Annotated in this window: 49 protein-coding genes and 1 pseudogene (1 of these 50 running past the window's edge); 27 read left to right on the top strand and 23 right to left on the bottom strand. The window is 46.3% G+C overall.

Annotated features, from left to right (window positions below):
- Both pyrF and tyrS read right to left on the bottom strand, forming a co-directional pair.
- Positions 1 to 108: the start of an orotidine-5'-phosphate decarboxylase gene (pyrF, locus tag QUA20_RS21920; protein ID WP_333191127.1), read on the bottom strand. The gene continues 603 nt to the left of window position 1, outside the view; 108 of the gene's 711 nt are visible here — the first part of the coding sequence; it begins with the start codon at positions 106 to 108; the stop codon falls past the left edge of the window.
- 42 nt (positions 109 to 150) lie between these two features.
- Positions 151 to 1,383, bottom strand: a complete 1,233-nt coding sequence (gene tyrS, locus QUA20_RS21915) for a tyrosine--tRNA ligase (protein WP_333191139.1) — start codon at positions 1,381 to 1,383, stop codon at positions 151 to 153.
- Positions 1,384 to 1,690: 307 nt separating this feature from the next.
- Between tyrS and QUA20_RS21910 the strand changes: the two genes are divergently transcribed.
- Positions 1,691 to 3,610 (top strand): transglycosylase domain-containing protein, encoded by a 1,920-nt coding sequence (locus QUA20_RS21910; RefSeq protein WP_333191126.1) that lies wholly within the window; start codon positions 1,691 to 1,693, stop codon positions 3,608 to 3,610.
- On the opposite strand, the gene QUA20_RS21905 is transcribed toward QUA20_RS21910, so the two are convergent.
- From QUA20_RS21905 to QUA20_RS21885, 5 genes are all read right to left on the bottom strand, one after another.
- Entirely contained in the window at positions 3,611 to 3,739 is a 129-nt protein-coding gene (locus tag QUA20_RS21905) for a hypothetical protein (RefSeq protein ID WP_333191125.1), read from the bottom strand.
- Positions 3,739 to 4,062 (bottom strand): DUF1825 family protein, encoded by a 324-nt coding sequence (locus QUA20_RS21900; protein ID WP_333191124.1) that lies wholly within the window; start codon positions 4,060 to 4,062, stop codon positions 3,739 to 3,741. The genes QUA20_RS21905 and QUA20_RS21900 overlap by 1 nt, the downstream gene beginning before the upstream one ends.
- A 217-nt stretch (positions 4,063 to 4,279) precedes the next feature.
- Positions 4,280 to 4,873: a signal peptidase I gene (gene lepB / locus QUA20_RS21895; RefSeq protein ID WP_333191123.1), complete on the bottom strand. Its 594-nt coding sequence runs from the start codon at positions 4,871 to 4,873 to the stop codon at positions 4,280 to 4,282.
- 397 nt (positions 4,874 to 5,270) lie between these two features.
- On the bottom strand, positions 5,271 to 7,748 hold the full coding sequence (locus QUA20_RS21890) for an ATP-dependent Clp protease ATP-binding subunit (RefSeq protein WP_333191122.1): 2,478 nt from the start codon (positions 7,746 to 7,748) through the stop codon (positions 5,271 to 5,273).
- Positions 7,749 to 8,877: 1,129 nt separating this feature from the next.
- A protein-coding gene (locus QUA20_RS21885) for an ISKra4 family transposase (RefSeq protein WP_333191121.1) occupies positions 8,878 to 9,944 on the bottom strand; the annotation gives its coding sequence in 2 pieces (ribosomal slippage) (positions 8,878 to 9,776 and positions 9,776 to 9,944; 1,068 coding nt in all).
- A 356-nt stretch (positions 9,945 to 10,300) separates the two neighbouring features.
- On the opposite strand from QUA20_RS21885, the gene QUA20_RS21880 reads away from it, so the two are divergent.
- The 3 genes from QUA20_RS21880 to QUA20_RS21870 all read left to right on the top strand — a co-directional run bounded on the left by QUA20_RS21880 (position 10,301) and on the right by QUA20_RS21870 (position 15,153).
- Positions 10,301 to 12,385 (top strand): histidine phosphatase family protein, encoded by a 2,085-nt coding sequence (locus tag QUA20_RS21880; RefSeq protein WP_333191120.1) that lies wholly within the window; start codon positions 10,301 to 10,303, stop codon positions 12,383 to 12,385.
- A 182-nt stretch (positions 12,386 to 12,567) separates the two neighbouring features.
- On the top strand, positions 12,568 to 14,664 hold the full coding sequence (locus QUA20_RS21875; RefSeq protein WP_333191119.1) for a mechanosensitive ion channel domain-containing protein: 2,097 nt from the start codon (positions 12,568 to 12,570) through the stop codon (positions 14,662 to 14,664).
- A gap of 108 nt (positions 14,665 to 14,772) precedes the next feature.
- Positions 14,773 to 15,153 carry a hypothetical protein gene (locus tag QUA20_RS21870; protein ID WP_333191118.1) on the top strand — a complete coding sequence of 127 codons (381 nt, stop codon included), beginning with the start codon at positions 14,773 to 14,775 and terminating at the stop codon, positions 15,151 to 15,153.
- Between the two features lie 326 nt (positions 15,154 to 15,479).
- On the opposite strand, the gene QUA20_RS21865 is transcribed toward QUA20_RS21870, so the two are convergent.
- Positions 15,480 to 17,015, bottom strand: a complete 1,536-nt coding sequence (locus QUA20_RS21865; protein WP_333191117.1) for a mercuric reductase — start codon at positions 17,013 to 17,015, stop codon at positions 15,480 to 15,482.
- A gap of 16 nt (positions 17,016 to 17,031) precedes the next feature.
- The gene (locus QUA20_RS21860) at positions 17,032 to 17,763 is read right to left on the bottom strand and encodes a TVP38/TMEM64 family protein (protein ID WP_333191116.1); all 732 of its coding nucleotides are present in this window, start codon (positions 17,761 to 17,763) and stop codon (positions 17,032 to 17,034) included.
- A 100-nt stretch (positions 17,764 to 17,863) separates the two neighbouring features.
- Between QUA20_RS21860 and QUA20_RS21855 the strand changes: the two genes are divergently transcribed.
- From QUA20_RS21855 to QUA20_RS32080, 3 genes are all read left to right on the top strand, one after another.
- Positions 17,864 to 18,892: an isochorismatase gene (locus QUA20_RS21855; RefSeq protein WP_333191115.1), complete on the top strand. Its 1,029-nt coding sequence runs from the start codon at positions 17,864 to 17,866 to the stop codon at positions 18,890 to 18,892.
- Positions 18,893 to 19,062: 170 nt separating this feature from the next.
- Positions 19,063 to 19,551, top strand: coding sequence for a hypothetical protein (locus QUA20_RS21850; RefSeq protein ID WP_333191114.1), 489 nt, complete (start codon positions 19,063 to 19,065; stop codon positions 19,549 to 19,551).
- 52 nt (positions 19,552 to 19,603) lie between these two features.
- Positions 19,604 to 19,765 (top strand): glutathione S-transferase C-terminal domain-containing protein, encoded by a 162-nt coding sequence (locus QUA20_RS32080; protein WP_445304697.1) that lies wholly within the window; start codon positions 19,604 to 19,606, stop codon positions 19,763 to 19,765.
- A 132-nt stretch (positions 19,766 to 19,897) separates the two neighbouring features.
- On the opposite strand, the gene QUA20_RS21845 is transcribed toward QUA20_RS32080, so the two are convergent.
- Complete coding sequence (locus QUA20_RS21845; RefSeq protein ID WP_333191113.1) at positions 19,898 to 20,920, bottom strand: cysteine peptidase family C39 domain-containing protein; 1,023 nt, start codon at positions 20,918 to 20,920, stop codon at positions 19,898 to 19,900.
- A 436-nt stretch (positions 20,921 to 21,356) separates the two neighbouring features.
- Between QUA20_RS21845 and QUA20_RS21840 the strand changes: the two genes are divergently transcribed.
- Both QUA20_RS21840 and QUA20_RS21835 read left to right on the top strand, forming a co-directional pair.
- A complete protein-coding gene (locus tag QUA20_RS21840; protein WP_333191112.1) occupies positions 21,357 to 22,811 on the top strand; it encodes a methyl-accepting chemotaxis protein in 1,455 nt (484 codons plus the stop codon).
- Positions 22,804 to 23,025, top strand: coding sequence for a hypothetical protein (locus QUA20_RS21835; protein WP_333191111.1), 222 nt, complete (start codon positions 22,804 to 22,806; stop codon positions 23,023 to 23,025). Before QUA20_RS21840 ends, QUA20_RS21835 begins: the two co-directional genes overlap by 8 nt.
- A gap of 228 nt (positions 23,026 to 23,253) precedes the next feature.
- Here the strand turns inward: QUA20_RS21835 and QUA20_RS21830 are convergent, their stop codons facing one another.
- Positions 23,254 to 23,487: a hypothetical protein gene (locus tag QUA20_RS21830; protein ID WP_333191110.1), complete on the bottom strand. Its 234-nt coding sequence runs from the start codon at positions 23,485 to 23,487 to the stop codon at positions 23,254 to 23,256.
- Between QUA20_RS21830 and QUA20_RS21825 the strand changes: the two genes are divergently transcribed.
- From QUA20_RS21825 to QUA20_RS21805, 5 genes are all read left to right on the top strand, one after another.
- A complete protein-coding gene (locus tag QUA20_RS21825) occupies positions 23,486 to 26,251 on the top strand; it encodes an HAD-IC family P-type ATPase (protein WP_333191109.1) in 2,766 nt (921 codons plus the stop codon). The two genes, QUA20_RS21830 and QUA20_RS21825, sit on opposite strands and share 2 nt — an antisense overlap.
- Positions 26,252 to 27,168: 917 nt before the next feature.
- Positions 27,169 to 28,563, top strand: a complete 1,395-nt coding sequence (locus tag QUA20_RS21820; protein WP_333191108.1) for a CmpA/NrtA family ABC transporter substrate-binding protein — start codon at positions 27,169 to 27,171, stop codon at positions 28,561 to 28,563.
- 189 nt (positions 28,564 to 28,752) lie between these two features.
- The gene (gene ntrB, locus QUA20_RS21815) at positions 28,753 to 29,598 is read left to right on the top strand and encodes a nitrate ABC transporter permease (protein ID WP_333191107.1); all 846 of its coding nucleotides are present in this window, start codon (positions 28,753 to 28,755) and stop codon (positions 29,596 to 29,598) included.
- A gap of 278 nt (positions 29,599 to 29,876) precedes the next feature.
- A complete protein-coding gene (locus QUA20_RS21810) occupies positions 29,877 to 31,877 on the top strand; it encodes a nitrate ABC transporter ATP-binding protein (RefSeq protein ID WP_333191106.1) in 2,001 nt (666 codons plus the stop codon).
- A gap of 185 nt (positions 31,878 to 32,062) precedes the next feature.
- On the top strand, positions 32,063 to 32,908 hold the full coding sequence (locus QUA20_RS21805; RefSeq protein WP_333191105.1) for a nitrate ABC transporter ATP-binding protein: 846 nt from the start codon (positions 32,063 to 32,065) through the stop codon (positions 32,906 to 32,908).
- A 598-nt stretch (positions 32,909 to 33,506) separates the two neighbouring features.
- Here the strand turns inward: QUA20_RS21805 and QUA20_RS21800 are convergent.
- The 3 genes from QUA20_RS21800 to QUA20_RS21790 all read right to left on the bottom strand — a co-directional run bounded on the left by QUA20_RS21800 (position 33,507) and on the right by QUA20_RS21790 (position 35,557).
- Positions 33,507 to 34,931, bottom strand: a complete 1,425-nt coding sequence (locus QUA20_RS21800) for a leucine-rich repeat domain-containing protein (protein WP_333191104.1) — start codon at positions 34,929 to 34,931, stop codon at positions 33,507 to 33,509.
- An 82-nt stretch (positions 34,932 to 35,013) separates the two neighbouring features.
- Complete coding sequence (locus tag QUA20_RS21795) at positions 35,014 to 35,277, bottom strand: hypothetical protein (protein ID WP_333191141.1); 264 nt, start codon at positions 35,275 to 35,277, stop codon at positions 35,014 to 35,016.
- Positions 35,264 to 35,557 carry a hypothetical protein gene (locus QUA20_RS21790; RefSeq protein WP_333191103.1) on the bottom strand — a complete coding sequence of 98 codons (294 nt, stop codon included), beginning with the start codon at positions 35,555 to 35,557 and terminating at the stop codon, positions 35,264 to 35,266. Before QUA20_RS21790 ends, QUA20_RS21795 begins: the two co-directional genes overlap by 14 nt.
- 274 nt (positions 35,558 to 35,831) lie before the next feature.
- Between QUA20_RS21790 and QUA20_RS32075 the strand changes: the two genes are divergently transcribed.
- Positions 35,832 to 35,990: a DUF6888 family protein gene (locus QUA20_RS32075; RefSeq protein ID WP_445304696.1), complete on the top strand. Its 159-nt coding sequence runs from the start codon at positions 35,832 to 35,834 to the stop codon at positions 35,988 to 35,990.
- 266 nt (positions 35,991 to 36,256) lie between these two features.
- On the opposite strand, the gene QUA20_RS21785 is transcribed toward QUA20_RS32075, so the two are convergent.
- Together QUA20_RS21785 and QUA20_RS21780 are read right to left on the bottom strand one after the other, a co-directional pair.
- Positions 36,257 to 36,838, bottom strand: coding sequence for a Uma2 family endonuclease (locus QUA20_RS21785; protein WP_333191102.1), 582 nt, complete (start codon positions 36,836 to 36,838; stop codon positions 36,257 to 36,259).
- Positions 36,839 to 36,984: 146 nt separating this feature from the next.
- Positions 36,985 to 39,855 carry a diguanylate cyclase gene (locus tag QUA20_RS21780; RefSeq protein ID WP_333191101.1) on the bottom strand — a complete coding sequence of 957 codons (2,871 nt, stop codon included), beginning with the start codon at positions 39,853 to 39,855 and terminating at the stop codon, positions 36,985 to 36,987.
- Positions 39,856 to 40,369: 514 nt separating this feature from the next.
- Here QUA20_RS21780 and QUA20_RS21775 point away from each other — a divergent pair.
- The 8 genes from QUA20_RS21775 (at position 40,370) to QUA20_RS21740 (ending at position 46,905) form a co-directional block, all read left to right on the top strand.
- Positions 40,370 to 41,050: a methyltransferase domain-containing protein gene (locus QUA20_RS21775; protein ID WP_333191100.1), complete on the top strand. Its 681-nt coding sequence runs from the start codon at positions 40,370 to 40,372 to the stop codon at positions 41,048 to 41,050.
- 105 nt (positions 41,051 to 41,155) lie between these two features.
- The gene (locus QUA20_RS21770; RefSeq protein WP_333191099.1) at positions 41,156 to 41,308 is read left to right on the top strand and encodes a hypothetical protein; all 153 of its coding nucleotides are present in this window, start codon (positions 41,156 to 41,158) and stop codon (positions 41,306 to 41,308) included.
- 3 nt (positions 41,309 to 41,311) lie between these two features.
- On the top strand, positions 41,312 to 41,734 hold the full coding sequence (locus QUA20_RS21765; protein ID WP_333191138.1) for an SMI1/KNR4 family protein: 423 nt from the start codon (positions 41,312 to 41,314) through the stop codon (positions 41,732 to 41,734).
- Positions 41,727 to 42,272, top strand: coding sequence for an RNA 2'-phosphotransferase (locus tag QUA20_RS21760; RefSeq protein ID WP_333191098.1), 546 nt, complete (start codon positions 41,727 to 41,729; stop codon positions 42,270 to 42,272). The genes QUA20_RS21765 and QUA20_RS21760 overlap by 8 nt, the downstream gene beginning before the upstream one ends.
- A 71-nt stretch (positions 42,273 to 42,343) precedes the next feature.
- Entirely contained in the window at positions 42,344 to 43,552 is a 1,209-nt protein-coding gene (locus tag QUA20_RS21755; protein WP_333191097.1) for an AAA family ATPase, read from the top strand.
- Positions 43,549 to 43,716 (top strand): hypothetical protein, encoded by a 168-nt coding sequence (locus QUA20_RS21750; protein ID WP_333191096.1) that lies wholly within the window; start codon positions 43,549 to 43,551, stop codon positions 43,714 to 43,716. Before QUA20_RS21755 ends, QUA20_RS21750 begins: the two co-directional genes overlap by 4 nt.
- A 421-nt stretch (positions 43,717 to 44,137) precedes the next feature.
- The gene (locus QUA20_RS21745; RefSeq protein ID WP_333191095.1) at positions 44,138 to 46,348 is read left to right on the top strand and encodes a PAS domain S-box protein; all 2,211 of its coding nucleotides are present in this window, start codon (positions 44,138 to 44,140) and stop codon (positions 46,346 to 46,348) included.
- A gap of 263 nt (positions 46,349 to 46,611) precedes the next feature.
- Entirely contained in the window at positions 46,612 to 46,905 is a 294-nt protein-coding gene (locus QUA20_RS21740; protein WP_333191094.1) for a TIGR03792 family protein, read from the top strand.
- A gap of 25 nt (positions 46,906 to 46,930) precedes the next feature.
- Here QUA20_RS21740 and QUA20_RS21735 read toward each other — a convergent pair whose 3' ends face one another.
- From QUA20_RS21735 to QUA20_RS21705, 7 genes and pseudogenes are all read right to left on the bottom strand, one after another.
- Positions 46,931 to 47,098, bottom strand: coding sequence for a hypothetical protein (locus QUA20_RS21735; protein WP_333191093.1), 168 nt, complete (start codon positions 47,096 to 47,098; stop codon positions 46,931 to 46,933).
- A 69-nt stretch (positions 47,099 to 47,167) separates the two neighbouring features.
- Positions 47,168 to 47,339, bottom strand: a pseudogene (locus QUA20_RS21730) (transposase family protein); the annotation flags it as partial.
- Between the two features lie 230 nt (positions 47,340 to 47,569).
- Entirely contained in the window at positions 47,570 to 48,559 is a 990-nt protein-coding gene (locus tag QUA20_RS21725) for a DMT family transporter (protein WP_333191092.1), read from the bottom strand.
- A 56-nt stretch (positions 48,560 to 48,615) separates the two neighbouring features.
- Positions 48,616 to 50,016, bottom strand: a complete 1,401-nt coding sequence (locus QUA20_RS21720) for a hypothetical protein (RefSeq protein ID WP_333191091.1) — start codon at positions 50,014 to 50,016, stop codon at positions 48,616 to 48,618.
- Positions 50,017 to 50,204: 188 nt separating this feature from the next.
- Positions 50,205 to 50,483 (bottom strand): hypothetical protein, encoded by a 279-nt coding sequence (locus tag QUA20_RS21715; protein WP_333191090.1) that lies wholly within the window; start codon positions 50,481 to 50,483, stop codon positions 50,205 to 50,207.
- A 615-nt stretch (positions 50,484 to 51,098) separates the two neighbouring features.
- Entirely contained in the window at positions 51,099 to 51,434 is a 336-nt protein-coding gene (locus tag QUA20_RS21710) for a hypothetical protein (RefSeq protein WP_333191089.1), read from the bottom strand.
- Positions 51,379 to 53,001: a mechanosensitive ion channel family protein gene (locus tag QUA20_RS21705; RefSeq protein ID WP_333191088.1), complete on the bottom strand. Its 1,623-nt coding sequence runs from the start codon at positions 52,999 to 53,001 to the stop codon at positions 51,379 to 51,381. Before QUA20_RS21705 ends, QUA20_RS21710 begins: the two co-directional genes overlap by 56 nt.
- A 230-nt stretch (positions 53,002 to 53,231) precedes the next feature.
- On the opposite strand from QUA20_RS21705, the gene QUA20_RS21700 reads away from it, so the two are divergent.
- The 4 genes from QUA20_RS21700 (at position 53,232) to QUA20_RS21680 (ending at position 57,472) form a co-directional block, all read left to right on the top strand.
- Positions 53,232 to 54,176, top strand: coding sequence for a DMT family transporter (locus QUA20_RS21700; RefSeq protein WP_333191087.1), 945 nt, complete (start codon positions 53,232 to 53,234; stop codon positions 54,174 to 54,176).
- Positions 54,177 to 54,208: 32 nt separating this feature from the next.
- Positions 54,209 to 54,337: a hypothetical protein gene (locus QUA20_RS21695; RefSeq protein ID WP_333191140.1), complete on the top strand. Its 129-nt coding sequence runs from the start codon at positions 54,209 to 54,211 to the stop codon at positions 54,335 to 54,337.
- A gap of 417 nt (positions 54,338 to 54,754) precedes the next feature.
- A complete protein-coding gene (locus tag QUA20_RS21685) occupies positions 54,755 to 56,035 on the top strand; it encodes an aminotransferase class I/II-fold pyridoxal phosphate-dependent enzyme (RefSeq protein WP_333191086.1) in 1,281 nt (426 codons plus the stop codon).
- A gap of 63 nt (positions 56,036 to 56,098) precedes the next feature.
- Positions 56,099 to 57,472: a cystathionine beta-synthase gene (locus tag QUA20_RS21680; protein ID WP_333191085.1), complete on the top strand. Its 1,374-nt coding sequence runs from the start codon at positions 56,099 to 56,101 to the stop codon at positions 57,470 to 57,472.
- The last annotated feature ends 199 nt before the right edge of the window (positions 57,473 to 57,671 follow it).

Raw genomic sequence — 57,671 nt, 5'->3', positions numbered from 1 at the left:
CAAACCGACTTTCCAGAAAGATACATCAGGCAGTTTGTCGAGGAGTGCGATCGCCTCTTCTTGACTCGAAACATCCAAAGCAACAATAATTCGATTATCAGCGTTCATTAGCGTACATCTTCAGTATTCATCTGCGGTTAAAAAAAAGATTCAAGACACCAATCGCACAAACTTATTCTTCCCAACCTGCAAAACCTTACCGCCTAAATCAGCAGGTGATTCAAAAGTAATATTAACATCAGAAACCCGATCGCCCTCCAACTTCACCCCACCGCCCTGCATCAATTTCCGCGCATCACCGCTACTTTTACAAAGCCCGCTAGCACTCAGAATATAAAACAACTTAGCCGGAAACTGGACGTTTGCCAAAGAAAACTCCGCCACAGCATCAGCTTGTCCCGCAGCACCTTTAACCAGCGCAATTGCATCTTGTTGTGCGCGATCGGCCGCTTCCTTCCCCCGATACTGGCGCACCACATCCACAGCCAAAAGTTTCTGTTTTTCTCGCGGATTTTCTGGCAATTCATCAAGTGGCAAATCTGTCAATAGTTCAAAATATTGGGCGATCGAACTATCAGCAATTTTCTCCAACTTAGAATACATCGTCAGCGGGTCTTCCGACAAACCCACATAATTGTTCAAAGACTTCGACATCTTCTGCACCCCGTCAGTCCCGATCAAAATCGGCATCAGCAAACCAAACTGCGGTTTCATCCCAAAATGTCGCTGCAAATCTCTCCCCACCGCAATATTAAACTTTTGGTCGGTTCCCCCCAACTCCACATCCGCTTCCAAAGCCACCGAATCGTAACCCTGCATTAGTGGATACAGAAACTCATGCAGATAAATTGCATTTTCCTGCTGCATCCGATTATCAAATCCCTCTTTAGCGAGCATCTGCTGCACCGTCATCGTCCCCAGCAGTTCCAAAATCTTCGCCAAGTCCAATTTCGACAACCACTCGGAGTTGTAGCGAATTTCCAAACGCCCGGGCGTGTCAAAATCTAGAATCGGACGCACTTGGTCTAAATAAGTCTTGGCATTTTCCGCCACTTGTTCGGCCGTCAACTGGCTGCGCATCTCCGACTTCCCTGTCGGATCGCCAATTCTTGCGGTAAAATCTCCGATGAGCAGTACGGCTGTGTGACCGGCATCCTGAAAAGCTCGCAGCTTGCGGACACAAATGCTGTGTCCTAAGTGAATGTCACTCCCTGTCGGGTCAATTCCGAGTTTGACGCGCAACGGTCGATCGACTTTTGCCAGCAGTTGGGCTAAATTTTCGTCAGGGTTGCTAGAATCAGGTCGATCTGGAAAAATCTGGCTGACGCCGCGGTAAAGCGCTGAAAGGTTAGGAGTTATCATCGGGGAGCGATCGTCCATCATATTTTGCCAAAGTGCAGCAGAATTAGTTACACTCACTGGTTGACGCATAAAAACATAACTATCAAGCTACTATAATCCCAAAGCTGACCGTCTTTCATTAGCTGACCCCGCCCAAAAACGGATACCAGCCCCCGACAACAGTCGTGGAGATCCCCAAATTTTAGACTCTTGTTCAAACTCCCAGATTCATCTGTGGAATAAATCTAAAATCTAAAATCTAAAATCTAAAATCGACTGACTGTCACTAGGGTTCGCATCTAAAATTAAAAGTCTTAAACCCCAAATCGAGTGAGGAAGTGAAATCCACGTGTCAACCAACGCAGTCCGCAAAAACACGGAAAACTCAGCCCCCGTATTCGAGTTTGTTCAGTCAGTCAGTAAAGTGACCGCCGGAACCATACTCAGCATGACAATGCTTGCCAGTTCCGTAGTCGCTGGCGGACTGGTTGGCTTAGCTATCAGCTTCCGCAATTTGCCAGATGTTCGGATCTTGCAAACCTACTCTCCTACAGAAACTACCCACATTTACGACATCAACGGCAAGCCCCTAGCCAGCATCCACGACGAAGCCAACCGGGATGTCGTACCCCTTGACCAAATCTCCCCGAACCTGAAACGAGCTGTTCTGGCGATCGAAGATAGCAACTTCTTTACCCACAAAGGCATCAACCCCGGCGGGATAGCCCGAGCTCTCATAGTCAACCTAGAGAAAGGTAGAACCGTTGAAGGCGGCTCGACTATGACTATGCAGCTAGTCAAGAACCTGTTTCTTTCTCCCCAGTCAAAATTTAGTCGCAAGGTAGCTGAAGCGGTAATGTCTATCCGCTTGGAGCAAATTCTCAACAAAGACCAAATTCTGCAACTATACCTGAATCAAATCTACTTAGGTCACAACTTGTACGGCGTAGAGACAGCCTCTCGAAGCTATTTCAACAAGTCAGCAAGTAATTTGACTCTTTCAGAAGCAGCGATGCTGGCAGGCTTAATTTCTGCCCCCGAAGAATACAGTCCTTTCGTCAATTACAAGTTGGCAAAAGAGCGGCAAATAATCGTTTTAAGCCGCATGAAGGATCTTAAATGGATTACGCCGGCCCAAGAGACTGCTGCCCGCCAGGAAAAAATTAAGCTAGGCAAAATTACCTCTTTTGGCGGCTCTCAAGTTCCTTACGTAACACAAGCCGTAGTCCAGGAACTGACTCGGCGTTTCGGGCGAGATGCCGTGGTTAAGGGAGGAATGCGCGTTCAAACCACGATCGACCTCAAAATGCAGCGCATAGCCGAAGAGACCGTCAAAGCGTGGCACAATCGGCTTTACTACCAAGGGCTGTTTTACGATCGCGAGGAAGGTCAAATTGCCCTAGCCGCCGTCGATCCCCGCACCCACTTCGTCAAAGCAATGGTGGGCGGTGTCGATTACGAAAAGAGTCAGTTCAACCGCGCCATTCAAGCACGCCGCCAGCCCGGATCTTCTTTTAAGCCTTTTATCTACTACGCTGCCTTTGCTAGCGGCAAATACAGCCCCGATTCAGTTGTCTACGACTCCCCTGTCGGCTACCGCGACGGCGACGGGTACTACTACCCTCAAAACTACGGCGGCGGGTTCTCCGGTGCCGTCAGCATCCGCAGAGCTTTGGAAGTATCTCTCAACATTCCCGCCGTCAAGCTTGGCCAAGAAGTCGGATTGAATAAAGTGATTGAGATTTGCCGGGTGCTCGGCATCAGAAGTCCGATGGAACCGGTGATTTCTTTGCCCTTGGGTGCCGTTGACCTAACTCCTTTAGAAATGGCCGGAGCTTTTGCTACCTTCGCCAACAACGGCTGGCATTCTGACACCACGTTTATCGTGCAAGTCACTGACAGCAGCGGCAATGTCTTGCTCGACAATACGCCCAAACCCAAATTAGTTCTCAATTCCTGGGCGGCGGCATCTGTCAACAGCGCTCTGCAAGGGGTAATTAACAACGGAACGGCAAGGGCGGCTCAACTTGGGCGACCGGCTGCTGGGAAAACTGGTACAACTTCCTCAGAACGGGATATCTGGTTTGTGGGTTACGTGCCGCAGTTGTCGGTGGCTGTTTGGATGGGCAACGACAATTATAGACCGATGAGCTACGGTGCTACTGGCGGTACTATTGTCGCCCCTGTTTGGCGCGATTTTATGAGCCAAGCTTTGGAAGGCGTTCCCGCAGAAAGTTTCAAACCTGCTTCATCTTTTGAGCGGCCTTAACTATTCAGTCAGTAGGCAGTAGGTAGTAGGCAGTAGTTGTTGAAAATTACCCTTACTTGTTTCATCTTCCTTCTTCCTTCTTCCTTCTTCCTTCTTCCTTCTTCCTTCTTCCTTCTTCCTTCTGCTCACTAGGATTGTTTTTCCAGCTCAGATTTCATCCGCTCCAGCGTTGAGTTCATTTGCTCAAACATCTGCTGGGGCGTGATGCCAAATTGATTGAGCTGTGTTTTTAACTGCTCTACAGTCATCTGAGCCATGAAGTCCTCAGACAGCTCGAAGCGCTTCATAAAAATACGGTAGCGCTCCATCATTGCTTCCATCTGAGCGATGAACATTTTCTTGCCTTCGCGATCGAATTTGCCGTAATTGCCACCTAGTTTGATAAGAGATTGATAGTCTTCAAACAACAGCTTGGCTTCTTGCTGAACAATTTCTGAATCAAAAAATCCCATAGCTTTCCTAATTTTTTAATATTCTACTAATTTTGATCGAGGCGAGAAATCCCACTGCTTTTTGTACTATTTTATCAGTTGCCGGAGGAAGTCCCTACCCCTCAAGGTACAAGAATAAGTAGAAATTTCCGTACAGCAGAGGCATCGGGCATCGGGCATCGGGCTTGCGATGACAACAGTCAACTGTCAACAGTCAACTGTCAACAGTCAACTGACTTCAAACTTCCCCGATGCGTTCTAGAGGCCAAAACCGCAGTACAGCGCGGCCGATGATATTTTGCTTGGGTAAAAATCCCCACCTGCTGGAGTCGTTGCTGTTGTTGCGGTTGTCTCCCATCACAAAGTATTCATTTTCTGGGACGCGATAAGGCCCCCACTGGTATTTAGGAGGTTCGGCAATATATTTTTCAACGATGGGTTTGTCGTTGAGATAAACTAAACCTTTTTTAACAGCGACGGTTTGACCCGGCAAGCCAATTATCCGCTTGATGAATGCTTGGTCTTGGGTAAAGCCTTGTTCTTGCAACTTTTCGGGAGGGGCAAATACTACGATGTCGCCAGTTTTTGGAGGTTCGAGGTAGTAGGAGATTTTTTCGACTACGACGCGATCGCCCACGTGCAGAGTTGGTACCATAGAATCTGAGGGTATGTAGCGCGGTTCGGCGACCAACGCTCGAATCACTATTGCTAAACTCAAAGCAATAATCACTATCTGAAGATTTTCTCGCTGCGACTTCCACGCTTTCTGCCACCAGGTTTCCGGCGGATTTTCTGCTACTTTTGTACCCAAATTATTTTTTTCAGATGTCATGAAAGTCCTCGCTATATAGTTGCCACTAATTATCTGATTAAGCTCATCAGCATTTAAATTGCATCTCAAGAAATAATCAAACTATGAGTGGGCTGGGAACGCGAACCCGCCCAAAATATACAATTTAAATGCAGTACAGCTTACCGTTGAAGTATGTCGCTGTTAATTACTAGACTTGAAGAGTATGCCTTTGCAAACTATCTTGAAAGGCATCTGCGTTGCACCTGCGGTTTCCCTATAAATCAAAGATTTATGCAATAAGTCTCCTCTTGATATTAACTCATAAAAAAGGCAGAGAATTTAAATTCTCTACCTTTTTTATGTGAGGATTTTGAGTTGTTTGCGACTGCGAGATTGGTTATTTCCAAACTTTACTTGCGATCGCACTTACTCAATCTTACTCAGCGCCTTGGGGCAGCAATTCCCGCTTTTGACCTTGCAGCACCTTAACAATTCCGTCCTCGCCCACATCCACAACAGCGGTGTCGCCGTCTTTGATGCGGCCAGAAAGGATTTCCTCAGCCAAACTGTCTTCCAATAACCGCATGATGGCGCGGCGCAGGGGTCTGGCTCCGTAGCTGGGGTTGTAGCCTTCTTCTACCAGCCGTTCTTTGAATTTTTCGGTCACTTCCAGGGTGATTCCCTGTTCTGTCAAGCGGCCGAACACTTCTTTGAGCATAATGACGGCGATTTCCTTGACTTCTTCCCGGTTCAACTGGCGGAAGACGATAATTTCGTCGAGCCTGTTGAGGAATTCCGGGCGGAAGTAGTTTTTGAGTTCTTCGTTAACCAAGGAGCGAATGCGGTTGTAATTGGCATCGGTTTGGTTTTCAGTGAACTCGAAGCCGAGGCCGCCGCCGCCTTTTTCAATCACCTTAGAACCGATGTTTGAGGTCATAATCAGCAGCGTGTTTTTGAAGTCCACGGTGCGACCTTTGGCATCTGTTAAGCGGCCGTCTTCCAATATTTGCAGGAGCATATTGAAGACATCGGGGTGGGCTTTTTCGATTTCGTCGAACAGCACGACGGTGTAAGGACGGCGGCGGACTGCTTCTGTGAGTTGGCCGCCTTCGTTGTAGCCGACGTAGCCTGGAGGAGAACCGATGAGTTTGGAGACGGTGTGCCGTTCCATGTACTCCGACATATCCAGCCGAATCATCGCGTCTTCTGAACCGAAGAAGTAGCCGGCTAGGGCTTTGGTGAGTTCGGTTTTGCCGACGCCGGTGGGCCCGGAGAAGATGAAACTGGCGATCGGGCGATTGGGATTTTTCAAGCCGACGCGAGCGCGGCGGATGGCGCGGGAAACGGCTTTCACTGCTTCTTCCTGACCGATCAAGCGCTGGTGCAAGGTATCTTCCATGTGCATCAGCTTTTCGGATTCGGATTCGGTCAGTTTGTTGACCGGGACGCCCGTCCAGCTTGCCACGATTTGAGCGATGTCTTCTTCGGTGACTACTGGCGATGGGTCTGTTTCGCCGGTGCGGGCCGAGTCGGTTTTTTTGGCTTGAGAAATTGCGCGAATTTCGGCTTTGATGGTCATTTCTCGATCGCGCAATTCGCCGGCTTTGTCAAAGTCTTGAGAACGCACCGCTTCGTCTTTATCTTTGAGGACTTGGCGCAGTTCTTTGTCAAGTTCTTTGGCTGCCGGGGGCAGTTGGGAGTTGATCAGGCGGACTCTGGAACCTGCTTCGTCTACCAAGTCAATTGCTTTGTCTGGGAGGAAGCGATCGGAGATGTAACGATGTGAGAGTTTGGCTGCGGCTTCGAGGGCCGTGTCCAAAATTTTCAGCTTGTGGTGCTGTTCGTAGCGTTCCCGCAGACCGAAGAGAATCTCGATCGTCTCGTCAACGGTCGGTTCGCCGACCATGACGGGCTGGAAGCGCCGCTCTAAGGCTGCATCGCGCTCGATGTGCTTGCGGTACTCGTCGAGGGTCGTAGCGCCGATACATTGGAGTTCGCCTCTTGCCAAGGCTGGCTTGAGGATGTTCGCTGCGTCGATCGCGCCTTCAGCCGCACCTGCACCGATCAAAGTGTGCACTTCGTCAATCACCAAAATCACGTTACCCGCTGTGCGGATTTCGTCCATGATTTTTTTGAGGCGTTCTTCAAACTCGCCCCGGTATTTGGTACCGGCGACGAGCAGGCCGATGTCGAGAGTGACGACGCGCTTGTCTTCGAGGATGTCTGGGATATCGTTGTTAGCGATGCGCTGGGCCAGGCCTTCGGCGATCGCGGTTTTACCAACTCCGGGTTCGCCGATGAGCACCGGGTTATTTTTGGTGCGCCGACCGAGGATTTGAATTACCCGTTCGATTTCTTTTTGGCGTCCGACTACTGGGTCTAGTTTGCCATCGACCGCCATTTGAGTGAGGTTGGCACCGAATTCATCGAGGGTTGGGGTTTTGGTGCGGGCACCTCCGCCAGTGGCTGCGACTTCTGCGGTTTCTCCCAGCATCCGAATGACTTGGGTGCGGACTTTCGACAAGTCTACTCCCAGGTTTTCTAAGACTCTGGCCGCTACTCCTTCACCTTCGCGGATCAAGCCCAGCAGCAGGTGTTCGGTACCTATATAATTGTGTCCGAGTTGGCGAGCTTCTTCTAGGGATAGTTCTAGAACCCGCTTGGCGCGGGGAGTGAACGGAATTTCGACTGCTACGAAGCCGGAACCGCGGCCGATGATTTTTTCGACCTCAATCCGAGCGTCTTTGAGATTGACCCCCATTGATTTGAGGACTTTAGCTGCCACCCCGGTTCCTTCACCGATCAGACCCAGGAGGATCTGTTCTGTCCCTACGAAGTTGTGACCCAGGCGGCGAGCTTCTTCCTGGGCCAACATGATTACTTTTATTGCTTTTTCTGTGAAGCGTTCAAACATGATTTATTCCCATCACCTGCTGCTATGTGCCCGTTTCGAGGTCACGCTCGCACAACGAGCGTTTGTGTTCTCGTAGGGACAGGGCATTGCCGTGTCCCTACTCGTACTGCTTATTCTAGCGTGACACTCCCAACCGCTCTGCCGCACTGGTGGAAAAGCGGTTGCAGATTCTAGGCTGCCGTTGCAGGATGGCTTTCAACTGGGAAGACCCAAATGGTGGCTGACCTACAACCTCCCCTAGACTGCAAGAAGATTGCTCTTCTCGGCCTGTGCCCAACCTACGACTACGTATTGATGGATTCTAGCATAATCTTTTTGGCTCTCATGCAGGTGCAAAATTGATATTTATCGAAGTGTCGGGCGGGTTTTTCACAAAAGTTATTGCTTAGATGGGCGATCGATCCCCTAAACTCGCTCTTAAGCTGCTGTCCATCTCAAGAATCTTTTGGTTTGCGAGGGAAAGAGCGAGCTGGGCTTTTTTTATCTAAAATTTTGTCTCAGAGCCTTTGAAGATTTGGGTGTTGTTCATGTTGTCAGTTGTGCGATCGCTCCTGCATCAATTAGTTAGTATTGCTACACTCCGAGGGTTAAAGTCAGACTATAATCAGCACGGTCAAAGAAAGTTCTTTCGCAGCAGAGTGTTTTTTGTCGTTAACCGCTCTGAGTTAAATGTCTCACTCAAACTTTAAAGTCACAATAGAAACTAAATCTTGTTTATGAGTCCTAGGATTTGTCGCGATTTAGTCCGGTTTTGCTGTTTTAAACCCTAAAAAATCTGCGTAATACTTCGAGAACAAACAGTTTTTTTTGACGAATTTTTACAAGCTTTCTATCAAATTTAAGTTTGGTGAGGACGAGAAAAAATATAGTATTCAGTCGCACGCGGGGATGGGCTTTCAGGAAATCGCTAATCACAACACTTCCGACAGTTTTTGATAATTTACTGTAGAAGAAGGGTTGCAGGGCGAACATTAGTAGGGTGGCGCTAACGCTCGCACGACGATCGCTCAACTGAAAATTACGGGTTTCAGACTAGGAATTCAAAACAGCCCGCACTATTGTAATCATGAAAAACTTTGATATCAACCCGACTACATTTAATCGGGTGCATCTCACTTTGGCAAATACATCAAATTGAAAGTTGACCGTTGAGATAGGCACAGCGAAGAGCAAGGATAGAGGAAACGTTCTCAATATTCCACCCGGTCCCAGATATTTTTACCCTTAATCCAATGCGTTTAATTGTTGATTCAACTGTTCCCGAACCTATCGAACTTATGGATTCTTCTTTGTAGTATTGGTAATTGACTATTCGGCACCGATGGGTCTCTAAATAATTGCAAAACGTTTTAAATGCTTGACCTTTAAAGTTTTTAAATAAATTTATAACTTCATCAACTTGGCCTTGCCACAACATAGTTTCTGCTGATTTTAATCGTTTTATTGAACCCCCTACCTTGTAGAGATTTTCTTTCAGATGATACCAATCTAAGATTTCTTGTCTTTGTTCATTGTCTCCAATTTCTTTAAATATGTTCCAAATTCCGGCATGGCCATCTCCTAGGCAATACATAGGGTGTAGTAATTTTTGGCTATTAGTCCAATCAATTAAATCTTGATTATTTTGAAAAAATGCTCCAGAATAAACATTATCTAAACACACGGCTTTATAGTCTTTCCAGTAACCACCCTCGCCCTTGGTTTCGTTGCGTAGCCTGACTTTTCCGCCATCCAATGTAATTTCTTGGACTCCGAGTTTTGATGTAGGCAATTCAAAGTCTTGTCTCTTGACTAATCTTTGTAATGTACTGTGAGAGATTTTGATACCCGTAAATTTTTCCAAATCTTTTTCTGCCATTTGATAAGATTCGTTTGCACTGATTAAAAGACAACATTTTTCCATCAGTGGACTAAATTGACTATAAGATTTCAAGCCAAAATATTTTGCCTGATTATCTGTAAGATCGAGGGAGCCGACTATTGATTTTATTTTTCGGGGTTTTCCTGTTTTAATTCCTGATACTGCTGAAAAAAAAAGCTACCTAGTTCTGGACCCACTTCTTCTAACATTTTCTGACGGACAGACTTTTCTATACTTTCAAAACTTTTTAACTCGGTTGGCTCGGTATTTCTGTAAAGAATTTCTGCTGCCGCTTTTAAGTGGGCTTTTAGCTGTTGTTGGTCTGAGGGTGTCATTTTCTTTACCTTATCTTTATTTTACGATTTTACTAGCTTTTTTATTTTAACCCTTTTTTGACATACATATTCGCAAAAGTGAGATGCACCCCATTTAATCTTTAGCATAGCTCTCTCTTTTCTGTTAAACCGCGAGAAAGTGGACTACTTGGATGTTTTTTACTTCGGGTAATTTTACCAGAAATTTTGCTGGACAAAAAGCACGGTCTTCGAGCGTGCAAATTATGATGCCGATCACCGTCTATAACTGTGGTTTCGTGATAGAGTGCTTTTGGTCGTTAACTGGTCTGACTTAAAGTCTGAAAGTTCAACGTTAGACAATCTAAATCCTGTTTAAGGCTTAGTGAAAATAAATCATGAATACTAGAGATTTAGATGACTCGGTAGAAAGTAGCGACAATGGATCGATCGAAGTTACAGGTAAATCCCTGGATGTAACCACAGCTATTTCTGCCGATTCACCAAAAGAATTTAATGCAGAAGAGCTAGGACGTGTCTACTTTATTCGGCACGGTGAAAGTACCAGTAACGAACGCAACATTTTTGCAGGAGTGCTGGATGTTGACCTGACATCATTTGGCCGATTGCAGGCGCGCCGTGCAGGTGTCGATTTGAAGAAAAAAGGTACAAAGTTTGACGCAGTATATGTCTCCCACATGAGACGCGCACGGCAAACCTGTGAAATCGCCCTTGCTGAAAGTCAAGCACTAAAGTCGCCAAATACCCCGGTTGAGATAGACCATCGAATTAGCGAAAAATCCTTTGGCATTTTTGCGGGCCGCAACCTAAATCTGCTGCGTCTTGCTCTTGGCTATGAAGGCTTCGAGGAAATGTTGCATTCACATAACGAAGCACCCCCGGCTGGCGAAAAGATTGCCCAAGTTTATTCTCGCGCTGCCCGTTTCTACGAAGACAAAATAGTACCGCACTTGGAACGCGGAGAAACAGTTCTAGTAGTGTGCCACCAATATGTATTGGAGCCTCTAGCACTTTATTTAAGCGGTCTGCCGCCTACTGCTTATAAACACCTGAAACTCCCCAACGGTAAAGCTCTCAGCGGTGTGGATCTCGTCAAGTTTCGGGACAAGGAATCCGGCGGTGCTGCTTCCCTGCGTAAAGAGATCAACGATCTTTCAATTATGTGGGCGATTTTGATCTATGCCGCCGCCTTTTTGCTGGGAAGCTTGGTAGGGGCAATCAGCGGCGCAGCAGGAGGGATTCCGTCAGCCCTATTTCGAGCGATCGTCGTTGTGTGTCTTGCCGCTTCAACGTTTTATACATACCTGGACATCGACTTTGCCGCGAGTAAACGCAAAGTAACTTCAACTGTGAAGTATCTAGTTTACGGGTGGATGGCAGTGCGATGGGTAGTTGGGCTATTTTTAATATTTTCTGGACTTTTGTATCAGACCGAAGCTGATTTGTATAAAGTTTTGTGGGTGCTGTTTTGGATGGTTCCACCAGCCCTGACTTCCCCAGTTTTATCCGTGCTTTGGGGCGGCAATCTTTATCCGTCGGCTCTATTGTCAAGAACCCTATCAATCGTTGCTCCACTGGCGCTTCTGGCTACATTGAAGGTTGCCAATTTACCGATTAACGTTGACAGCCTGATCTTTTTCGGTGTCATTCTAATTCTAGGTCTGGCAATACCGGGTGCGATCGCTCAGTTTTGGCGCGACAAATCCCCGGTGGAATCAAACCACCACAGTAAAAACTGGAAATTTATCGGTGTGCTTGCTGTCGCATTCATGGCTTTGGCAACCGGGTTTCAGTTTACTCCGGCAACATTTCTCAGCGATATATTTTCCTCAACGGATACAGCGCGATCGCTAGCTTGTCTGCAACAATTGGCAATTGCAACTTTGGTATTTGTCTCGATGCGCGTAGTAGCTACATTAACCTCAATAGTGACAAAGGGCAAGCTAAGTAAGGCAGAAGCTCGGGATGCTTATATCCTGCTTGTGAATCCAAACTTTTTCCTTTGGGCAGCTCTTTTCATCGGAGTTAGTGCAACTGCAAATCCCGAAGCCGTAAAATATGCAATTTTTTGGGCAGCGCTGGGGTTCTTCTGCATACCACTCATCGAACAGATATTGTTCATGAATTCATTTGGCAATGACATATTGAGAGAAACACTGCGTTCTTCGAGAGTGGCAACAGCAGATATCAAAAAGCTGTTCCTGCAATTGGATACGGATGGAAGTAAGTCGCTAGAACGAACTGAGATTATGGAGCTGTTAGGCCTAATCGAAGATATGACAACAGGCGAACGTAGCTCTGAAGAAGTCAGAAGTTACATCACTGATTATCTTTTTAATACTCTTGACTCCGATAAAAATGGCAGTGTTGATTTAGCAGAGTTAGAAGAGTACATATCAACCTATGGGTTAGTTGCTAACCTGAATGTCGTATCTGCTACTGCATCCCCAGGTGGAGCATAAGTGGCGATCGCCCACAGTTGATATTAATGGAGCTGACAGAATTTTGGGAAATTCTGTCAGCTCCAAGTTCAAGACAGGAGCAATTTACAGATTCAGTCGCTCCACAGTACATCAAATTTTCTATTTAAAAACCTAGTTTTGGAATGAACTTGTTAGATATCAAAATCGGGAGAATTTAGCAAATGTCACGTTATAAAATTCGAGCAATTATCCTGACAGCAGTCGTTTGTGTTGCCGTGGTATGGACGACTCCAGTGCGATCGCAAGAGCAAGACCAAGAGCCAGCTAAAGATGCCAACACTCCAAAGGTGGAACAAGTTGAACCAGAGAAACCAGCCGACCCCAAAGCAGCAACAACTACCAAAGACCTGAATATTCCCGTTGATGAACTCAAAATCCTCCTGAAGCCGCTCACTCTCGAAGAACTCCGAGACGAGGCAGCGGCGTGGATGCTTGTACTCCAAAAAAAAGCCCACGAAATCAGCGAAGCTGAAGTTACCATCAAGCGCGAGAATCAAGCCATCAGCCAACAACAAGAAGGCGTTGATGCCCTAGTCCAAGCAGAACTTGCCCTCGAAGCAGCCGAGCAAGCTCAAAAAGGTGCTGCCCCTAGTTCACCGCAATATCAAGAAGGAACGAAAAAGATAGAAGAAGCAAAAAAAAGCCTGAAAACAGCCCAGTCAGCAGTCGAGAAATCGAAAACAACCAAAGCCAAATTAAAACAAGACGAAGCATCCAATAAGATGCTAGAAAAAGCTCAAAAAACCGGCGACTTAGAAACAGCCAAACAAACTCTCGATCGAACAAAAGCCGATCGAGATCAAACCGTTGCTGGATCTCTAGCTTATTCCGAGGCCACCAAAACGATCGAAAAACTAGAAGCAGCGATCAAAGCGTTCGAGTCCGCCCAAGAAGCTCAAAAAGGTGCCGATCCAGATTTACCGGAATACCAGGAAGCCACCCAGCAGCTAGAAAAAGCCGACGAAGCCCTCAAACAACTGCTCAAAGATATTGGGGCTGGTGCAACAGGGCAATCGTCCCAGGATCTCGACAACGCCACAGCCGCCGTTGAAAACACCGAAATTAAAAACAACGGGGAAGAGAAAGTTGCTGGTTCCCCAGGAGTCCTCAACAACAAACAGAACCTCCAACAAAAAGAAGAGGAACTCAAAAGAACGACCGAAAATTTGCAAAAGAGTACCGATGCGGAGTCGAAGGCAAAGAACCAACTCGTAGTGACTGTTACCGAACTCCAGTCGCAGCTAACGGCGATCGACGATCGCTTTAACGCCATCTTAGAAGAACTGGAGAAAAAAGGTGGCGATGCCAAGCCCTACCGCCAGTACACTCAAGCAGTTATGAGTATCGACGTGGATACCAAAGATATCCAAGGTCTGGGCGTGCGGCTTCTGGCTTGGGGCAAAGCTGAAGAAGGTGGGCTGCGTTGGGCGGTCAATACAGGGAAGTTCGTCGGGATTGTGATTGTCTCCATCGTTGTCTCTCAAATCCTCGGCGCGATTCTCTACCGACTCATGAAGCTGTTCGGTGGCACATCGAGAATCATGCGCCAATTTATCGTCATGCTCGTTAAGCGCGGCGGAGTTGTTGTCGGGTTTCTAGTGGCTCTGACAGCGCTGGAAGTCAGCCTCGGTCCAGTTTTAGCCCTGGTTGGGGGTTTGAGTTTCATTTTGGCGTTCGCCCTGCAAAGCAACCTGGGTAACATAGCCAGCGGCTTGATGATTATGGCTTACAAGCCCTTCGATGTCGGTGACGAAATCAAACTCGGCGAACTTTGGGGATGGGTAGAGTCCATCACCTTAGCTAACACGAAAATCAAAGGCCTTGACGGTCAGATGTTTAACGTTCCCAACAACACGGTTTGGGGCGACACTATCGAAAACCTGAGTCACAGTGAAACTCGCAAATTTACACACTGCTTGCGGATTGGCTTTGAGGAAGAAGACTTGGGAAAGGTGGAGCAATTGCTCGTAGAAATTCTTAAATCGCATCCCAAAGTTTTAGCAGTTCCAGCCCCCAGCACCCAAGTGTGGAGCATTGAAGATTATTACATCAGTGTGAAGGCGGATGGGTGGGTGAAAAAAGAGGATTTTTGGACAGTCCATTCAGACGCGATCCGCATGATTCGGGAACGGTTCTACAAAGAGGGTATCCAACTTGCTGCTATCCCCAAAAGTATGGATGTAGGAGAACCAGATAATAGTAATGGCAACACTCCCGATTTCGTTTCGGAAACCTCTGTGCATCGGGGGGTAGGCTAGGTTTCGGAAAGCTCTAGAGATTGATGAATGCGATCGCTCCTGACGGACTCTTTGGTTCAACGATTTTTTTAACGTTTCAGCAAGGGACACTGAAAGGTAGAATGTTTTATGAAACATGAATTTTTCGCTCCTAGCTTTGATGCTATTGAAGCCAATTTGTATGTGGGTTTTTCTGAAGCGGAAGGGGGCGAACATTATTTCCTTCTGACACAACAAGAAGGGTCTGAAGAAGAGACTGTTCCTAACAGAAAAAATATCTATGCAGAGCTGGACGATGGAAATTGCGGAGAAGATGTAGGTGTCGATTGGGTTACTCTTAGTCGCAATCAATTTACTGTTCGTTTCGGTTCCGATACAATAACTATTCCAGAATATGATGAGGAGGTTGCAATTACTTTCTCCTTAGAAGACGCTGACTTTGAAAGGTTAAGGCACGTATTACAGAAGATAATGCGGGGTTATGAGGATAGATTGCATTTAATTGATTAGTCAATCAATGTACAAAAACGTAAATGGGAATGTCGAAAACCGCAATCCGCTTAGGGACCGGTTCGCCGAAATCTCGAACACGAATCAAACAATCTGATAAACCCGCCTCGCCCGATTTTACATCAAGATTTTATCCAATAAATTAAAGGTAGATTTGTATTTGCGATCGGGTGGGGGCGGGCGAGACGAGATTATTCACGTTCACCATAGATGGTTGGTGAACCCACCCCTACGGTTCATTGTTTGCCACCAATTTTATCTGATGATGACAGCACATTCTGTATGGGCTGGCGAGAAGAAATAAGGTTGATTCGATACAGTTCAATTTATCGCGTCCAAGCCAGCCATTTATTAAACAAATTCTTGACAAGGGGAGTCAAACGAGTACGATTGTAAGCATCCCCGGCTTTCCGAATCGCGTCAGCTTTCGTGGGATACGGGTGAATTGTGCTAGCAATCTTTCCCAAACCAATATTGTTAACCATTGCCAAAGTAATCTCGCCGATCATATCTCCAGCGTGTTGCGCTACAATAGTTGCACCTAATATTTTATCGCTGCCTTTCTTGACGTAAATTTTCACAAAGCCCTCGTCTTCACCGTCAATAATTGCCCGATCGACTTGACTGAAAGGAATTAAAAATGTATCGACATCAATTCCTTTTTCCTGAGCCTCGTGTTCGCCGATTCCGACGCGGGCCACCTCGGGGTCAGTATAAGTACACCAAGGTATCGTCAAAGCGCTGAGCTTTTTGCGCCCGAAAAATAGAGTGTTTTGAATCACCATCCTCGCGGCAAAATCAGCAGCGTGAGTAAATTTATGTTTCATGCAAATATCGCCGGCAGCATAAATGCGGGGATTAGTAGTTTGCAAATTGTCGTTGACAAATACGCCCGTTTGTGTATCGTATTCGACGCCGACCGCCTCCAAATTCAATCCTTCCACGTTGGGCGATCGCCCTGTACTCACAATAATTTCATCTACTGTTACCGATGCTTCCTTATCTTGGGATTTATAATAAATTACTTTGCCTGCATTTGTTTTCTCAACGCGCTCTATTTGGGATTCTAGTATTAGTTGAATTTGTTCGCGTACAAAAGCCTGCTGCACGATTTTAGCAGCATCCGCATCTTCTTTGTCTAAAATCTGAGCATTTTTGTGCAGCAATAAAACTTCCGAACCCAGCCGCCGAAAGGCTTGAGCCAATTCGCAGCCGATCGGCCCTGCGCCAATTACTGCCAAACGCTGAGGTCTTTCTGTCAGGTTAAAGACAGTTTCATTAGTCAGATATCCAGCTTCCTGCAAGCCGGGAATTTGCGGTTGCAGCGCCCTGGCACCTGTGGCAATTACTGCTTTTTTAAAGCGGAGAATTTGACCTGAAACTTCTATGGTAGAATTGCTAGTAAAACGACCGGAACCTAAGAAAACATCGACTCCTAATTTGTGCTGGTAGCGTTGAACAGAATCAACATCGCTGATTCCCGCCCTGATGCGGCGCAGCCGTTCCATCACAGCGGCAAAATCCACTTCTACACTGTCAGAAACATGAACGCCAAACTTACTGGCATTCCAGATATCGCCGACAGTGCGGGACGATCGAATTAAAGCTTTTGACGGCACGCAACCGACATTCAAACAGTCGCCACCCATTAAATGTTTTTCAATTAAAGCAACTTTCGCGCCCAAACCTGCGGCACCCGCAGCCACAATTAATCCGGCGGGCCCGGCTCCAATTACTACTAAATTATAACTGCTAGCGGGCTGCGGATTTACCCAATCTGGCGGATGCAAATAGGAGACTAATTTTTGGTTGTGTTCGTCCATCGGGGGGACTGTTACGCGATCGACTTTTGACTGCGACATTAAAAAAAATTCCTAATTAAATAGTTTCATCTAAAGCCTTGCGAGCCATACGGGAGAGCGAGAAAGTGACGGCGACAGCGGCCGTCAAACTGATGATATTAATCAACCACTTTGCTGCTTCTGCTTGCGGATTTTCCGGCAGATTTAGTGTAGATATCGCTGCAATATTTCCCACCAAAGAACCTGAGTAAACGTACATAACAGTTCCCGGTATCATGCCCGAAAAACCTAACACGTAATCTTTTAAAGAAACCTGAGTAATTCCCAGAGCGTAATTCAATAAATTGAAAGGAAATAAAGGACAGAGACGAGTCAAAAAAACTATTTTAAATCCTTGTTGAGAAACTGCGCGATCGAAAGCTTTAAACTTGGGATAAGTTTCCATATATTTTACCACGCGATCGCGCGACAAGTATCGCCCGATCAGAAAAGCAAACGTAGCACCTAAACTTGCCGCGACAAACACGTAAACCGAGCCCCACCACAGACCAAAAATCACCCCGCCTCCAAGAGTCAACACAGAACCAGGTATAAATAGTACAGTAGCTAGGTTGTAGGTGACAATAAAAGCTACTGGGCCCCAAGCACCTAAATGCTCGATCTGCATTAAGACATTTCTTAAAACTTCTTGAACATAAAAAGACCTAGTTGCTAGAATTAAGATACCAAATAAAGTTGCGAGGGAAAAAAGCAATAATATTCGTTTAAAACTTACCCTAGCAAAATCTTGAATTTGTTTGATTGGCATGACTCACCCGCAAATAGCTCTCAGCATTATACTACTCTTCAATCTAAAATCTCAAATCTAAACTTTCAAATCCGATAACTCACCACAAAATAAATCAGCCATGACAGCAAAAACCCAACTCCCAACCCCCGACTATTTCGACACCAAAAAAGTAGGTCAAGTCTGGCGAGTTCCCTACCAAGAACGCGCCGCTGAAGCTAAAAAATGGGCGAAAAAATACAGCATCCAGCCCGCCGCCAACGACAAAAATCGCATTTGTTTGCTGATAATCGACGCCCAAAATACCTTTTGCTTGCCCGAATTTGAACTATTTGTGGGCGGGCGTTCCGGTAGCGGTGCTGTCGATGACAACCTGCGGCTGTGCGAATTTATCTACAGCAATTTAAATGCAATTACAACCATTGCGCCGACAATGGACACCCACACCGCCATGCAAATTTTTCATCCAATCTTTTGGATAAATGAAGCAGGCGAACACCCCCTCCCAGCCGCCACATCAATTACTTTAGAAGACGTGCAGCAAGGCATCTGGAAAGTCAATCCCGCCGTCGCCCACAGCATCGCCAATGCTAACTATTTGGCACTGCAAAAACACGCACTCCACTACGTCCAGAAACTCAGCGACGAGGGCAAATATCCCCTGACAATTTGGCCCTATCACTCAATGCTGGGCGGCGTCGGACACGCCCTGGTTTCCGCCGTGGAAGAAGCAATATTTTTTCACAGCATCGCCCGCAACAGCCAAGCACTTTTTGAGATTAAAGGCGGCAATCCCTTAACTGAAAACTATTCGGTTTTGCGGCCGGAAGTATTAGACGGGCCGGATGGCAGTTCTATTGCTCAAAAAAATGCTTCTTTTATTGATAAGTTGCTAGGTTTTGATGCGGTAATTATTGCGGGACAAGCGAAAAGTCACTGCGTTGCTTGGACGATTGATGATTTGCTGACTGAAATTTTAGGGCGAGATCCGAATTTGGCAAACAAGGTTTATTTGCTGGAAGATTGCACTTCGCCTGTGGTTGTTCCGGGTGTTGTTGATTTTACGGAACAAGCAGATGCAGCTTTTCAGAGATTTGCTGCGGCGGGAATGAATGTGGTTAAATCTACTCAGTTAATTTTGGGCGATTAAAGAAGATCGTTTTCTGTGGGGGTTTGCAGTACCAAAAAATTATACATTATTAACTATAGGTGGTAAGTTTTGTTGCCTTGGCAGTTGGCTGCGATCGCATTTAACTCATTACTTATGATATCATATCCGGTAAATCACTTACGACAGAAGCGTAGTTAAGGAGTTTCCCGATGATTGAAAGCGAAATTAATAGTGTTGTTCTTTTTCGGGATTCGAGGGTGCAAGCAATTTCAAAACTCTCGGTGGCTATGGCCACGACTCTTCTGAGCACAGTTATAACTGCAACCCAAGCCTACGCAGTTCCCGTCACCTACGATTTCACCGTCACTGTTACCAAAGGTAGGTTAGCCGGCAATTCATTCAACGGTTCTTTCAGCTATGATGATGCGAAATTGAAGGGAACTGGAGTGGAAGAATTGGGAATTGCTGAGGGATTAACGACCTGCATAAATTACATGGGCCGCACTTATCGCGAAACCGATGATACAAGTTATCCTACCTTTCCCACACTCAGATTTGAGGATGGCAAAATCGCGAAACTAAACTTCTGGATTCAGCCGAATCAGCGAGTTAATTGGTGGAATTCAAATGGATGGGAAGTCAAGCTGTCTGAACCTAAAATGAGCGATTCAAGTGTTCCCAATTGTCAAAAACGGTGAGGCGTGGCTAAGCTGCGATCGACCGTAAAAATATAGGAGGAAAATCTAGGGAATCGTTTGTCATAGTCATGAAAAAACCAGTCAGATTATCTGCGCTGATTTCCAAGTCCTCTCGGACTTTCTGGCAAATAAACCGTTTTTTATGGGAGATCCACGCGCCACATTAGATGCAACTGCCTGCGGTTACATTGGTAATTTCATGCAACCACGCTAGGAAGGTGCGATCGTCGATCGTCTGCTGGGGCGATCGCTATAAACGAATGGCTCAACTATTGTTTGATAAAAACCTCAGAGGTACTCTTCCCTCTGTGTCAAGAACGCCTCTACAGTTGATGATTTTCCATAACTATTTCCCATCCAATCTGGGGACTCCTTCCAAAAAATTGCCGCTCAACATTAACTCAGTCATCCGGTCTAAATTGCCGCTCACTTTTAATTTTTTATCAGTTTGAAAGCGCTCGATATCTGCTTTTAAATCGCCGCTATTATAGCCTAATTTACTCAAATAGTCAATAGCTTGTTTGTCACTTAACAAGATATCGGCAGAACGAAAAATAGGCACGTATTCCTCTCGCCAAATCTGAGCAAAAGTTGCTCTATCTAAATAGAAAATCCTGCCGCGCGCCGGATCTCCAATGGCAGCTACACTGTCATTCATTCCCAGCAAAGCCACCGCGTGCGGTAGCTTCCGAGGGCCGTCAAACAGCCAAACTGCTAGCACTCCGGGGCGATTAATTTGCTGAATTTGCTCCCAAGTCGGCGTTAGTTCGATCGCATTAACACCCAAAGCTCTTGCTGCCACAATTATCTGTGGCATCGAAGTTCCCAAGCGACTGGTGCCGGCCTCCCTAGCTACACTCGATTCCGTCGCATCTATTCCCCAACGCCTTAATACTGTTGCTAGCGCCGCCGGCGCGCAACTGCTGTTAGATGTTTGCCGAAACACACCGTTTGGCCGCAAATTATCTATTAAATCAGCGTAAATTGGCGCCATAAAATACGCTTCAGCGCTGGTAAATCCTCCCAATCCCAACAAGCAAATTAAAATTACTGCTATTACTTGCGATCGCGCCGTCTGCCAGCTTACAGTAAAGCCAATACCGCAGATTCCCATCAGCATCACTCGTAGCAAAGTCCAAGTAACTCGCATCCCGTGAAAGCGCCACTCGATCGGCAAAACAGGCATCTGAGGCATATTTAGAGCCAGTAGCAGCAAAGCAATATAAAAACCCAAAAACAGCAGGGCGATCGAATTTCTGCCCTTAAACAAATCGTTAGCCGTCACTCCAGATCGAACTAATACCCGTCCGAACCGCATTCCCCAGACAAACAGCACCGAACCCAGCACCAGCGTCACTACTATTTCCATGAACTCAAAATTTTGTTGCTTAACTAGGTTGTAACATTTATGCGATCGACTTGAACCCCAATCAATAGTAGTAGAGAGGAACAGTGGGAGAGAGGAAGAGTGGGGGAGAGAATTTGACGATGTTTGGGTTTGGTTCCTGAATTTCCTGCTACAATCGAATAAACAGGATTTATCCAAAATCGAAGCAGGCGAAACAACCATCAATCCTAAAGACTTTGACCTGCATAGCTTCCTCGATATTAAGTTTTTTCAGATTTTTCTTTATGAGTCTGAGTCAATGGTTGAGAATCAGATAGTTCAGCTACCTAAGCCAACAGGATCTCTTGCCATGTTTGCCAACTTAAAGCTGAGAAACCGCAGGCTACTCGGATATGCAGTTCCCCTTGCTTTGAAGGTGATTAATTTGTTTGTTTTTTAAATATAGGAAAAATTTAAGATGATTAACTTCAAAGCCCCAAAATTAAGAGAGCGTATCCTGTGGGGATATTCCATACCGATTTTGCTTTCAGTTGGAGCAGCTACTTTGGTTTTTTTTAATGCTAAAGAAGTAGAAGAAAAAGGAAAAATGCTAAATAATTCTCATGCTGTTGTTATAGATTTGAAAGAGCAACAGCTAGGATTTGCAGGTATGCAAAAATCTGCTCGCGGGTATTTTTTGGCAAAAGATAGTTCTTTCTTAACTGAATACAATGAAGCGGTAAACAGCTTTGACTACTTCTATCAGGATTTACTCAAGCGGGTTCAAAATCCACAGCAGCGCCAGCGGCTAGATGAAATGAATGTCTTACAAGATCAGATAGACAAAGGCTATAAACAAGCCTTTTCTTTGGTTGATCGAGGTAAGCAAGACGATGGACTTAATTTATGGAAAAGCCAAGTTGTACCAAAGCTTCGTCAGGTTGATGCTATAGCTAAGGAGTTTCAAAGCACCGAGGAAAGTATTTTAACCGATCAAGAAAAAAAACAGATTCAAGCTTTGCAGTTCCTGAGTACAGTGGTGATTTTAAGCACTGCTTTAGCTGCACTTACGGCAATTGCGATCGCTCTGTGGATTGCTTCAGGCATTGCAGAGAAAATGAATCAGTCAGTCAATATGATTGTTAGTTCTTCCACAGAGATTGCTGCCACAGTTGAACAGCAGGAACGCACAGCCACGCAGCAATCTAGCTCTGTAAATCAAACTACCATCACAATGGATGAGTTGGGCGCTGCTTCCCAACAATCAGCTCAGCAAGCCCAAGCTGGTGCTGAATCTGCACGGCAAGCTTTAAAGATCACTGAAAGGGGAGCAGTAGCAGTGGAGCAAACCCTGGAATCGATGGCAATATTGAAAGAAAATGTCGGGGCGATAGCGTCACAAATTCTGCAATTGAGCGAACAAACCAATCTGATTGGCAATATCTCTAGTGCTGTCACAGATTTAGCCAATCAAACGAATATGCTGGCACTGAATGCCTCAGTAGAAGCGGTGCGGGCGGGCGAAAACGCCAAAGGTTTTACTGTCATAGCCACAGAAATTCGGAAACTAGCAGATCAAAGTAAGAAATCTGCCGAGAAGATTAACAACCTGGTCGCTGATATCAAGAATGCGATCGATTCCACCGTAACGGTGACAATGGAAGGAACTAAAACAGTAGAAGAAGGAACCAAAATTAGTCAAGAAACGGCAGCAGCTTTCTCGGAAGTGGCAAAGGCTGTTAACAATGTGGTATTGAACAATCAACAAATTTCTCTAACTGCCCAACAACAGGCAGTTGCCATTCAACAAGTAGTCGATGCTATGAACAGCCTCAATCTATCGGCAAAAGAAACCGCTAGTGGTATTACTCAAACCAAATTAGGCACTCAACAATTGAACGATGCAGCCCAAAATCTAAATTCAATTGTCTAAATGGCGCTCAGTTTTTGGGGCTAGCAGACTAACAATTGATAGCATTGAGTCATCAATTGCGATCGCAGCCGTAAGCGTGTCAAACCTGCGGCATCCAAGTCAAAAGGAGCGCAGGCCCATCGCTACAGCTTGGGCGATCGAATTTCTGCCCTTAAAGAAATCCTCTTGTGTAACGGACGATCGAACTAACACCCGCCCGAACCGCATTTCCTAGACTAACAGCACCGATCCCAGCACCAGCGCCACTACTATTTCCATAAGTTGAGAGTATGGTCGCTTAACTAGGTTTTAACACGCTCTGCGATCGTCCGTGGGGCAGCGGAGGAGGAGGAGAGTGGGGGAATGGCAGCATTTTTCTTTGGCCTCCTGCCTTCTTCCCTCTTTCTTCAACCACACCTAAAATTTGCAAAATGTCAAGGGATTTGATCGACTTTTCCCCACCTTAGCCTCCAAGTCCCAAACAAGATTTAGCGCCGGAAAAAATACCCCAAATTTCTTGCCACAAACGGCCACATCCGTTGTAATATAGATGTAAGTCACAGCCCGTTAAAGTAATCAACCAAAAATTAAGCCGCTCAATATATTCACGCTCCAACGAGCGCTGAGTTGTATTGAGCGTGCCTATTAAGGAGCGATCAAAGCTCGTCAGACACCCCAAATATTCAGGAAGAATCATGCCATCAAGATCCGCCAACGATGTAGACGTAGCAGAGCAATATTGGCACTACCTAGAAATATCCAAGGTTGCAACTATCTTAGAAACCAACCTGGAAAACGGTTTAGAACCGGCAGAAGCCAACCATCGCCAACAGAAATTCGGGCCCAACGAACTAACGGTTAAAGCAGGGAAACCAGCCTGGTTAAAATTTATCCTGCAATTTAACCAACCCCTGCTGATCATCTTGCTGAGTGCAGGTTTAATCAAAGCAGTGATCGGAGAATGGCTAAACGCTAGCGTAATTTGGGGCGTAACAACCACCAACGCTACTATTAGTTTCATCCAAGAAGCTGGAGCCGAGAAAAAAATTGAAGCCCTAGCCCAAGCTGTCACCACCGAAGCCACAGTTATTCGGGGTGGCAAAAAATTAAGAATTCCCTCCAAAGAACTCGTAGTCGGCGACTTAGTAATCCTGACTTCCGGCGACAAAGTACCGGCAGACTTGCGCTTAGTGAAAGTGCGCGACTTGCAAATCGACGAATCGGGACTCACCGGGGAATCTGTTGCTGTCGAAAAAGAATTAGGACAGTCTGGAGACATAGTTCTGCCAAAAGAAACGCCACTAGCAGAACGGGATAACATGGCCTATGCCGGCAGTTTTGTCACTTTTGGCCAAGCTAGCGGCATCGTAATTGCGATCGCCAATAAAACCGAAACCGGCAAAATCTCCCAACTATTAGATCGGCACATCGACCTCACCACCCCCTTAACCCGCAAATTCAACCAATTCAGTCAAAACTGGCTGCTATTCGTGTTGGGAATGGCAACTTTGACCTTCGCCGTCAGATTGGGGCGGCCAGTCCCTGCGGGAGTTTCAGCCTTTAAAGAAGCAGTCGAACCCGCTGTCGCCCTGATTGTCGGCGCAATTCCCGAAGGCTTACCCGCCGTCATTACCGTCACCCTAGCCGTAGGCGTTTCCCGGATGGCAAATCGCCACGCGATCGTCCGCAAATTGCCCGCAGTGGAAACCCTCGGCGGCGCTACAGTCATCTGTTCCGACAAAACCGGAACCTTGACGGAAAACCAAATGACGGTGCAAGAAATCTATTCTGGCGGCCAATCCTACTCGGTTACGGGTACGGGATACAGCCCCGAAGGTGAAATTCAACTCAACCAACTGCCAATTACTGTCAGCCAAACTCCAACTTTGCAAGAATGTTTGCAAGCTGGACTCCTTTGCAACGACTCTCACCTGGAATTCAAAGACGATAATTGGATTGTCGTCGGAGATCCGACAGAAGGAGCGTTAATTGCAGCAGGCAAAAAAGCTGATTTGAGTCAGCAAACTTTGTCCAAGTCAATGCAGCGGCTGGATTCAATTCCCTTTGAATCTCAGTTTCAATACATGGCGACGCTGCACCGAACTCCCAGTGGCAAAATTTTGTACGTCAAAGGTTCAGTAGAATCAATTCTCGGCCGCTGCGGTTCCAGTCTCGACACTCAAGGAAATCCCGTAGAAGTCGATCGCGAACAAATCCACCACCAAGTGGATGAAATGGCAAAGCAAGGCTTGCGCGTCTTGGCTTTAGCGAAAAAGCCAGTACCCCAAAGCCAAAATTCCGTCGATCACTCGGATTTGGAGTCAGGCCTGGTTTTCTTGGGACTGCAAGGCATGATTGACCCGCCGCGGGCAGAAGCGATCGCAGCCGTCCAAGCTTGTCAAACCGCCGGCATCCAAGTCAAAATGATTACCGGCGACCACATCGCTACAGCCAAGGCGATCGCCCGCCGCATGGGATTCCGCAAAACTAAACACCACAGAGAACTTGTAGCCTACACCGGCGCTCAACTCGCCGAAATGAGCAAGCAGGAACTCGGCGAAGCCGTAGAAGCCGGCTCAGTTTTTGCCCGCGTCGCCCCAGAACAAAAACTCCGCCTCGTAGAAGCTTTGCAGCAAAAAGGCGAAATAGTGGCGATGACGGGAGACGGCGTTAACGACGCGCCCGCCCTCAAACAAGCGGATATCGGCATTGCGATGGGCAGCGGTACTGAGGTTTCTAAGGAAGCCGCAGATATGATTCTTACCGATGATAACTTTGCGTCGATCGAATCTGCTGTCGAAGAAGGGCGATCGGTTTACAAAAATCTGCTCAAAGCAATCAGCTTCATTCTCCCAGTCAACGGCGGAGAATCGATGACAATTTTGCTCAGCACGCTCCTCGGTCGAGAATTGCCGATTTTGTCGCTACAAATTCTCTGGCTGAATATGCTCAACTCGATCACCATGACTGTGCCTCTGGCTTTCGAGCCCAAGTCAGCGGGAGTCATGAAACAGCAGCCCCGACCGGTAAATGAACCTTTCCTCACCGGAAATCGGATCAAGCGGATCATCGCTATTTCTCTTTACAACTGGACTCTGATTTTCGGAATGTTTGAATGGGTACGCCAAGCTCCTTGGGGAACCTTAGAACTGGCCCGCACGATGGCGATTCAAGCTTTAGTAATGGGGAGAATTTTTTACCTGTTGAGTCTCAGCCAGTTATTGCCTTCTTTGATTGCTAAATTTAGCGGTTCTAAGGAAGAAGTTAGCGGCGCTCCCGCCCTCGGTGTGGGAATTGTCCTGGCGATAATTTTGCAGATCATCTTTGCTAACTCTCCGTTTGTCAATCGCATATTTGAGACTGCTCCGATGAATCTGGATCAGTGGCTGATTTGCTTCGGTGTCGCTCTCCCGATGATCGGTGTTGCTCTCTCCGTCAACCGCTTTGACCCGCCCAACTAATCGAATTTGTAGGTACTGCGATCGATTAGTAATTTCGGGTGTTTAGAAACCGGGTTTCTTGAAGAAACCCGGTTTCTGTATTTTACAGAAATCGAACCTGAAAGCTCACGTCATATCATATCCGGTAAATTACTTACAATTAAGCGCCAATTTTAGTCCACCAACGAAAACCCGTTAACCGTGTGAAAACAGCAAAATCGTAAAACAATAATTATTTCTGTATAATTAAATACAATTAACCGCCCAAAAAAGTAAATATATATTAACAAAGTAAATGTGTGGTGGTGGCGATATTTGCCGCTTATTGACAAGAGATTTTAATGACCCCCGATCGCCATTCGCTACAACTTTCACCCAGCAGATCTTGGTTTGAAGAGTTTTAATAAGCAAACCCGATCGCTCTTCCCAACGCATCCTTATCGATACAGAGCTGTTTCATTCTCAGGAAAACCAGCGTTTTGACTCTTGTCGTGCCTCCGTGCCGACCCTCCCTATCCACGATTTATTAAGCATTTGGTGGGATTGGGGCAGCCACGGGGGGCAGCCCTACAAGAGAATGAAACAGCCCTGCTTATCGATAGCGCGCTCCCAAAAGATTTACTTATCAATCAAATTTAATAATTGTTTTATAATTTCCGCAAGAGTACGGTAGAGTTAATAACCAAGTCAAGAAAACGTGCGGCTCGCAAAAAGTGAGTTCACACAACTGGGCCGATCGAAATATCGATATTAATCAAACAAGTCAAATCAGCAGGGATAGTTTAAAGACTTATACTAGCGATAAATCTTTGGCTCCCTCCTGCCAACCTGCGCTCAAAACAGTTCGCTCAACCCAATTAGCGAACAGAAGAAAAGCGCCTTGATAACCTTCAGTGAATGTTGTTACAGAAGATTATGAATTGCAGCGAGGCTAGGCTATGACAAGATTTTCAGATGAATTTTCTGCGCTTTCTCGGCGTAAATTTATCGTTACAGCAGGTGCATCTGCCCTGGGTTCAATACTGCTCAAAGGTTGTTTGGGAAATCCCCCAGAACCCGGTGCAACTGCCGGTGCTGACGGAGCGATACCCGCAGCTACCTCAGTAGTGGCTGTTGCCAACGAGAAAAGAGTCGAAGGAATTGAAAGCACTAAAATCACATTGGGATATATCCCGATCGTCGAAGCAGCACCTTTAATCATTGCCCAAGAAAAAGGCTTTTTTGCCAAATACGGCATGACCGAAGTCACGATTGCCAAGCAAGCCAACTGGGGTTCGGCAAGAGATAACGTAGAAATCGGATCTGCAGGCGGCGGCATTGACGGCGGCCAGTGGCAAATGCCCATGCCTTATCAAATTAGTAAAGGCCTGATTACCAAAAACAGCGTCCAAATCCCGATGTATGTTCTAGCCCAGTTGAACACTCAAGGGAATGGAATTGCGATCGCAGCCAAACACCGAGGCAAAGGCATCGGGCTCAAACTAGACCAAGCGGCCCAAGACTACATGAAAGGCCTCAAAAAAGCAGGCACGCCCTTCAAAGCAGCCTACACCTTCCCCAAAGCCAACCAAGACTTTTGGATTCGCTACTGGCTAGCAGCTAACGGCATCGATCCCGACACAGAAGCCGAGTTGCTAACAGTACCGTCAGCGCAAACCGTAGCCAACATGAAAACCGGCAGCATGGACGGTTTCAGTACCGGCGACCCCTGGCCCCTGCGAATCGTCACAGAGGACATCGGCTTCATGTCCGCCCTGACTGGCCAAATCTGGAAAGATCACCCCGAGGAATATCTCGCTATTCGTGGCGACTGGGTAGACAAACACCCCAAGGCCACAGAAGCCCTGCTAGCAGGACTGATCGAAGCGCAGCAGTGGTGCGACAAACCAGCAAATCGCCCAGAATTAGTAGCCATTACTTCTGGCAGAAACTACTTTGACGTAGCTCCGGCAGTTTTGACACCTCCCTACCAGGGCAAGTACCTCATGGGTGACGACCAACCAGAGATCGACGATTTCAAGATGAGTCCGCTGTACTGGAAAGACGACCTCGGCAACGTTTCTTATCCCTACAAGAGTCACGATTTGTGGTTTTTAACCGAAAGCGTTCGCTGGGGTTTCCTGCCAGCAAAAACCGTGGCAGATTCTAAGGCAATTATCGATAAAGTCAACCGCGAAGATTTGTGGAAAGCCGCAGCAAAATTAGCCGGAGTTGCTGATGCTGACATTCCGAAAAGTACGTCTCGCGGCGTTGAGAAGTTCTTTGACGGTACAGAATTTAATCCGGCTCAGCCAGAAGCTTACCTCAAGAGTTTAGCAATTAAAAAAGTGTGATGATGTCTTAGATTCGCATAATTTAGTCTCGAATTGTAGGGTGGATACTGCCCCGCATTGGTGTCAAATTAACGCTTTTTCTCTCAGTCCGCTACGGACTAAAGGTTTAACGTGTTTGTTAACACCAATGCACGCCCTACCATTAATTTATTCTCGAAAAAAACAGCAGAAACATAGGAGATTATCAAGATGGCTGTCAGCACAAATCGGAGAGGCGGAGTCGCTGTCCAAGGAGCATTTGGCGAGTTTTGGAAGAAGCATTCCCCAAATATCTTGCCGCCAATTTTAGGAGTTTTGGGGTTTCTGTTGGTTTGGCAATTCTTGTCAAGTACGGGACTGATCAAACTGCCGGGGCCGCTCAGCGTTTGGACTGACGAACGGACGCGGATTTTGTTGCTGTATCCTTTCATGAATTCCAAAACCTACGGGATCGGCTTGTTTTGGCAAACTTTGGCTAGTTTGGAACGGGTGGCAAAAGGCTATACTCTAGCTGCTGCTGTGGGAATTGCTGGGGGTGTTTTGGTAGGTACGAATCCCTTCTTGAACAAGGCTTTAGATCCGATTTTCCAGTTTTTGCGGATGGTGGCGCCTTTGGCTTGGGTGCCGATCGCCCTGGCTGCACTGCAACAAAACGAACCTGCTGCTTTGTTCGTGATTTTTATCACTTCAGTTTGGCCGATTTTAATCAACACGGCTGAAGGTGTTCGCCAAATTCCCGACGACTATAACAACGTGGCGAAAGTGCTGCAACTTTCTCGTCAGGAATATTACATGAATATTTTGTTTCCGTCAGCGCTTCCTTATATCTTCACAGGATTGAGAATTGCGATCGGTTTGGCTTGGCTGGCGATTATTGCTGCGGAAATTGTGATGTCGGGGATTACGGGTATCGGCTTCTTTATTTGGAATGCTTACCAGCAAAACTACATCAGCGAAATTCTGTTAGCGGTGTTCTACATTGGGGCTGTTGGTTTGTTGCTCGATCGCATGATGGCTTGGTTGCAGCAAAAGATTGCTCCCCCTCAAGGAAAGTAGCTAATTCGATGGGTTAATGGTTGACGGTTGACTGTTGACGGTTGACTGTTGACTGTTACAGGAATTACGAACTCCGAGGCTCAGAAACCAGTTTTTTAAACTATTCTTGAAGGATTTAATAAAGTATTTTGGTTAGTTTAAAGACCAGTTTTATGCCTCCAGGAATGTATTAACTATGAGCTGTTATATATCAACAGCGAACAGCGAACAGTCAACAGTCAACAGTCAACAATCAATATCTAGCAAAACAACAAATCTACAAAAAAGGCAAGAAAATCATGTCTGTTTTGATTGCAGTAGAACAAGTCGAAAAAGTTTTTAATTTGTCAGACGGTGGCACATACATAGCCCTCAAAGGTATCGATCTGGAAATTAAAAAAGGCGAATTTATCTCATTAATTGGACACTCCGGCTGCGGCAAATCTACGCTGCTCAATATGGTGGCAGGTTTGGATTTGCCGACATCCGGATTGGTGACAATTGAAGGGCAAAGAATCACCCAGCCAGGCCCCGATCGCATGGTAGTATTCCAAAACTATTCCCTGCTACCTTGGCGGACGGTCAGAGAAAACATTACCCTAGCTGTAGACTCGGTAATGAGCGGCTTACCCAAAGCCGATCGCCTCGAAATCATTCAAAAACACATCGATATGGTGGGCTTGACGGCCCACGCCGAGAAGCAACCTGCACTGCTTTCGGGCGGACAAAAACAGCGCGTGGCGATCGCCCGTGCTCTGGCCCTGCGCCCCAAACTGTTACTCTTAGACGAACCCTTCGGCGCTTTAGATGCTTTGACTCGCGGCAACTTGCAAGAAAAGTTGATGGAAATTTGCCAAGAGTACGAAATCAGCGCCCTGATGGTAACGCACGATGTGGATGAGGCCGTGTTGCTGAGCGATCGCATTGTCATGCTTACCAACGGCCCAGAATCGAAGATTGGCGGGATTCTCGAAGTAGATATCCCCCGCCCCCGCAAACGGATGGAAGTAGTCTCACACCCCAGCTACTACGCTCTACGTAGCGAAATGATTTACTTCCTCAACCAGCAGAAGCGCGTCAAAAAACTGCGGGCGCGGAAAGTCCCCGCGATCGCCCGTCACGGCCTAGAAAAAGTCAACCTCGAACTCGGCTTCGTCCCCCTCGCAGCCTGCGCTCCCCTCGCTGTCGCTAAAGAAAAAGGCTTTTTTGCCAAGCACGGCCTCGATGAAGTCCACCTCGTGCGGGAAACAAGCTGGCGCGGCATCGTAGACGGCATCGCCGCAGGTTACTTAGACGCAGCTCAAATGCCCTCTGGAATGGCGCTGTGGTTGAGCTTGGGCGGCCACCAAGAGAAGCCGATTCCGACGGTTACAGCCCTCACCATGAGCCGCAATGGCAACGGAATTACCCTCGCGAGGCGCTTTTACGACCAAGGGATTTACACTCTGGCAGACTTTAAAAAAATGCTCCAGAGAACGCCCGCGCAAACGCACCGTATGGCGATCGTGCACCCTTCTTCGATGCACAACCTGTTGCTGCGTTACTGGCTGGCTTCCGGCGGCATTGACCCGGACCGCGATGTGTTGCTGAAAAATATCCCACCGGCTCAGATGATCGTTGACTTGCAGGGCGGCACTATTGACGGTTTCTGCGTCGGCGAACCTTGGAACTTGCGGGCCTCGATGGAAGGAGTCGGCTTTACGGTGGCGACAGATTTGGAACTGTGGCCCGGACACCCCGCGAAAATTCTCGGAGTTCGGGAAGACTGGGCAAATGCTTATCCCAACACTCACATTGCTCTTGTCAAAGCTTTGCTGGAAGCTTGCCAGTATTGCGCCGATCCAAATCACGCCGCCGAGGTTTCGGAAATTGTCGCGGGAAGGGAGTACGTTGCCACCGACAAGAGTTACATCCAACTAGGCGACCCGAACTCTTTTGCTTGCAACCTCGATACTCCGATGCGGGAATACGCCCACCACTTGTTTTCTGGAGAGGGGGTGAATCGCCCAAGCCGCACCGAACAACTCTGGCACATGGTGCAGATGGCGCGCTGGGGCGATACTGTGTTCCCGCGCAACTGGGTGGAAATTCTGGAACGGGTGGTGCGAGTCGGTGCGTTCAGCACGGCGGCGCGAGAGCTGGGGATGGCTGATATTAATTACACTCGCGGTTCTCTCAGCTTGTTTGACGGCTCGGTGTTTAATGCTGACGATCCGATCGGCTATCTCAACAATCTGGCGATTAAACGCGATTTCACGATGGCGGAAGTTGTACTCGATTCCGGCCGCAGAGCTGCTTAGAGCAGTTTTTAGTTGGATAAAAACAGGGGAATTGCTAATTGTTAATTGTTGGTTTTTAGCTGTTAATTGCTAGTGAGCAATTCCCTTTTCATGACCTCCGTTACATCCGTTAAATCCCGTACATTGCTAGTTGCCGAACTTCCTTCCTTCTTTCTTTGCGAAACCACTCAAAATTTCCTAAACCCATGCTCAACACCACTAAAAACCAGACGAACACCAAAACTGAAATCCAGCGGGGAAAAGGCCGCCGCCAACCTTTTTTGGTGATGGACAATGTTTACAAAGAATATCCAAACGGTTACAGGGCTTTAGAAAACGTCAATCTGAATGTAGCGGAGGGAGAGTTTATTGCTCTGATCGGACACTCGGGCTGCGGCAAATCAACACTGTTAAATATGGTGTCGGGTTTTAGCCATCCCAGCCAGGGTACCGTGTCGATTAACGGGCAGCCGATTACGAAGCCGGGCCCCGATCGCATGGTGGTGTTTCAGGGTTACGCTTTGCTGCCTTGGCGGACGGTGTTTGAAAATGTTTATCTGGCGGTTAATGCTGTATTTCCGAATAAGTCGAAGGTCGAAAAAAATGCGATCGTCAAAGAGCATTTGGCGATGGTGGGATTGACTGAAGCTGCTGAGAAAAGACCGCCGCAAATTTCGGGGGGGATGAAGCAGCGGGTTTCGATCGCCCGCGCCTTGGCAATTCGCCCGAAAGTGCTGATTTTAGACGAACCTTTTGGTGCTCTGGACGCAATTACTAAGGAGGAATTGCAAGAAGAGTTGCTGAAAATCTGGAACGATCACCGCTGTACGGTGTTGATGATTACTCACGATATTGACGAAGCGCTGTTTTTGGCCGATCGACTGGTGATGATGACTAACGGCCCGTCGGCGACAATTGGCGAGGTTCTGGAGATTCCTTTTCCGCGTCCGCGCGATCGGGTTCAAATGATGGAAGATCCGGAATACTACAATTTGCGGAACTACGCCCTAGATTTCCTGTTCCGTCGCTTTGCACACGATCACGATGCCTAATTGGTTGAGAAATCAAAGTTAAACAGGAGAATATGAGACTTATCGAACAATTTTAATTCTGGTGGGGAGTAGGCGTTGGGCATCCTGCCGGCCCAAGACGCGCTTTTTTGCAGGAGTCTATTGAAAAGTTGAAGCCCCAGTGTTCCCCGATGTCAGGGGAACAGCGCTGCAGGCGCAATTTTCCCGATCCGGTTGGGTAAACTGAAGCTTAATGGTGGGCGATAAGTTTTTTCGGACGTTCGGATCTTTTTCTGAGCTTTTACGTCTACCAGCGAAGAGACCCGATTGCCTAGCTGTCGGTAAGCTGGCATGAACAGAGCCCACCTTCGATCCGAGGGTGGGCTTCTTCTTCATGTTATTAACCGTTTTTGGGCGATCGAGGGTTTGTGCATTCCACCCTTTGAACTGGCACAATGCGGGGACGTTATTACTGTTTGATGAATTAAGGTTTTTGTCAAAATAGCGGTTTTCAGTTGAGTGAAGTACAGATACTCGGGTAGGGAAACGACCGATCCTAAGTCCGGCGCGGGGCTGTGTGACTTTTAACAATTGGTATAAGACTGATGATTGTAGCAACACTTTTTTAAATTTGTATTACTCAGGTTTGCACGGAAAAATCCTCTGGGTCAATATCCCAATTTACCCAGCGAATTGCTTCTTTAGCCGATCGCACATCAGGCGGCACTCGCAAAGCGTGAATGTGTCCGGTGCTCGGACAGGTCATTTTCAACAAGTAAATCGGTTCGACATCGGCGTTATCGATTTTTAATAGCGTGTATTCTTGCCAAGTATCTAATTCTACTGCTTGGAGTTCGCAGCAAAGGCGATCGTAACCAATTCTCTCAATTAACAATCGGCGCAGTTCAACATTTTTTTCCGATAGAATCCAGCTTGCTTGCCACTGGTTAGGATGCAATTGTCCGTATTTTTCCGGCAAGGTTACGCCGTGATATGAGTAGATTTTGTAACCGTCGGGAAATTCGATCGCACTTTCTCCTTCTGCGTGTAGGTTATATTCGCTGTCGAGGGAGAGTTTGATTGGGCGATCGCACACATAGCAGATTTTCTCAAACATAAAAATCCACCCGCATTCTGTTAAAAGCTGCTTCAAACATTCCCAGGCTTTCTGTGCATCAGGATTGAGAACAATTCTAAGTACAGAGACACAGAAGTCAGCCACACAGATTTTGCCCAACAGGTATTTCCTAGTAAAGGGAGGCCACGAGTCGTTTCTATAGTCATAAAAATGTACTCCCACTTCTTGTTCTAGCTGTGACTCCCATCTCATTAATTTAGAAAAATTGGGTCTTTCTCTTATTAAGTTAAATGGCCGGCAGCCCGACTCTAGCTGTTGGTAAGACTGCCTAAAATCTGCGGTTTCTCTTACAAATTTCGATTTGGTTAATTCTGTTATGGCTGCTTGGGGACTCTTGCAAAAAATAATAAATTTCGGACTGGTCTTACCCAGAGCTGCGTAGGCAAATTCGATCGCTGCTGCGGCACGGGTGCGATCGACTGGCTCTGTAGAATTGACGATAAGTTCGCTCGATAGATTTAAATCGGTAATTTGATTGTTTTCGAGATTCAGGTAGGTCAGGTTGGTGAGTGCCGACAGCCCAGTGATGTCGGTAATTTGATTGGCGGAAAGATTCAGGTGTGTCAGGTTAGTGAGTGCCGACAGCCCAGTGATGTCGGTAATTTGATTGGCGGAAAGATTCAGATATGTCAGGTTAGTGAGTGCCGACAGCCCAGTGATGTCGGTAATTTGATTGGAGGAAAGATTCAGATATGTCAGGTTAGTGAGTGCCGAAAGCGGAGTAAAATCGGTAATTTCATTCCAGTCAAGATTCAGTTCAGTGAGGTTTGAAAGTATCCGATCGGCTTCATTGCAGTCAGAAGTGCCAGCCTTGTTTAACAGCACTTCAACTGTATATATTGCCTCTTCTGAAAGACTATCTTTGTGTTTGCACCATTCAGCAAAGCTACTGAGATTAATTGGTTGGTTTATTTGTGGTTCTGACATGATAAATTCTGACTTTAGTTGGTAAAATTTCAGGCCGCCAGGGGTTTAAACCCCTGGCGGCCTGTGTGGCAATGACAAATCTTCAAGTTTGCACGCTAAATTTCTCTGGGTTGATATCCCAATTTACCCAGCGAATTGCTTCTTTAGCCGATCGCACTTCGGGCGGCACTCGCAAAGCCTGAACAAATCCCGTATTCGGACAAGTCATTTTTAACAAAATTGTTTCCGCAGCTTGCGATCGATCTATCGGGCCAGTGGAAAGCGCGATCGCTCTCCACTTTTCGCGGTAAACTGGAATCAAAGCTGCTTGTTCTGGCGTGAGTTTTTTAACCTTAGTCTGCGACATACCGCCAACCTTGCGGCTCATATTCCCGCTGAATTCGCACCATCCAATTACCTTCTGGAATTGCGATCGCATGGTGTTCTTCGTGGCTCAATAAAGCTGTCGGTGAAAGCACCCGCAAGTACAAAGTGCCGTCTTTTTCGTAAAGTTCAGCTTGTCCCTCAATAATCTGGTGAGAATGTCCGGTGACTTCACCTTCGGCGAGAGTTAGGTGAGGTTTTTTTTCTCCTTGGATTTTCGGTACGGGGGTGAGAATTACGTCGCCTTGTCGGATGGGTTGCATAGGTTTTTTCTAAATTTTGTTGGTTGGTGTCGGTCGATCGAGCTTTTCTACCGCAACTCTATACTACATTCGTAATACACGGGTGTCAAGAGCCACAAACCAAGTTTCATAACTCTTTGCTGCACTGACAGACGTTATCTTGGAGTGTGAAAGTGCGATCGCAAACAGGAATGCTATAAATACACCCGAGTTTCGAGTCGCCTGGGTGAGGGCGGCTTGATAGATATTGTCGATGTGAATGAAAGATTGTTGGTGAAAGCCGCCCCTACAAATATTGTCGTTAATTTATCGAAGCAGTTATTACTTGACCTATTTGGCATTGCAACCTATTCACCTCATCTGTGTTGGCGAGAGAAGCTACAACTTGTTTGTATTGGTTGGGTCGGCGGAAGAGATTGAGGTTAAAATTCCTCCCAATGGGGAGTTATTTTAAATGATTCAAGTAGATTATACTGCAAAGTTCGATACAGCATTGAAGCATTATTTCCTTAAAAATAGCCGGAACAAAGCTGCACGACTAGCCTAATTAGATAGGCGGAAAAAGCGTTCACATTCAATCATAACAAAAGTGGAAATTTCTGATTTTTCTCCTAAAATTGAAGCCGCTATGCGCCAGCAAATGAAAGAATATAAAGGTGAGTATTTTATCCTAACAATATATTTATAAATGGGGGAGCGATCGCCCAAGCCACTTTTCCTCTAAACCGCAGAAATCCCGCGCCGAAACTCCTTAACTGCTTCAACCTTAGAAGCCATCAGCAAACAGCGAGACAGCAGGTTGATGTCTAAACCGGGCAGAACTTCGCTTTGCTCAATTTTTTCATAACCGTGCGATCGCAAATGATACAGGCCAAATACTCCATCCTCCCAAAACCAAACTTCCGGCACTCCCAAGGCTTGGTAGCGATTCAATTTGCTCTCGTTGCCGCTAGTAAATACAACTTCGATCGAGAGGTCTGCAATGCCTCCCGATGGTGTGCCAATTAAGTAAGATTGGTCTGCTTGTGCGGATGCTTTTCCTTCCTTTTCCTGGGTAAAGCTTCCTGTGGGAGTAAAATCGATTTCTTTTTCTACAAAATACGTACCCAGCAACAGGGCGATGACACTGCTGAAGACTTCATGTTCTGGCGAAACTGCCAAGATTTCTACCTGATTTTTGAAATAAAAAAGTCGGATGCCGGGGGAGTCAAAAAACCCCTGCTCGATTAGCTTGAATTGTTGCCAATCACTCCCGCAGTGAATTAGGCGCTGGTCTTTTGGATTGTCTAATGTTGCTGTCATGGCACGACCTCTTTTAACTATTTTATAGCAATTTGAATTCGCACAATTTTGCAAGCACATTGGTATGGTGCGTGACATCCAAAAAACCTGTTTAAATCGAAACAATCGATGCCAGACGCACCATACAAGTTGATTTAACTATTATATTATCCTTCAAATGAGGCAACAGAAACCCGATCGCGCCCTGATTCTTTTGCCCGATAAAGCGACTCGTCGGCGATCGCAATTAGCGTCCCCGGCTGCGACATCGGCGCCGGAATGCAGCAAGCTACACCCAAACTCAGCGTCACGTATTCGCTGACTGCAGACTTAGCGTGAGCTATCTGCAAACCCCGCACCTGTTGTGCGATCATTTCAGCTACGCAAGCCGCACCTTGAATATCCGTATTCGGCAAAACTACTACAAATTCTTCTCCACCGTAACGCGCTACTAAATCGGCAGATCGCTTTACCGAACGCTGCAGAACCGCCGCCACTTGCCGCAAACATTCATCCCCCGCTTGGTGCCCGTAAGTGTCGTTGTAAAGTTTGAAATAATCGATGTCGCACATAATCAAAGACAGCGGTGCTTCTTCCCTCGCCAAACGCCGCCATTCAGTATCGAGGTATTCATTAAAAGAGTGGCGGTTTCTTACCTCAGTCAAACTGTCGTAAGTTGCTAAATACTGCAAGGCTCGATTCACAGTTTCCAACTGCTGTTTCTGCTGCTGCAACTGACGGTTGAGAACCGCCAACTGCTGTTCGGCTGAGTGCGATCGCAACAAATTTCTCACCCTCGCCAGCAATTCCCTCTCGTCAAAAGGCTTTGCAATATAATCGTCAGCACCCGCATCCAAACTTTCGATCCGAGCTTCCATCCCCGATCGCGCTGTCAAAAAGATTACCGGAGTCGATTTCAATTCTGGCGTACTGCGAATCTCCTTGAGCAAATCCAGTCCGTTTTGTCTCGGCATGATTTGGTCGCTCACAATCAAATTTGGCTGCAAAGTTTTTGCTTTTTCTAAACCTTCAACCCCGTCACTCGCCAGGGCGACTCTATAGTACGGAGTTAATAAAGTTTGGAGGTAAGCCTGCAGAAAATCGTTGTCTTCTACTACCAGCAACAGCGGTAATTCTCTGCTGTCTGGTGTTAATTCTTCGCCATTATTTTTGTCGTCAAAACTGTGATGTTCCGGCAGCGGGGTGTGGGGTGCGATCGCCCCGCTATTTCCCGTACCCCACTCTCCTGAGCCGAATCCAGTCAGTCCTGCCAATTGGGCGATCGCGCTCACCAACTGATTCGCTTCCACCGGCTTCGACAAATGCCTCTGAAACCCCGCCTCCAGCGCCGATGCCGAATCTTCTTCCTGGATGCCTGCCGTCAGCGCCACGGCCGGCAGCAGTTCCCTGTGCTCGGACATTTCCATTGCTCTGATGCGGCGGATCAAATCGCAGCCGTCGGCTCCGGAAACGGTCATATCGCTCACCAACACGTCGGGCCGCGACTGTTGCAACTCGGCCATCGCTTCGCCGGCGCTACCCACTGCTATTACCTTTGCTCCAAATGCTTCGAGGCCAGTTTTGAGAAATTGCCGGATCTCGGCGGTGCTTTCCACCACCAGGACTTGCTTTCCCGCTAGGGGTTTGGAAACCGATCCGGGTCTGCTTTCCATTAGGGCGATCGCAGCAGTGCGATCGTCGGGTGCATTTTTCTTGGCAATCGGTAGCAGCACCCCAAATGTCGCCCCCTGACCGAGGCCGGGACTCGAAGCCCAAACACTTCCCCCGTGCAGTTCCACCAACTGCCGCACAATTGAGAGCCCCAGACCAAGCCGATGCTGTTCCTTGGTCTGGAAGCTCTCTGCGGGGCGGAAGTAGTCAAAGATGTGTGGCAGAAATTTGGGATCGATCCCGCAACCGCTGTCGCTGACGCGAATCAAGACGCCCGACGCAGTAGGCTCTGTCCGCACTTGAACTGGGTTTCGTGCCGATTCAGGGGTGAACTTGATGGCGTTGGTAAGGAGGTTCCAAACTACTTGCTGCAAGCGTTCTGCATCTGCCAAAACGTAGCTGACGGCGGGGTCAAAATGTGTTTCTACGCGGATGTTTTTGGCATCGGCGGCGGGGCGGAGGGTGCCGAGCGCAGATTCTATGATAGACGGGAGGTGAACTCGGCCGATGTTCAGGCACACTTTCCCCCGCAGCAGCCGCGAGAGGTCGAGGAGATTGTCTATTTGCCGGTTTTGTAATTTGGCGTTGCGCTCGATGATTTCCAAAGCGCGGCTGGTGGTGGCTTCGTTTAAATTGCGCGATCTCGCTAGCTGCACCCATCCCAAAATCGCGCTCAGGGGCGATCGCAGTTCGTGGGAGGCGATCGCCAGAAATTCGTCTTTTGCCCGGTTTGCTTCGGCTTGGGCTGCTTCAACGGCTTTGCGATCGGTGATGTCGAATCCGATCGCCAAATACTGACAGGGTTTTCCCTTGCAGCCCCACAGCGGAACTACTGCTGCGTACACCCAATAATCACTTCCATTCTTGGTTTTATTCTTAATGTCTCCTTGCCAAACTTCACCTTTGGCAACTGTTGACAGCAGATTTTTGATTAATTCCGAAGACTTATATTCCGAATGGAGGATGCCAAAGTGGCTGCCGATCAATTCTCCGCGCGAATAGTTGGACATGGAGCAAACTCGATCGCTGACGTAGGTGATAATTCCTCGCGCGTTCGTCCTCACCGCAAGTGCCGATCGGTTGATCGCCCCCTTAAAATCTAAACATTCTTGCAGCGACGAATCTAGTTCTTTTACCGTAGAAATTTTGCCTGGGCGATCGGTCGTGTCCGGTTGCTGGCGATCGGTCTTATCCTTGCTCCGTTGTTGGATTTCCATTGCTTCTATTTTCCCCTGACGGCTGACACCTAATCTACTCGCATCCTGATTCATTATCACTATTTTGCTTCCCGCGCCGGCGGGTGTAATATTTTGTATCTCTACATCTTCCTGAAAATTTGGCAGGTACCACATCCACTCGGGAGTCACCTCAATTTTTGTTGATAGTTGGCTAAACTTTGTCAATCTGAGGACTGATTTTCTGATATCTAGCCGACCATCGGCTGCTGGCTAATTGGCTTTGATCTTCGATCTTTTATCTTTTACGAGGGGGAATTACGGAGAATTTTAGGGTGTCGATCGCGAGCCTCAAGTTGCATTCTTGTTTTAAACTGGTATCATAAGCGTCAATTTTTTTCTCACAATTACTCCTCGGATCTGGCGCAAAGTCTCCTCTTGCGAAGGCTTTCGGGTCTGTGGCTTTTGACCTCATATCCTCTCCAGCAGATATATGTGCAGGGCTAGACAGTTCCCAAATCATTGGCGGGTTTCGGCGAATAAAGTCCGTGTCTGGCGATCGTCCGCAACTTCTGTTAAATTAATTCCTTCTAAATCTTGACAGGTCTGTATATTACTTGTATTATAAAATGTAGTATGCACTCAAACGAGAGCAGCCAAAGTGTATTGACGCACTCAACTATTAACATTTTGAGAACAATAGTCTGTGAATTTAGACGCTGTACGCGAGCAATTTGAAGAAATAGCATTTAATTATGACGGCTTAATTACTCGCCTCATTCCGCAGTATCGCGAGCAACACGAGTTAATATTGCAGTTACTCGCTTCTGAAACTAATGCTAACATAAAAGTTCTGGATTTAGGCGCGGGAACTGGCATACTGTCGGCTGTGATTTTGTCAGCATTTCCTCGGGCAACTGTCCTTGCCTTTGATATAGCGGAAAATATGCTAAAAATTTGCCAAACTAACTTGTCCGCTTTCCGAGAAAGGCTGACCTTGCAGCAAGGAAACTTTGCCGAAGATGATTTCGGCAGCGGCTACGATTTGGTAGTTTCTGGGTTGGCAATCCACCACCTCGACAGCGCAGGTAAACAACAGCTATTTCACAAACTTTTCCACTCCATGAATCCAGGGGGAATCTTGCTAATTCGAGATATTGTCACAGGTGCTACTCCCCGGCTGACTGAGCAATACGAACAGTTGTGGCGGCAGTATATGAAAGCTAACGGAGAAGACGATGCAGCCTGGTTCCAAAAATATTTAGAAGAAGATATTCCCTCCTCTGTGGAAGAGCAGATTAAGTGGCTGGCAGAAGCTGGTTTTGCAGACGCCGGATGTCACTGGCGCTATCTGAATTTTGCTATTTTTGGCGGAGTTAAGAAGTGAATGCAACTGGGTTAGGCTGCCTGAGGATAAATCTGCGATTGCGACAAAAATCTTAACCGATCGAATTTAGTATCTAAATATGCCATAAATTTACGTTTCACTATCATGAAAACCATCTGGAATCGCATTAATTCTTGGCTTGCCGTTAATGCGCCAGAAATTCTGAACAATCTGCAACCGGGAGCCACCCATGAAGCTATAAAAGCAGCAGAACTATTTTTAGAAATAGAGTTTCCTGAAGATGTAAAATCATCTTAGCGCATTCATAACGGTCAGTTTGAAGAGAGATATTCAGTAATGCCGTACGGGCAGTTTCTTTGTTTAGAAGGAATGATAAGAGAGTGGAATTATTGGAAAGAATTACTGGATACAGGCGACTTTAATGAGGAAGATGGCAATGATTGTGGCTGCGCTTCAGATGGACTGATTCGGACAGAATTGTGGTGGAATCCTAAATGGATTCCGATCGCTTCCGACCTCAGCGGCGACAGTCTTTGTTTGGATTTAGATCCAGCACCAGGAGGTCAAGTTGGGCAAATTATTTTTATTTGCCACGATGATGGTTGCAGAGGCTTTATTGCTAAAAGTTGGCGAGAATGGTTGGAACAGTTAGCCACAGATTTAGAAGCTGGTAAATATATATATGAGAAAAAAAGACTTTATTTGAAAAAACCAAATGAATAATTCACGCTTAGTCAAAATTAGCAAATACCTCAGCCGACATTTGCGACACGCTCCGGATCGCATCGGCATTCAACTCGCTCCAGGCGGCTGGGTTCCTGTTAGCGAACTCCTCGCTGCGTGCCAAAAAAATAACTTCCCTGTTCAGCTTGCAGAACTCAAGGAAGTAGTCGTGCAAAACGACAAAAAACGCTTTTCTTTCAACTCCACAGGCACTCTAATTCGTGCCAACCAAGGACACAGTGTAGAGGTTGACTTGCAGTTAGAACCCGCACTTCCCCCGGATATTTTATACCACGGAACAGGTAGCACTGCCGTCGAGTCTATTCTCAGTCAAGGAATTAGGAAAATGTCGCGGCATCATGTTCATTTGTCGGTAGATATCCCGACGGCGCGCCAAGTAGGTGGAAGACATGGCATCCCGGCTATCTTTACTGTAGATGCCGCAGCAATGCAACGCGACGGCCATACATTTTACTGCTCAGCTAACAAAGTTTGGCTAGTAGATTTTGTGCCACCCAATTATCTCAAAATAAGTTGATAAATTTCCGGTTTTTTGTATAAAATGTACAAAAAATGTTTTAACATAAGAGTAAGTAGGAGTTTTGCAAAATGAGTGCGGCAGATATGGGCGATCGCGAAAACAATTTCAATCAAAACAATCCTCAAAATCGAGGGCTTCTCGGCTCTGGATGGCGACCTTTTTACCGTCAATTTGATTGGGATCACCTGCTACACTTAGCGTCTAGCGACCCCTTAGAACTAGCTCAAAAAACTTTAGGTGCAGCTAGCGACATTGCCGATGCAATGGGACGACATCAATATACCTGGTGGGCAAATATTTTAAATGTATTCTCGGAAAATACTCGCTACGAAATTGATGAGTTTTGGGATTACATTACTCCGCAGCCAGTTTACCCGGATTACCGCTACAAAGACGTTTTAGTTACCGAAACGCCGGTGGTACAATTGGTCAGCCGCGCTAGCATTCCCATTGACTACGTTCTCAACAAACTCCAAGAAATTACTCTTTTCAAAGTTCTGGATTTGCTGGGAAAACCGGATGCGATCACCCAGTCTTTTATGGAGCGACATTTTTCTTATTCCCCGGAGCGATTTATTAGCTGGGAACGCTTGGAAGTTTTGGGTACTGTTTATGCTTATTGGGCCCGATTAGGCTGTTGGCTGCAAATTGACAGCTACGACAGGGGAAGACGCTGCTACACTCTGATTTCCCAAGATATTGCGCCGCTCGTTAGCAAGGCAACTTACAATTTAGCGGTGATTCTGGGCGGGTACAAAAGCCGCGTCGGACAGGTTCACAGCCAGTTCCCAATTCGGACGTTTTCTGCGGAGGTTCAAAGTTTTACCGATACAGTTCAGCAAGCAATTCTGGATCAAAATCAGTTGGCTGTTTTGGTCAGCGGCGAACCGGGGACGGGCAAAACTGCTTGGACGCAAGCGGTAGCAAAGGAAATTTTAGTGCCGCTGGGTTATGTAATTTTTATCTTAGACCACGATGCTGTGGAAAATTTTGTGCCTCCGAGTTATTTAGAGCGGATTTGTATTATTATCAATGAAGCTGATAATTTGGCTCAAGATCGATCGACCGCAGAGGGTCAACGCACTAACAAAACTGAACACATTTTGAGTTTGCTGGATGGAACTTTGTATCAAAGTGTCATCGACGATAACGGGATTCAATTTGGACAAAAGCTCGTAGTTTTGATGACTTGCAACACTACTGAAAGATTAGATCCTGCAATGTTACGCAAAGGGAGAGTGGATTTTACCAGTGAATTTACGCACAAATTTGTTTGAGCGGTCTCTTAAATTCTCAAGCTATCTGGGCGATCGCACTGGCTACTACACGATCTCATACCATGTTTGATTTTCGATTTTCAATTAAAGAATGGGGAATGACTGATGAAGCTCAAGGTTTCGATCGCAGGCCTACAGTTGCATTCTTTTGGGAAATTGTATAAAATACCGAACAATTACCAGGAAATCTTCTCAATCTCCAAGTTTGGGGAAAAATTTCTTGAGTACCTATAGACTATTGGTGTCAACTATCCCCTAAAACCCTTTGTCTATCTCGTTTTTGCCGAGTCTCGTTCCCCTCTTGCGCCCCCGAATAGTCGGGGGACGCAAGAGAGAACTCCAGTCTCCTCCGAGTATTCGGGGGCGCCCCGCCGATCTGTGCCTAATAGTCAAACAGCACTCGGACACTAGATTTGCTCTTAAGTTGACAGTAATGCCTATAGACATATCCCCATCAAAAATGATATCACTGATGGGTGATACCCTCTAAGGGTATCGTCCGAGAGAGCCAATCAGGGAAACACAGCATTTTTGGTCTCAAACAGAATTTTTCAAACTAGACAGCTATGGAGGAAATCCCAAACCGTGCAAACTAAGCCAGTTCAGCAAAAAAGTCAGGGACTGGGAAAGTACGCCGACGGGACTGTCCCGCTCGCCCAACAACCCCTAGAGGCAGCCGTGTCCGATAGTAAAGACAGATTTCGGCGGTTTGTTGAGCGCTCCGCCGACGCCGTGGCAATGGTAGATTGTGAAATGCGCTATCTGTCGGTTTCTCGTCGCTGGGAAACAGATTGCGGGATTGGCCGCGGGGAGGCGATCGGCCGATCTCATTGGGAACTGTTCCCGAATCTCCCGGGATATTGGGAGCAAAACGCCCAGGCTTGTTTGACCGGAGTTTTGAAATACAGCGAGTTTGTGACAGGGCAACCGATCGCATCTGTATCAGGAAAAATCGCAGGCGGTTCTTTCAGCGCGTCGGTAAAATGGATATTTCAACCTTGGAAAAATAACGAAGGTGCGATCGGCGGTTTGATCCTGTTGGCCTCTGAGATAGCTGAGGAGCTCGCTCAAACACATGGCTATAATAAATTTCAGTCTGAGGCCAAAAGCAAGCAGTTAGAAACAATACCGCAACTAACTCAAATTGCCCTCGAAAATGCTGCTGATACAATCTTTTTTACTACCTCCGACGGTGAAATTTGCTATGCGAACAAAGCTGCTTGCCATCTTTTCGGCTACTCGGAATCGGAACTGCTTAACCTGAGGGTAAGCGACATCGATTCGCAGTTGTCAGCATCGGATTGGCCCGAACACTGGGAGCAACTCAAGCAGCAAAGCAACCTCACTTTTGAAACCAGTTATACAACCAAAGACGGCGCCAGTTTTCCCGTCGAAGTTAAAGTCAATTATTTAGAATACGGCGGCTGCGAATACCGCTGCGCGATCGCCCGCGACATTTCCGCTCGCCAAGTAGCAGAATCAGGGCTTGTAGAGGCGAAAGAGCAACTTCAAGCTGTTTTGGACGCCGTGCCGGGATTAGTTTCGTGGGTAAGTTCCGATTTGCGCTACTTGGGAGTAAACCGACATTTAGCTAGCGCTTACAAAATGCCTGCCGAACTATTTGCCGGTCAAAAAGTAGGTTTTTTAGAGACAAGTCCCAAATTTAACGATTTAGTATACGATTTCTTTGCCAACCCTGAAAAGAAGACATCTCAGGAAGTAACAGCGAGCATCCGAGGAGAAAATAAAACTTATTTAATTGTCGCTCAAAAATACCATAACAGTGCGGCTGCGGTATTTGTGGGAGTAGATATTACAGCAAGCAAACACTCTCTTTTGGCTTTGCAAGAATCAGAAGAACGCCTGCGGCAGCAAGCGGCGAAATTAGAGCAGACGCTGTTAATTTTGCAGCGAACTCAAACTCAACTGATTCAAACAGAAAAAATGTCTTCTTTGGGGCAGTTAGTAGCAGGAATAGCCCACGAAATCAACAATCCAGTTAGTTTTATTTCCGGCAATGTCAGCCACGCCACGGGCTACATTCAAGAACTGCTGCGATCGATCGACCTTTACCAAAAGTATTATCCCCATCCCGTGCCGGAAATTCAATATCTGATGGACGAATTAGACTTAGAATTTATCAAAAAAGACTTGCCGAAATTGTTAAATTCAATGAAAGTCGGTTCCGAAAGGATTCGGGATGTCGTGCGATCGCTCCGCTTGTTCTCGCGTACCGACGAAGCCCAAATGAAGCCGGCAGATATCCACGAAGGTTTGGACAGCACTTTGCTGATCTTGCAAAATCGCCTGCAAGCTAAAGGGGGACGCCCGGGGATATCTCTAGTTAAAGAATACGGGGATTTGCCGCGAGTCCGCTGCTATGCGGGACACTTAAACCAAGTGTTCATGCACTTGTTGACAAATGCGATCGACGCTTTAGAAGAAGGGGGGAGAAATTCCGAAAAGCCTGGTAAAATGCCAAATAAATCTTTCTTGTCTTCGGTCAGGCCGGCATCTGAAATGTTCAATCCCGAAATTCGGATTCGGACCTCTGTGGTAGGGGAAAGCGAAGTTGCGATCGCCATTAGCGACAACGGCCCTGGCATGACTGAAGAAGTCCTCGGCTGCATCTTTGACCCTTTATTTACCACTAAATGTCCGGACACTAGCACAGGTTTGGGTCTAGCAATATCCCAACATTTAGTAGTAGAAAAGCACGGCGGTAAGTTGCACTGTGTTTCGCGTCCGGGACAGGGAACTGAGTTGATAATTAAAATTGCGATCGGCAACGATTAATTGACTTCACCCAAAGCTGGAGACAAGCTCCCGCCCAAAGTCGCCCAGAGCAAAAAAGTTGAGATTTTAGTTTAACAGTCTTGGAGGCAGAACTTCTCTATGTAGGGTGTTCTTCGGCGCACCTTACCGCTATAATTCGCGCTTCCAACATTTTTTTAGTAACGCCTGTTTAAGCGCCCAGAGTGCGGCATTAGAGTCAATGCTAAAATCAAAAACATAAAATCTAAAATCTAAAATCGAGTGATTAAAAATAGTAAAATAATATGATAATTGAGTGGCTGAGATTTAAAGTACCTCCCGAAAAGTGGGAGGCGTTTATTCGGCGAGATGAAGAAGTTTGGACGACCGGACTAAGAAATTTCCCAGGTTATTTGGGCAAAGAAATTTGGGTGGATGCGGTGGAAAATGAGGTGGTGATGTTGATTCGCTGGGAAACTAGGGAGCAGTGGAAGTCGGTTCCGCAAAGCACAATAGATGAGTTGGATGCCCACATGGGCGATTTGCAAATTGCGATCGCCGAAAGTCGCGAATATCAAGTTCGCAAGTTTTTGCATTAGTTAGTCAGCAGTGATTAGTTAGGAGTTAGGAATCAAGCGTCCCATCTTTGATCGAGAGTCCGGGAACTTGACAAAAGTCTCGTTGGTTGCCAGTGATAACGGTAGCACCGACGGATAAGGCAATGGCTGCTATCGGCATATCTTTTTGGGGCGTTGCTGATTTAGGGTATGAAAGCCTAAATATGCAAGTCATAGAAACCAGCATCCACAAAACTTCGGGATTTATAAGTTATTTTTTTTCATACGCTGATTAAGCAACGCCTTTTTTACTAATGCCATAATTCTCGATGTCTTCCCACCCTTGCGCTCCGGCGATGATAGCAAAAATTGCGATCGCTAGGATATCGGTGAGTTGATGTTTCTTAGTTCGCTCGACTCTGGGGTCTTTAATATCTGCAAAATGTGCGACTAAACGGGCGTTGAATATCTTGAATCTCTGCTACTTCCCGAAGCGGTAGTTGAGGAAGAGAGCTTTTTTTGGCAGAGGTAAATTTGCTCTCAAAACCCTGAGACATAAATTGTATTCCTAAATATTTTATGGGGTGGCATTGTTGTCATCTCACTTATTTGACTCATTGTCAAGTACAATTTATACCAAATTATATGAGCTTACCCTGACTAAAAACCTCCATTACTTAAACACAGAAGAAATATTTTTTGACTTTTAATTTCCAAAAGGGGTAACTTTTTCGGCTCCTTGACTAGGCTTGGCGATGTATATGCCTGCCAAAACTATAGAAAAAGCCAGCCAGTTCAGAGGACTTAACTGTTCTGAAAAGATTATCCAAGCAAGTATAGCAGTAATCACCGGATCGAGCAGCAAGAACACGGCAACGAACCCAGAAGAAAATCCTTTGAGGTTATAAGCCTGAAGACTTTGACCCAAAACTTGGCAGACCAAGGCTTGGGCAATTATTGTTAACCAGCCAGCCCAGGAATAGGGAAAAAGCACATCTTCCGTTAGCAGAACGATGGGGAAAGTTAACAGTGCCCCGCAGCAGGAACACCACAAAAGTATGGTTGTTGCTGAAAACTTGGCTCGAAGTTTTTCTACAGTCAGCAGATTGGCTGCAGAAAAGACAGCAGATAGTAGGGCAAGCGAGTCACCTGTGAAGTTATCACTCGCTACCTGCAAATCGCCCAGTCCAATTAAGATTGATCCGCTGATGGCGATTACCATGCCAATGAGGAATCTGCCCTCAAAACATTGACTGAGAAACAGCCATCCCATCAGAGTCGTGAACAGCGGGGTGACGTTATGCAGCAGATTAGAGTTAGCCACACTTGTCTGGGTGAGTGACCAAGCCCAGGTTATTAATGTGCCTGAGAACAAACAACTCATTACTAGCAACAAGACTACATCGCTGACTGTGTAATGCTCCTTTTCGAGCAAGGAGTCGTGGGAGTGTCTTTCCCTAAAGGTCTCGAACACCTTCCCTAATCCTAAAATGATAGTGGCTACCCAGAAGCGATTGAATACTGTCGCAACCGGACCCAGTTCCCGTTCGCTCAATCTGATGAAGATGGCGGCAAAGGATAAGGCAAGGATCGCCAGAAATAATGAAGTTAGTCCGATACTCCCTTGGAGTCGCTGCGCGATCGCACTTGGTGTCTGCTCTATCTGTTGCTGTGATGGTTTCAGTTCAATTGTCATCTTCACTTCTCAAAGTAGTACCTGCGCCACCATTGGAGTGGCGCAAGCTAATAGCATTACTCTTGCATTCCCGCATACAGGAGCCGAACAAATAAGCGGACACCATCATCATTTTTCAATGTTGAATAGGAGGGAGCTTTACTGTTACCGATCGCACGCAAATCCGAGAGCAGTTCTGGATGAAATTGGCAAGTAAACGAGCGTCTAATTTTCTTAGTTTCAAAGTCTTTGTAATTAATGCAGGTTGCCGAACATTCGGTAACTATTTCACCATCTTCCTCTGCTGTTGAACAAAGAATTTCAATGGCGTCGGGCAGTTGTATTAGCCAGCTCAGAGAGCTACCAGCTATGATGTGCCGATAGGGAACAATAGCGTCATGAATACTGCGGAAAGCCCAGTTGGCAAACAATATTGCTTCTTCGTTGACTTCATCGGAATGAAACATCGAAATTGACACTCTTGCCTCATATTGAATTGTTGTGTCAATCACGCCTTCATGGCTGTCGGCTGTGACATCATGAGCATGAATAATTTCCCAAGGAATACCTAAAGCATCGCCGTCGGGAGACTGATAAGGCAACAACACACGATCGCCTACTTCTTTTAATTCATTGCGCGTCACGGAAAAATGCTCGTCATTCCAGCCTGTAGCAACAACTCGTCCATCACGCTTTTTGACTTCGAGTGTCTTGCCCATTGCTTCGATGCGCTGGCAGACTCCTTGCAACGATCTGAGTCCTTTGCTCTCCTTATCGCGTTCTAAAGATGTCATATTGAGGACTTGTTTGACTGCACGCCGGATGAGTCGGATGTGACATTCAGCAGCTAGTTGGTGTCCTACACAGATAAATATTGCCGGGGCACTGGTGGGCGATCGCGAGATCAATAATTTTTCCACTAATGCAAACATATCCTCTCGCGGACAGGCCGGACTTGTCCAGGTAGAGGCATCGTATGTCGATGGATGGCCACCTTCGACTACCACTGCATAACCAGAGTTAATTGCCGGAACAACTATTTCTGGATCGAGGACTCCTGTTGACCAAACAGGTAGTAATACTGAGTCCATATCGGCGACTTTCTGAGCAATGTATGCGACATTTTTGGAAGCCCGAACATCTTCGCCATTAGCGTTAACGCCTACGTGTTCCCAAGGTTCTATAATAGTAATACAGTTGCGTAACAAATTGGGATGCAACAGTAGAAACTCCAAGTCTGACTGTGAATTAATCACTTTTTCTAAAGGCTTGGCGTGTCCCCACTCAAAAATGCCGTCGCTGGCAAATAGTTCTTTTTCCAAAAGCGGGTCTTCTGAAGTTCTATCGGCTAAAAAACGACCTAACAAAATATGCGCCGATTCAAAATCCGATCTGCCTTCATGCAAGTAGCCAGGAGTTAGTCGCCAGTCGGCTGTGGTGGTTGTATATTGTTGAATTTTGATAGATTCTATGCTCATAATTTATCTTTTTCTGTCGTTAGAAAACTTAAGCTTGTACTCACAGGAACTGCACCAAGTATGTATACTCAACAAGCTATTTTCTAAATTATGAAATAATTTAGATGAACTTTATATACCCCCTCTCATACCAAAGTTCATCGCTCCGTATTCTTGCAACTATTTTACATAGTATATCGATACCGCCATCAAGTTTCATCCTCAGCTAAAGTAATCAGTCCATCATCTAAACTTAGATTTAACTGCTTATCCAAACTCGGTATTAAATCAATACCAAAGCTTTGATTTTTATCTTGGGCTCTGGCACTAATTCTTACGCCAATACACAATTCATTACGGCTTTGTGCAGCTAATACACAATCAGCAGAAGTCAGCTTGCTAATCTGTTCTGGGGGAAAGTAAAGCGATATTGGCTTGACATACAGTTCGCTACCTTCCGATGAAAACAAATCACGATAGATTGACATTATATCAGGCTATTGGGATACCTGGGCTAAAATTTTTGATACATATTGATCGGTGAGGAGAAAGTCTTTTACCGCGGCTTTGATTACCAAGCTTGATTTTGAGAGAATTTTTTCATTTTGCTTGTCAAATTTATCACTTATCCTTTGTTGATTTATCAACTTATGTTTTGAGTTTATGTTCGTCGAATCTTACCATACTTATAAAAATTAAGTAATTAAGATATGGCTGAGTCTGGGAACGAGAAACGAGAAAATGGAAGCCGTCCGGGGTCTGATAATATCAAATCCGGTTAATCAGCCACACAAGGAAGTGGGCAGGGGATATGAGGCATGGCGCATGAGGTATCAGGGAAGTCAGTGCAATTAGCCGGATTTGATATCACCCCTGATTCGCTAACATCATCTTACAAGAGAAGGGGACTGTTAAGAATGCGACCAGAGGTCTACTTAAATTCACATCTTGCACCAATCTCAAGAACAGGCTTTCCGGCCTGTTCCACAAAAGATGAATTTTCTTGTGGGGCGGCAGGATGCCCATCCTTGAAAGACTTATTGACAATGATGCAAGATGTCAGTTTAAACCGATTGTGTCAGGTGAGGCAAAGAATGTGATATTTATGCAAGTTCCACGAATACGGTGCTGCGGGCAAACTCCTCCTCCGGCGAAAAGTATGGAGCTTTATCAACCAGCGTCAGGTCAAAACGGTATGTCTCGTGAAGGAATTTGCCGCTGATGAGAGCCGATTCCAAATCGTTGATGTATTCTTCGGCGATCGTACAAGCCTCCTTAATACGTTTGCGATCGCGAAGGGAAGGTCTAACAGCTTCTGCAATGTTGCTCTCACCCCTACCTAGCGTGAAGCTGCCTTGAGAATATTGACCGACATTCTCACAATCAATTAGACAAATATGACTGACGCAAATGCCAGACGAGCTCGCGCCGCATTTCACTGAGAATCCGCTGTCCCCGTTCACAATGTTCCAACTTGATGTCATCGACATAGAACCGCACCAGCGTGTCTCGCGTGTAATCTCCCTTCAGGTCATTGATCCAGATTTTGGGGTCTTGCCATTCATTGCGTGAACTCTTGAAGTTTTCTCGCAACCATTCGCGAAAGCGTTCTACCAATTCGTCTAATCGCGTGTCTAACCCTTTGGGATTACTAATTGCCCATAACAGCTTGTTAACTTTGATCTTCAACAAATCAATCTTCTGTTCCCACTCTTGCTTCAACGTTTGCTGGTCTTCTTGAAATAGGTCAGGGTCTTTCAACCAGTATTGATACCAACGGCGTATCAGCCCAATCAACGTACTCTCGGATACTGTTCCCGTAGCTTCACTGAGCAAGCGTCTGCGACGGTCATGCCGATCGGACTTGTTTGATTCCAGTCCAATCTTTTGACAAAGTTCCAGATAGTATGCTTGCACTGTTCGCCGCTCCTCTACATCTAATCCACCCCTTTCTAATTGGGAGATGAGATCGGCTAGGTGCGCCAAACCCATTTCAATCTCAGCTAGTAAAGTATTCACCTCAGTCTCAGCTAACAAGCGTTGCCGTCCCGTTTCTCGCTTCTGTTGCGCTTTTACCCCAGGTATAGAGCAACCATAAAACTCGTCAACTAATTCTAACTTCTTGTCAATTTCGCCCATGGTATCGGGGTGCGCCAGCACGACTTTTTCCATCATGGAGATGGCTAGAGCCGGGGCAACATCTGCTTTGATGGGAATGGCGATCGTGTAGTAGTAATGATTGGTCGGACGGCTGAGGTTAATAATTTCCTGCCCTTCAAACGCGGCATTGGGGATGTAAATCTGTGAGTGCGTGTCAATGAGATACAGTTCGGTTAATCGCAGCCCAATGTGTTTGATCACGCCTCTTCTACCGTTGGCTAGCTCAATCACATCCCCAAAGCGAAACGGTGTATCGATGAGCAAGACTAACCCACTGAAGAAGTTTGCCAGAATGTCTTTTAGCGCAAACCCCAAGATAAAACTGATTCCTCCGATGGCAACTAACAAACCTTGGATGTCAACACCGAATGCCTGGAGAAACAGCAGTCCACCCACCAAGTAAACAATTAAAGGGAGAACATTTTGTAGTATCGGAGTGAGAACATCATCCCACATTGCCTCGGAGCGTGCGGCATACTGGCTAAAAGCATAAGGCACAACCTCGGTGAGCAATTGAACCACCCAAAAGGCGGCGATAAGGACAAGAAAAGCGGTCAAGCCTCGCTGGAACCAAGTAATGTAAATTGTAGGAGCGATAGATAGCGTCTGCAATGCCAGCTTGAAACCGATCGCGAACACAATGAGTGTCAGCGGCGTTTGTGAGACGTTGAGTGCAACTAACACCAGGTCGGAGGTAAATTGACGGAAAACCCTCCGCAAAATACCAAACAGTAGGTAGAGAACAATAACGACAACACCAATAATGCCGAAGTTAAGCAAAAATGCACCCCATCCTGGAGCAGGCAAAATAGCTAACAGAAACGTAGAACTGCCGAGCGTCCTCATTTGGAAACCGGCTCCACAGATCCGTAAAGTATGTAAAAAATAGTGCTTGACATAGTATTAGATAGGTGTTAATAAATGAAAGGGATGCTTTTTCAAAAATAGAAATATAAAAAAACTAAAACCAGCATTTAGCTCCTAGATTTGCTAGAGAAGACTTCTCGATCGCCACGAAGCACAGTTGCTTCACAGCCAATCATAATTTTTTATGTTTTATAGTTGTTTCACCCCTAATGAATGAATCCAATAAAACGACGATGGCGCTCGCCTCATTATTTGTCGGTGTAGTCGCCCTCTCTTTTGGCTCTATCTTCATTAGATGGAGTGAAGCTGAACTAAGTCCCAATGCTACAATATTTAATCGCTTTTGGCTAGGTAGTATCGTCTTTGGGCTGTGGCAAGGATACAAGGCAATACGTCAGAGACTTTCTGGTGACAAACCCGTTCAACAGCATTCATACACCAGTCAGGAGCTTTTGCTATTGCTGGGTGCTGGGACTTTTTTTGCTGCCACCTTAGCCTTTGTAGCTTGGTCGCTGACTCAAACCAGCGTCGCTATCTCGACAATCCTACACAATCTCACCCCGATCTTTACCAGCTTAGGAGCGTGGTTATTATTCGGTCAAGGCTTTAACCGCCAATTTCTGATTGGGATGGTCGTCGCCATTGGCGGAGCGATCGCCATTGAAATCGAGCAAATACACATGGCTGCTGGTGAGGTCACAGGAGGCATAGCTGCCATCGTCTCTGCGGTTTTTATGGGTGCATATCTGCTGGTAGTAGAACAACTGAGAACCAAATTTGACCCCATCACAATTCAGTTGTGGGTTTGTGCGATCGCTACCCTATCCATCTTGCCGATGCTTGTGTTCGCTCAAGAGCGGGTTTTTCCTTCTTCACTGAATGGATGGCTGTTCGTCATTTTTTTCGCCCTCGTCTGCCAAGTTTTAGGTCAAGGACTTTTAACCTATAGCGTTGGTGGCTTGTCCTCAGTGGTTGTCTCCTTAGTACATTTGTTAGAGCCAGTATTTAGCAGCATTTTGGCTTGGGCAATATTTTGGGAAAAGTTAAGTTTCTCGAATTGGGTAGGTTTTGCCCTAGTTCTCATCGGTCTATACCTAGCCGTATCTAGCCAAGCTGTTGTTCGTCTCCCACAAAATCGGCTAGAGAGCGGTTAGTCACCATTACTGTTTCTTTCAACGGTAAGCAAGTGAAAAAGACTTGGCTCAAAAAATCTGCACAACTCGATGTCAATACATTTGCTAAAAAGTATGGCAGCCAAACAGGAATTAGCACAGCAACCGTCGTCCAGAACACCTGCTTGGCTCGCAACTGCTGAAGGTGAAAATACAAGACTTAGACATGAGCTGGCTCGATTGAATAGAAAAACTATTTTTTAATTCTAAATCCGAAGAAATGCTCAAACATTCAATTCGTTTACTAATTCACGCTCCTCAAATTCGAGGACGTTCTCATTCCATATTCAAGTAATCATTTAGATACTCTGATTTGAACGCTATTCGACCTGCCTCCGTCATCGGTGAGAGCCAAATCATACCTCTGTTCACCAACGCCAAAACTTTTGTAACCTAACTAGGACTTATGCACCGTAATTCTCAGGACAAGGGTTTGAGGTTCTAGATCCTGCGGAGCCACTGCGCTAATGCGATCGCTCAGAATGACGCAATTAGGCACTCAGTGCGTAAGTCCTAACAGCGATTATGATTAACATAAATAGGTCAACTTAACTCATCTTATGGCAGATCAAAAACAACCACCAAGTAAAACGCCACAGGAGGCACAAGAAGCCGATACTAAAGAGAATTTCGATATAAAAACTCATACAATCTCGTCCCGACTGCTCAAAGCGATTCAAGCCCCGACCCCCAGCGAACTCCTTGCCAAGGCAAACTACATGAATCGCAAGCATGAACCGGGGAGCATTGATTTTACTGAGGGTGACGCTCACGAACTGCCCCCACCAGGCTTTGTAGAAGCCCTTCAGCGCTGGAGCATTCCGCAAAATGAGAGTTGGTTCGGTTACAAAGACAACCTTCCACAGGCACGAGTCACTGTGTCAGAAGGTCTGAAGATGCAACGCGGGATCGCGATCGCACCTGAAGATATTTTCCTGACCAACGGTAGTCTGATTAGTCTGAATATTTGTCTTCAGATGCTGACCGAAATAGGAGACGAGGTGATTATCATCACCCCACCTTGGCTAAACTACAGGCGGATGATTCATGTTGCTGGTGCAGTTCCGGTTGGCGTTGCAGTCAATCCAACTACTTTCGATCTGGATCTCGATGCGATCGCCGCTGCCATAACTGAACGTACCAGAGCGATGGTTATCAATTCACCCCACAACCCCACAGGCAAGATTTTTTCAGCAACAACCCTACAACAATTAGCAAATCTGCTCACCAATGCCTCCCATCGCTACGGCAAACCAATCTACCTGATTTCCGATGAAACCTTCAGCCGCATTGTATTCGATCGACGAACTTGTCCCAGTCCCACCCAGTTCTACCCGTTTTCCTTCCTCATCTATGGCTACAGTAAGGTCTGGATGGCTCCCGGTCAACGCATCGGTTATATTGCCTTGCCACCCACAATGCCTGAACGTGAGTCAATACGGCGCATAATTCGGACACTGCAAGGCAGTCCCTTTGGTTGGTGTTTCCCCAGTGCCCTGATGCAATACGCCCTCACAGATTTGGATGAACTCACCATCGATATGGAGCATCTACAACGCAAACGCGATTGGATGGTGAAGGCACTCCAGGAAATGGGTTACAAGTTGCAAATTCCGGAAGGGGCATTCTTTTTGTTAGTAGAGTCACCCTGGTCAGACGATTGTGCTTTTGCCGAGTTACTAGCCAGCCACGATGTTTTTGTGTTCCCTGGAACGCCCCAGGAAATACCGGGTTATTTCCGAATTTCTCTGACTGCCAACCAAGACATGATTTCCCGTGCCCTGCCGAAATTTCAAGCAGCTATAGAACACGCTACGGCCAAAGCATTTGGTGGAGTTTAGTCTGAAGTTTTTTTCCCAGCATCAAACGGCAATACAACATTAGAAAATACTAGAGACATTCGGATGGCAACTTACAATAATATTCTGGAAGCGGTTGGCAGAACTCCCCTAATTAAACTTAATAGTATCAGTCAAGAAATTGAATCAACAATTTATAGCAAGGTAGAATACCTCAATCCGGGTGGTAGTACGAAAGATAGAATAGCTCTGTCCATGATTGAAGCCGCAGAGAAAGCAGGAAAACTGCAACCCGGTGGGACAATAATTGAGGCAACAGCAGGAAATACGGGAGTTGGTCTGGCGCTAATCGCTGCGATAAAAAAATATCGCTGCATATTTGTGATGCCGGATAAGATGAGCCAGGATAAAATTAACTTACTGAAAGCTTATGGAGCAGAAGTAGTAATTACGCCGACATCAGTTCCGCCTGACTCTCCAGAAAGTTTCAACGGTGTAGCAGAAAGACTTAGTAAAGAAATATCAGGAGCTTATAGACCGGATCAATTTGCTAATCCTAATAATCCGTTAGCCCATTATTTAACGACTGGGCCAGAGATTTGGTCAGACAGTCATGGGCAAGTTGATGTTTTTGTTGCCGCGATGGGAACAGGCGGCACAATTTCTGGAGTTGGCAAATATCTGAAAGAACAAAATCCAAATATAGTAATTGTTGGTGCAGATCCAGAAGGTTCAATCTTTTCTGGTGACACCCCCAAACTTTACAAAGTTGAGGGAATTGGTGAAGACTTTATTCCGAAGACGTTTAACCGCCAAGTAATAGATGAAATGGTCAGAGTTAGCGATCGCGAGTCTTTTAATATGGCTCGCCGTCTAGCGCGAGAAGAAGGTTTATTGGTGGGAGGCTCTTGCGGTACAGCAGTAGCAGCAGCCCTTAAATATGCAGCCCGATTATCAGAACCGAAACAGATTGTAGTGCTGTTACCAGATACAGGAAGAAACTACATAAATAAAATCTATTCTGATAGCTGGATGCAGGAAAATGGTTTTTGGGAAGAACCAACCAAAAAAACAATCAAACTTCAAGAGATACTTGCCCAGAAACAAGATTTTCCCTCACTCGTTTCTGTGAGTTCGCAGGATACATTGAGTCAAGTCATCGAAGTTATGCACAAACTGAATATCTCACAAGTTCCAGTTATTGAAAACCATCACATCATTGGCAGTTTAAATGAAGCAGCTTTAATGAAACTACTGCATGAAGGGATTAATTTTTCTCACCAAAAAGTTGCGCCTGTTATGAGTAAACCTTTACCGAGTTTAGATGTGAAAGTCGATATTTCCGAAGCTTATAGAGTTCTTCTATCAGGAACTAATGGTATTATAGTTGAACAAAATAGTATTCCTGTAGGATTAATTACTAGAACTGATTTAATTAAATATTGGGCAACCCAAACGGAGCGTCTGAATTATGAATGAGAAATAGTTTTATTCCCTAAAAATACAGTTAAGTAGAATGAATGATTTAGTTTTTTTAGCTGCTCATCAATTAGCAAAAGCAATCCGCGATCGCCAAGTCTCTTCAACAGAAGTAATAGAAGCTTAGGAATGAAAATTTAATAACATCAGCGATGTATAATAAATAAATGAGTGAATATGAATAGGTTTATGTTTCGGT

Origin of the sequence: Microcoleus sp. Pol7_A1 (genome assembly GCF_036701085.1) — a bacterium.
Taxonomy (GTDB): Bacteria; Cyanobacteriota; Cyanobacteriia; order Cyanobacteriales; family Microcoleaceae; genus Microcoleus; species Microcoleus asticus.
Note: the sequence above shows the minus strand (reverse complement) of the source record. Positions and strands in the feature narration are given on the sequence as shown.

Bases quoted from the DNA above. Each gene is read 5' to 3' on its own strand.
- QUA20_RS21680 (WP_333191085.1), top strand. From the start codon at position 56,099: ATGGCAACTTACAATAATATTCTGGAAGCGGTTGGCAGAACTCCCCTA.
- QUA20_RS21890 (WP_333191122.1), bottom strand. From the start codon at position 7,748: ATGTTTGAACGCTTCACAGAAAAAGCAATAAAAGTAATCATGTTGGCC.
- QUA20_RS21735 (WP_333191093.1), bottom strand. From the start codon at position 47,098: ATGACTTGCATATTTAGGCTTTCATACCCTAAATCAGCAACGCCCCAA.
- QUA20_RS21725 (WP_333191092.1), bottom strand. From the start codon at position 48,559: ATGACAATTGAACTGAAACCATCACAGCAACAGATAGAGCAGACACCA.
- QUA20_RS21880 (WP_333191120.1), top strand. From the start codon at position 10,301: ATGAATACTAGAGATTTAGATGACTCGGTAGAAAGTAGCGACAATGGA.
- QUA20_RS21685 (WP_333191086.1), top strand. From the start codon at position 54,755: ATGGCAGATCAAAAACAACCACCAAGTAAAACGCCACAGGAGGCACAA.
- QUA20_RS21795 (WP_333191141.1), bottom strand. From the start codon at position 35,277: ATGTCGCAGACTAAGGTTAAAAAACTCACGCCAGAACAAGCAGCTTTG.
- QUA20_RS21700 (WP_333191087.1), top strand. From the start codon at position 53,232: ATGAATGAATCCAATAAAACGACGATGGCGCTCGCCTCATTATTTGTC.
- QUA20_RS21800 (WP_333191104.1), bottom strand. From the start codon at position 34,931: ATGTCAGAACCACAAATAAACCAACCAATTAATCTCAGTAGCTTTGCT.
- QUA20_RS21715 (WP_333191090.1), bottom strand. From the start codon at position 50,483: ATGTCAATCTATCGTGATTTGTTTTCATCGGAAGGTAGCGAACTGTAT.
- QUA20_RS21855 (WP_333191115.1), top strand. From the start codon at position 17,864: ATGACAGCAAAAACCCAACTCCCAACCCCCGACTATTTCGACACCAAA.
- QUA20_RS21705 (WP_333191088.1), bottom strand. From the start codon at position 53,001: ATGAGGACGCTCGGCAGTTCTACGTTTCTGTTAGCTATTTTGCCTGCT.
- QUA20_RS21900 (WP_333191124.1), bottom strand. From the start codon at position 4,062: ATGGGATTTTTTGATTCAGAAATTGTTCAGCAAGAAGCCAAGCTGTTG.
- QUA20_RS21870 (WP_333191118.1), top strand. From the start codon at position 14,773: ATGAAACATGAATTTTTCGCTCCTAGCTTTGATGCTATTGAAGCCAAT.
- QUA20_RS21740 (WP_333191094.1), top strand. From the start codon at position 46,612: ATGATAATTGAGTGGCTGAGATTTAAAGTACCTCCCGAAAAGTGGGAG.
- lepB (WP_333191123.1), bottom strand. From the start codon at position 4,873: ATGACATCTGAAAAAAATAATTTGGGTACAAAAGTAGCAGAAAATCCG.
- QUA20_RS21865 (WP_333191117.1), bottom strand. From the start codon at position 17,015: ATGTCGCAGTCAAAAGTCGATCGCGTAACAGTCCCCCCGATGGACGAA.
- QUA20_RS21755 (WP_333191097.1), top strand. From the start codon at position 42,344: ATGAGTGCGGCAGATATGGGCGATCGCGAAAACAATTTCAATCAAAAC.
- QUA20_RS21790 (WP_333191103.1), bottom strand. From the start codon at position 35,557: ATGCAACCCATCCGACAAGGCGACGTAATTCTCACCCCCGTACCGAAA.
- QUA20_RS21820 (WP_333191108.1), top strand. From the start codon at position 27,169: ATGACAAGATTTTCAGATGAATTTTCTGCGCTTTCTCGGCGTAAATTT.
- ntrB (WP_333191107.1), top strand. From the start codon at position 28,753: ATGGCTGTCAGCACAAATCGGAGAGGCGGAGTCGCTGTCCAAGGAGCA.
- QUA20_RS21860 (WP_333191116.1), bottom strand. From the start codon at position 17,763: ATGCCAATCAAACAAATTCAAGATTTTGCTAGGGTAAGTTTTAAACGA.
- QUA20_RS21770 (WP_333191099.1), top strand. From the start codon at position 41,156: ATGAAAACCATCTGGAATCGCATTAATTCTTGGCTTGCCGTTAATGCG.
- QUA20_RS21720 (WP_333191091.1), bottom strand. From the start codon at position 50,016: ATGAGCATAGAATCTATCAAAATTCAACAATATACAACCACCACAGCC.
- QUA20_RS21875 (WP_333191119.1), top strand. From the start codon at position 12,568: ATGTCACGTTATAAAATTCGAGCAATTATCCTGACAGCAGTCGTTTGT.
- QUA20_RS21850 (WP_333191114.1), top strand. From the start codon at position 19,063: ATGATTGAAAGCGAAATTAATAGTGTTGTTCTTTTTCGGGATTCGAGG.
- QUA20_RS21830 (WP_333191110.1), bottom strand. From the start codon at position 23,487: ATGATTCTTCCTGAATATTTGGGGTGTCTGACGAGCTTTGATCGCTCC.
- QUA20_RS21810 (WP_333191106.1), top strand. From the start codon at position 29,877: ATGTCTGTTTTGATTGCAGTAGAACAAGTCGAAAAAGTTTTTAATTTG.
- QUA20_RS21805 (WP_333191105.1), top strand. From the start codon at position 32,063: ATGCTCAACACCACTAAAAACCAGACGAACACCAAAACTGAAATCCAG.
- QUA20_RS21760 (WP_333191098.1), top strand. From the start codon at position 41,727: ATGAATAATTCACGCTTAGTCAAAATTAGCAAATACCTCAGCCGACAT.
- QUA20_RS21845 (WP_333191113.1), bottom strand. From the start codon at position 20,920: ATGGAAATAGTAGTGACGCTGGTGCTGGGTTCGGTGCTGTTTGTCTGG.
- QUA20_RS21840 (WP_333191112.1), top strand. From the start codon at position 21,357: ATGATTAACTTCAAAGCCCCAAAATTAAGAGAGCGTATCCTGTGGGGA.
- QUA20_RS21785 (WP_333191102.1), bottom strand. From the start codon at position 36,838: ATGACAGCAACATTAGACAATCCAAAAGACCAGCGCCTAATTCACTGC.
- QUA20_RS21825 (WP_333191109.1), top strand. From the start codon at position 23,486: ATGCCATCAAGATCCGCCAACGATGTAGACGTAGCAGAGCAATATTGG.
- tyrS (WP_333191139.1), bottom strand. From the start codon at position 1,383: ATGATGGACGATCGCTCCCCGATGATAACTCCTAACCTTTCAGCGCTT.